Genomic DNA, 57671 nt, shown 5'->3' with positions numbered 1-57671 from the left:
ATGGATGCAATCAACAGATGGGCATCTCAGCACAAAAGAAAAAATCAGCCTACTCAATGAAATTCTATTACCGAGTATGTTGGGTGTAATAAAATCGCAACTTCATATCGGAAATTCAAAAAGCAACATTCGTCTTAAAGATATAAAAGTATCCCGATACTCAGATTATTGTAGAAGCAATCAATGAGTTAAATGAAAAAGCGCCTACTACGCTCATCAATCACTCTTGGCGGGCATATTTTTGGGGTGCAGCGATTGGTCTTCAGGATCAACGTAAATATGATCCTGAAATACTTTTAGTGGCTGCTTTGTATCATGACATTGGGCTAACAGAGACCCATAAAAACTCAAAAGATTGTAGATGTTTTACATATGAAAGTGCGCTGCAATTTGACAAAAAAGCCAAGCAGTTAGATTACGACCAAAATAAAAGCAATATTGTCAAAGATGCTATATGCATGCATATGAACGGTCATATACTTGACGATAATGAGCCCGAGATCATTTTGCTGCAACAAGGTGCATCATGTGATGTCGTTGGAGACAAGTTCTTTACCTTACCGGAAAATTACAGAATAGAAGTATTAGAACAATACTCACGTCTGAAATTTAATTCGGAATTCAAAAAGTTATTAGCAGAAGAAAGTAAAAACGTAAAAAGCTCTCGTAGTAATTTCTTATCATTGCTAGGTCTCCCAATGATGATTGCAATGAATCCCTTTGGAGAATGAAGCCATAGACGAAATTACATAGACTAAACTCCATAGACGAAATTAAAGATGCACCATCACCTCATAAATCTGTTGTAACTGCTGACAAAACTGTTGCATCTGTGCCTCCGTCATATCGGCAGTACTGATACGTAAACCGGCAACTTCTTGATCAACTTTGAAATCCTGTCCAGCGCGTACCATCCAACCGCGTTGTAATAATACCTTGGCAATTTTCTCAGCATGTGGCAAAGCCAGCCAAATATTTAAACCATCATACTGTGCCGCACAGGGAATTTTTGCTTGCTGTAAATACTGCAATAACTGCTGATGCTGTGCCTGATAATAGGTTTGGGCGACTTGAATATTTTTGGCAAATTGTGGGTGATTGATAAGACGATAAACTATTTCTTGAAGAATATGACTCACCCAAGTTGAGCCTGCGTTCAGCTTACGGTGCAATCGTTCTGAGGTCTCAGCATCACAACAAACAAAAGCAAAGCGTAAATCAGGTGACAGATATTTAGATACCGAGCGAATCACAGCCCAGTGTTTGGTCGATGCAGGAATAATATGTTGATAAGGCTGTGCTGATAATAAGGAAAAATGATCATCTACTAAGACTAAAACATTGGGATAATCTGAGAGTAAATGTTTAATCTGCTGTGCTTGCGCAATACTTAAACTGTACCCTGTAGGATTTTGTGCACGTGGTGTAATTAAAATCGCTTGTACATTGGCCAATAAAGCCTGCTGTAAAGATTTTAAATCGATACCCTCTGAAGAGACAGTAAAAGACTGCATCTTAAACTGCTGGTTTTCTATTGCACAAATACTGGTGATAAAGCCGGGTTGCTCCACGGCAATACTATCTGATGGCACCAAATAAGCCGTTAAAATCCGTTCAATAGCATCGACCGCACCATGACAAAAATCCACAGCAAAGGGCTGGGGGATATCGGAGAAAATCTTCTTACGCGCATATTTCAATAATTTATTATGGTAAATACTGTCGCCATATAATGCGCTTTGAAAACTGCTTAAATCGATGTGCGCCAAGCTAGGCAACAATTCACGTTTTGGATTTCCATGGGCTAAGTCGACATGATCTTTGTCCAAAGACTGAAAGCCTTCGTGTGAACGTGATGGGCTATAAGACTTCACTTGTGTTCCTAAACGTCCTTTAGACACCACTAAACCCATTGCGACTAAACTTTTATACGCTGCTGCAACCGTATTACGGTTCACCCCAATCTGTTCAGCTAATTCACGCACACTGGGTAAATAATCACCCGGCTGCAACTGACCTGTTTGAATGCGGCTGCGGATTTGATCTTGAATGTCTTGAGCACTATTAGCACGAATATTCATAAATGCGGTTCTATTCTATGCGCTGCGTTGGCACAGGAATAAGATTACCAATCCAGTCACGTAATAATCGCTGCGCCTGATCTTGTAATGCTTTCCCATAACGCAGGCTGTCCTGACGTAAAGTTAAAATATCAATCTGTGCATTATGCAGTTCATGATGATGTCCAATCAACCAAGATTCTATCTGCTTTAGATCAAGCTCAACATGAAACTGTAAAGCCAGTATATTTAATCCAACAGCAAAGGCTTGATTGGGATAATAGATCGAGCCAGCAAGTCTTTTTGCAGCAGTCGGAATATCAAAGGTATCACCATGCCAATGTAAAACAGCGACGTCATCTAAATAACGCAAAGGTGAGTTGAACCCCTGATTATTGATAGACAAACGACTCCAACCAATTTCTTTAACATGGCCTGCATACACTTTGGCACCCAATGCAGCGGCTATGAACTGTGCGCCCAAACAAATTCCTAGCGTCGGTAAATTTGCACGAAGTCTGCTCTGTAATGCAGCAATTAAGTCAGACACATAGGGATAATTAACCTGATCATATACCGAAATCGGACCACCCAATAAAATCACGGGGTGGGTGGATGCCAAGGCAGGTTGCAACGCATCTACACCCAGCTGTAAGTAATGAATTTCATAACCGAGCTCCATTAGAGTAGCGGCAAAACTACCTAGATCTTCAAAAGCAAGGGTTTGAATAGCATATACTTTTTTCATTGTAAATCCTCTAAGCGTAGTGGCAAGGCTTTGATCAGGGCAGCGACTTGTTGTGCTAAATACGCAATTTGTTGCGTTGAGATAATCAATGGCGGGAGTAGGCGAATAATTTTGCCCTGTGTTACATTGAGCAAAATACCGTACTCATCACAGGCCAACTGGGTCAGTTGTGGCACGGGCTGACTTAGTTCGATGCCGATCATCAATCCCACACCACGTACCGATTGCACACCTTTAACCCCCGTCAGTTTGGATTGCAGTAGTTCGAGCAGTTGCTGTCCTTTATGGGCAACCAAGCATAGATAGTTCTGTTCTAGTTGTTGTAAAACCGTATAGGCAACACGACAGGCAAGGGGATTACCACCAAAGGTAGAACCATGATGACCCACTTGCAATAACTGCGCCACTTTCGGCTCTGCCAAACACGCTCCAATAGGAATACCATTGCCTAAGCCTTTGGCTATGGTCAAAATATCTGGGCGAATATCGGCTTGCTGATAATAAAACCAAGATCCTGTACGCCCCATACCGCATTGGATCTCATCCAGAATCAATAACCATTGCTGTTGGTCGCAGAGTTGGCGCAGCTGTTTTAGATAAGATGGCGAGGCAATATGAATGCCACCTTCGCCTTGAATGGGTTCCAACATCACCGCAACCACATCTGGATCATCTTGATAGGCTTCGATTGCAGCCAAATCATGAAAAGCGACGAACTCAAAACCTGTTAATAACGGTCCAAAGGCTTGGCGGTATTGTGCATTGGCGGTAGCAGATAGAGCACCCAAGGTACGACCATGAAAGGCATTGTGCATCACTAAAATTTTAGGTTGTGTGCTGCCCTGATGATGACCATATAAACGAGCCAGTTTGATGGCGGTTTCATTGGCTTCACTGCCAGAATTACAGAAGAAAGCCTGTGTTAATCCCGTAATCTGTGCCAATTGTGCTGCAAGTTTATGATTCCAGTGTTGATCAAATAAATTGGAGAGATGCAAAAACGTTTGTGATTGCGCCACAATTGCAGCATGAATGTGTGGATGGGCATGACCTAAGAGGGTTACGCCAACGCCAGAAATTGCATCTAAATAACGTTTTCCCTGTTGATCCCACAGTTCACATCCTGCGCCACCGACCAATGTTAAGTCTAAAGGACGATAGACTGGCATTAAATGCTGCATGATGCTTCCTCTATCAGTTGTGTCAGTGCACATGGAACATAACGATATTGATGACCTAAGAGCTGTAGTGCGCCATCTTTTTGCATCAGTAGGCGTGACTCTTCAATCACTTGCAACAATTCAAAGTGTAGAGCTGGATGATGGCGTAGCAATTGCCACACGGTCTGCATATCCTGTAATGCTTGTGGTGTATCACTCTGAAAGTTTCCTAATAACTTGCCATGTTTATAAATGCTGAGTTGATAAGCTGTATGCATAGTTGCTGTCATATTCAATTTACTCCGACCAGTAATAACTGTCTGGCAATGCTCTGGCACCAAAAATAGCCTGACCTACACGGATATCAGTTGCGCCTTCTTCAAGGGCAATCTCATAATCACTAGACATTCCCATCGATAAACGCTGTACATTGGGGTAATGCTGCTGAATCTCCTCACGTAATTGTCTTAAGCTTTGAAAACAACGGCGCACTTCAACTTCATTTTGGCTATGTATGGCGAGGGTCATCAAACCGACAATATTGAGTTGTGAAAAAGCCTGACATTGTTCAATCAAAGGCAATGCCTGTTCAGGTCTGACACCAAATTTACTTTGCTCATTGGAGGTATTGACCTGAACAAAGACAGTGAGCTGCCTTTGTTCAAGCAATAAACGTTGATTGAGTTTTTCTGCCAATCTCAAGCTGTCCAGTGCATGAAATTCATCAATGAATTTCGTCATATATTTCACTTTATTACTTTGTAGATGACCGATTAACTGCCAGCGGATCGGCAAATGTTGTAACGCCTCATATTTGCCTTTGGCCTCCAAAACCTTGTTTTCACCAAAGCAGCTCAAGCCTGCTGCATAAGCTTGTGCAACCCGTTGCGCCGGCAAAGTCTTGGTCACAGGCAATAAACGCACCTGTGCTGGATCTCGTCCAACGCGTTGGCATATTGTGGCAATATGCTGCTGAATCGCTTCAATATTCTGCTGGAGCTCTCGCAGACTATTGGGGGTATGGTATTGATTCATTATAAATCCTATGACATTTAAACTTTGTCATAGGACAATAATATAGTGTCAAAAAAAGCGCAATGCTTTTGCTCAAAATCAAGCAACGTAGTAGCAACATTCATGGCAGTTTCAGTATCCATTACCATCATATTGATCTAATCTCTTGCTTTGCGCGCTCTTTATGATGACGAGGGTACTATTGAGTTTGATTGCGATCACTCAATTGTAAGATGGCATAAGCCACTAAACCAAAGACCAAGCCCCAAAATGCACCACCAATACCGAATAAATTGATATTTGCGGCTGTTGCGAGGAAGGTAATCAATGCAGCTTCGCGATTACGGGGGTGTTGCAAAGCATTCGCCAAGCTTCCTGCAATCGTGCCCAATAACGCTAAACCGGCCAAAGTACTCATAAATGCTTTCGGGAAAGCACTAAATAATGCGGCTAAACTGAGACCAAATAAGCCCACCAAAATATAAAACAAACCCGCAGTAATGCCTGCAACCCAACGTTTTTTAGGGTTTTGGTGTGCGTCAGCTCCCGTACAAATTGCCGCAGTAATTGCCGCCAAATTAAATGCATGTGAGCCAAAAGGTGCCATGAGCAAAGAACCGCAGCCCGTTACGGTAAATATTGCTTTGGCATTGCTGCGATAGCCATCATTTTGCAACAGTAAAAGACCAGGCATATATTGTCCTGTCAAAGTGATTAAAAATAAGGGCAGCGCAATACTCAATAGCGCATGTAGGCTAAATACCGGTGCAGTAAAAACCGGAGTGGCAAAGGCAAAATGAAAAGCAGATAAATCTATCGCAGACTGTAAACATAATAAAATTAAACCGCCCCCTAAAACAGCAACGATGGCGTAACGTGCTGAAAGTCGCTTGGCAATGAGATAAACCAAAAATAATGTAATCACCAATAATGGATCTGCACTGATATTGGCAAATACTGCAATGCCAAACTGCAATAAAATCCCTGCCAATAAACCCGAGGCAATGCTCATTGGAATCCATCGTATCAGTTTTGCAAAGTATCCTGTCATACCCAATAGCACAAAAGCCAAGGCAGATAACATATATGCCGCAATAGCCTCTGCATAGGGCACGCTTGCCAATGCTGTCATTAAAAAGGCAGCAGCAGGGGTTGACCATGCGGTAATAATCGGCTGTTTATAGCGCCAACTGAGTAAAATACCCGTGACCCCTACGCCAATCGAGATTGACCAGACCCATGAAGCCGTACGCTCAGGGCTTAAACCTGCTATTTGTGCCGCTTGGAAAATTAAAATAAAAGTACCACCATAATTGACGATTACGGAAATTAAACCCGCAACGACTGCTGGCATATAATCTTGATAATATGACCAAGGAGAATGATGCTGACGCGACATAAACCCAACTCCTACCTAAATGTATAAATGGTTTAAGCGCAAAGTTTATGCATTATTCTGGTCTGGTCATAAGATACACTTTTAGTATTTTTTTAAGTACCAGTTGCGGATTGGTCGACGCATCATACTGAGTACAAGACAATCACAGCGTCATAATAAAAAAAGGGCCAACATCTCACAGTTGACCCATTGCCATTTTTAAGGCTCTTTCGCAAAGCTGTATTTTAAAAAGTCTGATCGCAAATACTTAGTATTTTGCTCTGAGCGTCAACATATAATTACGCGGTTCACCATACCAGTTATAACCACTGGCATCGCCGATGGTTTGCCAGTAAACCTTATCAAAGATATTGTTGACTCTAAAATCTACCCGTAAATGTGGGTTAACCGTATATCCCAGTTGAGCGCCCCAAATTGCACGCCCCGGCGAGTTAAACTGATAATCTACGTATGGAGCCCCCCATTTTCCGGTTTCTTGATCATAATGGGTGGGCGTAGACCCTGTGGCATATTGCTTAGATTGTGCAGCGACATTAATACCGACCGTCCAATCTTGCATTTTATAATCTAACCATGCTTTTAAGGTATTGCGGGGTAAGGTAATTTTTCGCCAAGAAATGGTTTTAAAGTCATCATGGTTATTAAAATAACTATAGCCAATGGAACCGGTTAAATGAGGGAGTATTTCGCCGCTTAATTCTAACTCGACACCGCTCATTACGACATTATTATTGCCAATATAACAGCAGCTACTGCCATTCCCATCGTCTATATTTTCTTTATAAAGTAAGTTGCCTTGATTGTCTCTTTCGGTACGGTAGGTCGACAAAGCAAAATTACCTTTGCCTTCCCATAAATCACCTTTGATACCAATTTCATAGTTTCTACCTGTAATCGGTTCTAGAGGTTTATGCTCGGCATCAAGTAAATTTGCTTGTGATTTAAAAGTTTCTGCCACACTCGCATATACGAGCCATTGATCTGTTAAATCATAGCTTAAGCCCACAAATGGAATAACAACATTTTTATCGACATAATGTGCGGTACGCTGCCCCAAACCATTATTTTGTGTAAATTTATAATTATTTAAACGCGCCCCTGTGATCAACTTTAAGGGCTTGGCTAGCTGCCATTTTACTGTGCCATAATACCCCAATTGCTGGGTATAAACTGTACGGCTGGGTGCATAATCACGACTAATCGGTCGTGCAATCGCAGCATCTCGATCAAATTCAAAAATATTGAATTCATATACCGGAGAACGTTCACCACTAATATAGTGAAAGGGATCTTCTTTATCTAGATAATCTATTCCGACAACCACACTATGCTCTTGATTGAATAAATTAAATCGACCTTGTAAATTTAAATCACCGATCCAAGAATCAGGCTCGCTACCATTTTTAATATAGGACAATGAGGTGCTATTGGTGACTGGATCAACAGAACCGGCTAACCTTGAATATTCATTCAACTTCAACATATGTTCTTTTGAGATATTGAATTTTAACTGCCAGTTATCATTAAAATGATGATCTATCCCCGCAAAATATTGCGTGCTTTCCGCTTCAATATTTGACCAATTGGTAATAAAAGAGGTCTTACGACTAAAACCAATATCACGACCATCAATATAACGTGGTAAACCAATCCAGTCTTGTTTACCTTTTAATTTGTCATAACTAAAACCAACCGATGCAGTGGTATTGGGTAAAATATCGTATTCTAAGATGCCGTAAATTGAATAACGATTTTTCTCAGCCACAGCATAGAAAAAGTCCTGATCATTCCAACTCCCAACCAAGCGCCCGCGTAAAGCACCATCTTGTGCAATAGGTCCAGTTATATCAATCGATGTACGATAATTTTGCCAACTACCAGCAGAGAGTTCTAGGAGGGTTTGATTTTGCTTTAGCGGTTTCTTACGCACCAAATTGACAGTTGCACTAGGCTCACCATTGCCATTAAATAAGCCATCAGCACCTCTTAATACCTCAATTTGCTCAAACTGAGATAAATCCTGCAAGGTTAAGGCACTGGATAAACCATCTACCCGTATATTAGAAACCTCTAAGCCCCGTGAAATAAATGAGTTGGTAAATACTGAATCTTGCCACACATTTATACCATTCACTTTATCCATGGCGCTGGCTAAATCGGTGAGATTTTGCTGATCTAACTGCTCGCGATTGATTACAGTCACGGATTGGGGAATATCTTTGATGGATTGCTGTGTTTTAGCAAAGTTGACTTTATTGGGTTGTGCTACATCAGCTTGTAAGCGAATCACAGGTAATTCAGCAATAGCCTTGTGTTGCGGGCTGGACTTGTTTGCTTTGGCATATAATTCAATGGGTTTCAATTCACCTATGAGTACCGCAGGTTTACTTAAAGGCGTCGCGGCAGCTTGCACTAAGCCCAAAGTACCATCAGCCCGTTGTAATAGCTGTAAATGCGTACCTTCGAGTAATTTTTCAAAACCTTGCGTGATACTATAACGTCCATGTAAGCCAGCGCTTTGCAGACCTTTGGTTAACTGTGTGTCGAAAGACAAGACAATGCCTGATTGCGTAGCAAAGGTCGCCAGTACATAGCCCAACTCTTGGGGCGGAATGTTATACTGCGACACCTGAGCGGCACTGACGCTGTCAGCATAGCTATAAGGTGTCAATCCCGTGAGCAATACACCACTCAAGCTCATGCTACGCATCCATCGACTGAGTGTATTGTTTTGCCTTAAAAAGCGTGGCTGCATCTTTGTTATTCCTTCGGTGAATTTTTAAAATTAAATTCTTCATTATGATTACCAGTTGAAAATGCAAAAAGTGACATCGTCAAAGCAATAAAGTACATAAATAATTGATATTATTAATTTTATATTTTAAAAATAAAGCTGAGCGCTGGTAGAAAGCATAGGAATATCTGTCGATTTAGCGCTTTTGCATACGAATGACATAACCTTTGAGGTGCTGTTCGATGCTAATCGGATAGGTCTGTTGTAATAATTCTAAAGTTTTTTGTGGATCGGTGAGCGGATAAGAACCAGAAATTGTCAAATGCGCAAGCGCAGGATCTAGCTGATAATAAGCCCGATGATAACGTTGCATTTGTTCAACAAAAGCAGGCAAGGGTAGATCATAGGCACTAAATAAACCGCTTTGCCATTGTTGGGTATTGAGTTGGATTTGCTGTATCGGTTGATAAGCTGACTGATTAAAACAAATTTGCTGATTCTGCCGCACAATGATCGGTGCTAAATGCAAGGGGCTAATCTTCACTGCACTTTCCAAAACAGCCACACAAGTTTGCTGCTGTAATTGTTGTACATTAAAGACTGTCCCCAAGGCTTCCAAGGTGCCATATGGCGTTTGCACACGAAATGGTCGTTTTTGTGCACGATGCTCTTTGGCAGTGCGGATTTGAATCTCACCATAATGCAGACTTAACAAACGCTGTTGCGGATTAAACTGCGTGTCCATCGCGCTATCGGTATTTAAATAGACCTGACTGCCATCACTGAGATGAATCAGTTTTTGTTCCCCAACTTGGGTACGATATTCAGCCAATACCGCATAAGCTAAATCTGACTGCCAGCCCCAATATCCCAAGCCACTCACCACCACCGTCAATAACAGCAATTTGCCGAGGCGCAACAGTTGCTGATGTTGTAACTGACCTGCTTTTTGCAAAACATTGCTGCTCTGTTGTGGTGCCAACTGATCTAGACTGTTATTTAAATATTCGGTTAAATATTCGGCACATTGCCAAGCACGTTGATGTTGTTCGCTTTGCTGTAACCACTGTTGAAATTCTTGCTGTTCATCTGCACTGAAAGGGGCTTGTTGCTGGCGTAGTAACCACTCCACAGCTTGACTAAAAACTTGCGCAGGAATATCGGTTGCTTTCATGGTAGTTCTTGGTGAATTACACTGAGGCAATGCGTTAGCGCTTGCGATAAATCGCGGATCACGGTGCGTACCGAAATATGCAGTCGCTGGGCAATCTCTTGTTGTTTCATACCCTCAAGCTGTGAGTAAATAAAAATTTGCTGTTGCCGTTCTGGTAAACTTGCCAAGACTTTAAAAATTAAAGCTAAAGATTCAATACTTTGTAATTGTTGTTCAGGAGAGGGCAGACATTGCTCGGGTTGTGCCGCCAAGACCTCTAAATATGCCTGCTCAATGGCTTGACGTTGTAGCCAATTGACCAGCACACCGCGAGCAATGGTGGTCAATAAAGCCTGTGGTCGATCAAAGTATAGCTTGTCTTGTTTGCTTAAAATTCTCACAAAGGTATCTTGCGCCAAATCTGCTGCGGTATGGCTATTGTTTAGGCGCTTTTTTAACCATGCATGTAACCACGCATAATGGTTTTGATAGAGATGCTCAACCTCAGTACCAGACATGATCATAGTCTTAAGATAATAACGATTCTCAATTCTAACGATATTCTAATATTTAAACAAATGACCTACTGGAAAATTTGACTATGATCTAGTGTGTTTTTTGCCATAGGTCCATGCCTCGCCATCTTAGGCTTAGTGCATTATCCCCAGCCTGTACAGCTAGTCCATAGACTTCGTCATATTCAGCCATCTTGCACCATATTATTGTGCCCAATAGGCATTGGCATAGCTCGATAAACTTTTACGCTGTAAGGTCTGGCTTATATTGCGGCTTGCTAGCATCAAGTGCTCTACATCAATACCAGTTTCATAGCCCAGCTGGCTGAGTAAATAATAGACGTCTTCGGTGGCGACATTGCCCGAAGCCCCTTTGGCATAAGGACAGCCACCCAGTCCTGCTAAGGAGGCATCAAAGATACGTATACCTTGTTGTAAAGACTGATAAATATTTGCTATCGCCATGCCATAGGTATTGTGAAAATGCCCTGCAAGAACAGCTGCATCTAGCTCTGCCAGACAGCAATCCCAGACCTTGGCCACCCGATCTGGCGTTGCTGTACCGATGGTTTCACCCAAGGAGATTTCATAGCAGCCCATATCATACAAACGCTTTGCCACATCACGAACTTGTTCGGGTGCAATGGCTCCTGCATAGGGGCAATCCACCATACACGATACATAACCACGCACTCGCATATTTTTCATCTTGGCGGCTTGGATTACGTCAGCAAATTTTTCAAAGCTTTCAGCAATGGAGCAGTTGATGTTTTTACGGGTAAAGCTTTCTGATGCTGCAGTAAATACCGCCACTTCAGGGCAATTTACTGCAGCGGCAGCCTCAAAGCCCTTTAAGTTGGGGGTGAGCAAACTAAAGTGTAAATCAGTATCAGTAGGAAGTAACTGAAATAAATCCGTACTTTGCGCCATTTGCGGCAGCCATTTGGGGGATACACAAGATCCCACCTCAATATATTTCAACCCTGCTGCAACTAAATCCTGAATAAACGCCAAGCGCTGCGCTACGGTTAAGTTTTGCTTTTCATTTTGTAAGCCATCGCGAGGTCCAACCTCTACAATTTTAACGGATTCACTCATGCCACATCCTCCGCCGTTGCAAAGGCAATGAGCTCATCACCAGCCATGACCTGATCACCAACCTGAAAGTAAGCTTCTGCAATCACGCCATCCTGTGGTGCCCGAATGGTATATTCCATTTTCATGGCTTCAAGGGTAAGCAATACATCATCCTTTTTCACGGCTTGATCGGCACTGACCAAGACTTGGGTAACCACACCAGGCATAGGTGCTGTTAAATGACCTTCTGCGGCTTGGTTATCGCCTTGACCATAGTTGGCTTTTAGAGCATGGAAACCATAACTTTCGCCCGCATCAAAGAGCGTAATTGCTGTAGCGTTACGATGAAATGCCACGGTTTTTTGGACACCATCTAGTTGTACCTTGGCGCGGTTGGCATCGAGCAACTGCCCCGAAATCTGGAAACGCTGCTTGCCATACTCTGCGATAAAACCATGCGCAGTTGGACTCAAATAGATTTCAGCCTCACGTTGACCATCCTGAAAGACCATACGATGACGACTCACGTGATTCAGTCGCCAAAATGGTTGTGCCAACCATAAGGGGTGTTGTGTGCTGCGATGTTGCTGGAACTGGCAGAGTAACTCGATCAATGCCGCAGTCACCCAATGAGCCGCATGGCGCTGTTGCGGTTGAAATAAAAAGTGTTGTTCACGCTGGATGAGATTGGTGTCGAGCTTAGCCTGTTGAAAAGCATCACAACTGATAATACGGCGCAAGAAACTAATGTTATTGCCTAGCCCTTCAACATGAAATTGACTGAGTGCATGTTGCATTTGTACCAAGGCTGCTTCGCGGTTTTCACCCCAGACAATTAACTTGGCAATCATTGGATCATAATAGGTCGTAATTTCATCGCCTTGCACAATGCCACTGTCTACACGTACATAAGCATTTTGTGCTGGATAATGTAAATAGTCGATCCGTCCAATGGCTGGTAAAAAGTCTTGATCGGGTTGCTCAGCATAGATACGTGCTTCCAAGGCATGACCATGAACCTGTAGTTGATGTTGCAGTTTGGGCAGTGGCTCACCGTAGGCGACCCGTAATTGCCACTCAACCAAGTCCTGACCCGTAATCATCTCGGTTACAGGATGTTCCACTTGTAGACGGGTATTCATTTCCATGAAATAGGCTGTACCGTCCTGTTCCACAATAAACTCGACCGTGCCGGCACCAACATAGTTCACCGCACGTGCAGCATCTATTGCGGCCTGACGCATTACGGTTAATTTTTCTTCTGCAATCTGCGGTGCTGGTGCTTCTTCTAGCACTTTTTGGTGGCGACGTTGTACTGAACAATCACGTTCAAATAAATGCACATAATTGCCATGGCGATCGCCAAATATCTGTACCTCGATATGTCGAGGCTGTATGACATAGCGTTCAATCAAAACATCATCATTGCCAAAACTCGATTTAGCTTCCCGTTTGCATGATGCTAAAGCCTGTAAAAAGTCTGCGCTATGCTCAACCAAGCTCATGCCTTTACCGCCACCTCCGGCACTGGCTTTGATCAAGAGCGGATAGCCAATGGCATCGGCTTGTTGCTTAAGAAAATCAGCATCTTGATTGCTACCATGATAACCAGGTGTGAGCGGTACACCAGCTTTTTCCATCAAGGCTTTAGAGGTCGACTTTAAACCCATCGCCAAAATTGCTGCAACTGGCGGACCAATAAAACAAAGATGATGTTGCTCGCAGGCCAAGGCAAACTGATCATTCTCAGATAAAAAGCCATAACCTGGATGTATCGCTTCACTGCCTGTGTCTAAAGCGGCTTGAATAATGCGTTCGACTTGTAAATAACTTTGTGCAGCAGGGGATTCACCGATATAAATCGCTTCATCTGCAAGCAGGACGTGTTGTGCCTTGGCATCGGCATCTGAATATACCGCAACGGTGGCAATGCCCAACTTTTGTGCAGTGCGAATCACACGACAGGCAATTTCACCACGGTTGGCAATGAGAATTTTTTTAAACATAGCATCATCCTTAATCTTTTTTTCTGGCGAGAGTCTTGGTTCTGGCGAGCGAATTACTCGCCTATAACCCATCTCGGCTGTTGTTTATGGAGAAAAGCCTGCAAGCCGTCTTTGGCTTCTGCACCTTGTCTTAATGCGGCAATATGCTGTGCGGTGTATTGTAATAAATCACGATCGACGTCACGCTGACGAACCTGTTGGATCAATTGCTTCGAGGCATGCTGTGCCTGTGGTCCGCCCAGTAATAAGTCCTTGATCAACTGCTGAAGTGTCTGATCGAGATGTTCCGCATCACTCAAGGCGTGTACTAAACCGATCTCATATGCACGCTCAGCAGAAATACGTTCTGCGGTCAGGAAATAACGCGATGCCTGCCGTGCGCCTATTGCGGCAATGACATAGGGGCTAATGGTCGAAGGTGCTAAGCCCAAACGGACCTCAGAGGTGGCAAAACGTGCAGCAGCACTGGCTACACAGATATCACAAGCCGCTGCTAAGCCCAGACCACCGCCCAATGCCGCACCATGTACACGTGCAATGGTGGGTTGCCGCAACGTTGCCAATGTCGCTAACATTTCAGCTAGTTTAAATGCATCGGCTTGATTCTCTGCGCTTGCGGCTTGCCCAGCTTGTTTCATCCAATTTAAATCGGCACCGGCTGAAAAACTTTTGCCACGCCCAGCCAAGACCACCACACGAATGTCATCACGTTGATTGAGCATCTGCAATTGCTGATGTAATGCTGCAATCAGTTCGGCATTAAAGGCATTGTGCAGCTCAGGTCGGTTTAACCAAAGATAGGCAACAGCGCCCTGTTGTTCGAGTTGTAACATTTGTGTCTGCATAAACACCTCTACATTCGGAATACGCCAAATTGTGTTGCTTGAATCGGGGCATTCAAACTTGCTGCCAAGCTCAGTGCCAAAACTTGACGGCTTTGTGCAGGGTCAATCACCCCATCATCCCATAAGCGTGCTGAAGCATAGTAAGGATGTCCTTGTTGCTCATATTGCTCACGAATAGGCTGTTTAAATTGCTCTTCTTCTGCTACAGACCATTGCCCACCTTTTTGCTCAATCTGATCACGTTTTAGTGTCGATAACACACTGGCAGCTTGTTCTCCGCCCATCACTGAAATCCGTGCGTTGGGCCAAGTCCATAAAAACCGTGGTGAATAGGCCCGACCACACATGCCATAGTTGCCCGCACCAAAAGAACCACCAATAATCAAGGTAATCTTCGGCACATTGGCGGTCGCAACAGCCATCACCAATTTAGCGCCATGTTTGGCAATACCTTCATTTTCATACTGGCGTCCAACCATAAAGCCCGTAATATTCTGAATAAATAACAAAGGAATCTTGCGCTGAGTACACAGCTCAATAAAGTGCGCAGCTTTTTGGGCAGACTCTGAAAATAAAATACCGTTATTGGCAATAATGCCCACCGGCATACCATATAAATGGGCAAAACCAGTGATCAGGGTTGTACCGAAACGAGCCTTAAACTCATCAAAGCGTGAACCATCAACAATACGGGCAATTACTTCGCGTACATCAAACGGTTTACGTGCATCGCTGGGAATCACGCCATAGAGCTCTTTGGCATCAAATAGAGGTTCATCGATATCGCGTGCATGTAGATTGGATTGCAATGCGCTACTGTTTAAATTTAAATTGGCGACAATCTGACGTGCAATCGCCAGTGCATGCTCATCATTTTCAGCCAAGTGATCCGCGACGCCAGAAAGGCGAGTATGTACATCGGCGCCGCCCAAGTCTTCACTACTGACCACTTCACCCGTCGCTGCTTTGACCAAGGGTGGACCGCCTAAAAAGATCGTGCCTTGATTACGGACAATAATGGTTTCATCTGACATGGCAGGTACATAAGCCCCACCGGCAGTACAACTTCCCATCACTACTGCAATTTGAGCGATGCCCTGACTGGACATGCGTGCTTGGTTATAAAAGATACGACCAAAATGATCACGATCGGGGAAAACCTGATCTTGTAATGGTAAATAGGCACCGCCTGAATCGACCAGATAAAGACAGGTCAATCGGTTTTGTTCGGCAATTTCCTGTGCGCGTAAATGTTTTTTCACGGTAAGGGGATAATACGTGCCCCCTTTGACCGTGGCATCATTGGCCACGATCATACAGGGAATGCCATTGACCTGCCCAATACCCGCAATTACACCTGCTGCGGGAATATCATCCTCGTACACGCCATAGGCTGCCAGTTGTCCAATTTCTAAGAAGGCTGTCCCAACATCAATGAGCTGCTCAATCCGTTGCCGCGGCAATAATTTGCCACGGTCTAGATGTTTCTGCCGTGCTTTTTCTCCGCCACCCAAGGTGATTTTTCCTGCCAACTGCTGTAGGTCATCGACCAAAGCTTGCATCGCCAATTGGTTATTTTTAAAGTCTTCGCTACGACTATTTAAGGTACTGTGTAATTGATTCATGCTCATCATTCCTCTAATCCGTGCTTATTTACTTTCATGAATCTGCGTTTATTTATTTTCATGAAAAAGTTCACGTCCAATCAGCATGCGACGAATTTCTGAAGTACCAGCACCAATTTCATAGAGTTTGGCATCACGCCATAAACGACCTGCAGGGTACTCATTGATATAGCCATTGCCGCCAAGACTTTGAATGGTTTCACCAGCCATCCAAGTGGCTTTTTCGGCAGCATATAAAATGGCACTGGCAGCATCTTTACGCAGGCTACGATCATGATCGACTCGGTCACAGGCAGCACCCACTGCATAGACCAGTGCTTTACATGCCAGCCATGTCGAGTACATATCTGCCAATTTGCCTTGCATCAATTGGAACTCACCCAATGGCTGTCCAAATTGTTCACGGTGATGTAAATAGGGGATGGTCATATCTAAACAGGCATCCATAATGCCGAGTGGTCCGCCACTGAGTACAGCACGTTCATAGTCCAAACCGCTCATCAAGACTTTGACACCATTGCCAACACCACCCATGACGTTTTCCATTGGCACTTCAACATTGTCAAAGAACAGCGGGTAGGTATTGGAGCCACGCATGCCCAATTTGTCTAAATGGCTACCATGACTAAAGCCCGGCATACCTTTTTCAATAATAAAAGCCGTTATGCCTTTGGCACCTGCTTGTGGATTTGTTTTGGCATAAACCACCAATACATCAGCATCACCGCCATTGGTAATCCACATCTTGGAGCCATTGAGTATGAAGCAATCACCTTTTTGTTCCGCCCGTAACGTCATACTGACCACATCCGAGCCCGCATTGGGTTCAGACATCGCCAACGCACCAACAGCGTCACCTGAAACCAATTTGGGCAGATATTTTTGTTTTTGTTGTTCGCTGCCATTACGATTAATTTGGTTAATACATAGGTTAGAATGCGCGCCATAAGACAAACCAATGGCGGCAGAGGCACGAGAGATCTCTTGCATCACAATAATATGCGCCAAGTAACCCAAATTGGTTCCGCCATAGTTTTCTGAAATGGTCATGCCGTGTAAGCCCATATCGCCCATCTTTTTCCATAGATGGGCAGGGAAAAAATTGTCTTGATCAACCTGCTGGGCAATGGGGGCAATTTCTTTGGCACAAAATGCAGCAACTGAATCTCGTAGTGCAAGCAGTGTTTCATCTAGACCAAAATTGATACTGTGTAGGTTCATACGATTTCATCCTGTTCGTTATATTTGTTGTTCCCTATGCCAATGCAATGGCGACTTCATGGATACCTTACAGTGATTTTTTAAAAAAGTGAATATTAATTCATAAAATGATTTACAATTCATTTTGTTTGGTGGAGAATAAAATTATGAGCTATAAACGATCATCTTTGATGCAAGAGCGCATGGAGCAAAATCGCCTTGCGATTTTAGATTCTGCGAGAAGCTTAATCGCAGAGGGAGGATTTAAAGACGCACAAATACAGACCATTGCAGAACGTGCTGGGGTTTCAAGTGGTTTGGTTTACCGTTACTTTGACAGCAAAAGTCAGGTCTTGGTTGAAGTCCTGTCAGATGCCATCACAACCGAACTACAAGTCATAGACAGCATTGCAGACAGTGCGCTGCAGCCTGCAGAAAAGTTGCATAAAGCTGTTGCGACTTTTGTAAAACGGGCTTTAAATAGCCCTCAACTGGCCTATTCACTGATGTTCGAACCCTTAGATTCTCATGTTGAACTGGAGCGGTTTCGTGTGAAGCAGTTGATTAAAAAAAGCATTAAAAAAATACTTGCAGATGGAAAAGCAAGTGTTGCGTTTGATTTTGACGATCTAAACAGCAGCGCATTATGCGTGGTTGGTGCCATGACCTTTGTGGCCATTGAACCTTTAGACCCTGCGCAAAATACCAAATTTGACCCCGACTACAAAGACTACTTTTCCAAACAAATTGCTGATTTTTGTGTTGCTGCTGTGCAAAAAAGATCAGATCGTCAGGATTCATAACACAAAAAAAAGCAGTTGAGAAAGGTAGTTGGCGTTGCAAGCCTAAAGAGCTAAACAACCAAAATGAAAAAAGAATCAAGGAGAGAGATTCTATGCAACCACTACCGAGTTATGCCTCAGGAACAAGTTCGCAACCCCTGCTGGGAATGACGATTGGCGAGAAATTTGATCAGGCATGTCAGCAATATGCCAACAAAGAGGCGATCATTAGTGTCCATCAAAATCAACGCTTGAGTTATCGCGAGCTACAACAACAGGTCAATGCCTTAGCCTGCAACTTACTGGCTTTAGGCTTAAAAAAAGGTGATCGCCTAGGGATTTGGTCACCCAATTGTGTGGAGTGGACCATCACCCAGTTTGCGGCATTTAAGGCTGGGATTATTTTGGTCAATCTCAACCCCGCCTATAAAAGCAATGAACTTGAATATGTACTGAACAAAGTTGCTTGCCAAGCTTTGGTGATTGCCAGTCAATTTAAAAGTACGGATTATCAAGAAATTCTCAGCAATATTGCCCCCGAATTGGCAGATAGCCAGCACAACATCCTACATGCCAGTCGCTTACCGCACTTACGCCATGTCATTAAAATTGATGCCACAGTGCATCGTGGAATACATCGTTTCCAAGACCTGCTCAGCCCACCCAATCCAGAACAACTGATGCAACTCGATCTCCTCAGTAAACAAGTACAGTTTGATCAAACCATTAATATTCAATTTACCTCTGGTACTACGGGGAATCCCAAAGGCACCATGTTGACGCACCATAATATTTTAAATAATGGTTATTTTGTCGGGGAGGGGATTCGCCTCAGCGAACAAGATCGAGTTTGTATTTCTGTGCCCTTATTTCATTGTTTTGGTATGGTCATGGGTAACTTAGCCTGCATAACCCATGGCGCAACCATGGTCTATCCAGCTGCGGTATTTAATCCCTTAGCTGCGCTGCAAACCATTGCACAAGAACGATGTACCGCAGCTTATGGCGTACCGACTATGTTTATTGCCATGCTTGAACATCCAGACTTTGATCAATTTGATCTGTCCAGCTTACGCACAGGCATCATGGCGGGGAGTCCCTGTCCACGAGAAATCATGCAGCGGGTCATTGAGCGGATGCATATGTCTGAAATCACGATTTGCTATGGCATGACGGAAACCTCACCCGTCAGTGCCCAAAGCTATATCAATGATTCAATCGATAAACGCGTGAGTACGGTCGGTCATGTCCACCCACATATCGAGATTAAAATTGTCGATGAACACGGCGAGATTGTTCCACGGGGAACATTGGGGGAGCTGTGTGTGCGCGGCTATTCCGTCATGGCTGGCTATTGGGATGATCATGAAAAAACCCAAGAAGTGATCGATGCTGCGGGTTGGATGCATACTGGTGATATCGCAGAAATGGATCAAGACGGTTTTGTCAAAATCAAAGGTCGTATCAAAGATGTGGTGATCCGTGGTGGAGAAAATTTATTTCCCAAAGAAATCGAGGATTTTCTCTATAGCCATCCTGCGGTATGCGATGTACAGGTCATCGGTTTGCCTGACCCTCGCTATGGCGAGGAACTGTGTGCTTGTATTATTTTGCATGAACAGCACAGCAGCGATGAAGACAGCATTCGTGCCTTCTGTAAACTGCATATTTCACATAATAAAGTGCCGCGTTATATCAAGTTCTTTCACGAGTTTCCACTCACAGCCTCGGGCAAGGCGCAAAAATTTAAACTGCAAGAAATTATGCGATTGGAACTCAATTTGCATGTAGAAATATTTGATTAAACCCATAGCGCTGATCAGGGCTTGGCACTGCATCATGCAGCATCTAGGCCCATGATCTCGGCATCTGGAGCAACACTGTTTTAGAACGATTCACCCAAAACAATTCACCCAAAACAATGCAATAAGGGAGAGCACGATGGACATTCGCAATGATTGGTCACGTACAGAAATACACGCACTCTACCAACAACCTTTGATGGATTTATTATTCCAAGCACAACAATTACATCGCCAATATTTTGCCGCCAATCAGATTCAGGTCAGTACTTTATTATCTATCAAAACAGGAAAATGCCCTGAAGACTGCAAATATTGTGCGCAATCGGCGCATTATGATGCCAAACTCGCAACCGAAAAAAGAATTGCCATTGAGAAAGTGATTCAAGCAGCGCAAGAATCTAAAGCCTCAGGCGCAACACGTTTTTGTATGGGGGCAGCATGGCGTAATCCACATGAACGTGATATGCCCTATGTGCTCGACATGATTCAACAGGTCAAAGCCATGGGGCTTGAAACCTGTATGACACTGGGCATGCTCAATGCCTCGCAAGCTGAGAGATTAAAAACAGCCGGACTGGACTATTACAACCATAACCTCGATACCTCACGTGAATATTATTCTCATATTATTAGCACACGTACTTTTGATGACCGTCTCGATACGCTCAGTCATGTGCGCGATGCAGGCTTAAAAGTTTGTAGTGGCGGTATTGTCGGGCTCGGTGAAAATCGTCAAGATCGCATTGGGCTATTATATGAACTGGCAACTTTGCCGCTGCATCCAGAGTCGGTTCCTATTAATCTATTGGTGCCCATTGCAGGAACGCCTTTGGCAGATGTCGAAAAGCTTGATGTTATAGAATGGATTCGCACCATTGCTGTGGCACGTTTGCTTATGCCGAAAAGTTATATTCGGCTTTCGGCTGGGCGTGAGTCTTTAAGCGATAGTGAGCAAGCCATGGCCTTTATGGCAGGTGCCAACTCGATCTTCTCTGGTGAGAAACTTCTGACCACAGCCAATGCAGGTGAGAGCCGTGATCAGGCGCTATTTGCCAAATTGGGGCTTGGTGTCGAACCTGCCAAACCCAGTTTAGCCAACTTGGCGGTGGATGCCATGGCTGTGGCTTAACCCTTGAAGAATTGCAGTTTTTACGATGGACTATGCTCTTCAAGCTTGGCTTTTAGCAGCTTATAGCAGGTTGTAGCAAGCAAAACATCAGCCCATCCTCTGCCTGTACCAGCAGCGGATGGAGCATAAGATCATATAATGCCCTAAGCTTAAAATTTATATTTCAAACTGAAGATGCCATGCATGGGGTCTGCATAAGCATAGGCATTGGCTGAATATCCAGAATAATATTTTTTATCAAACACGTTATTGATATTAAGCTGTGCGGTTAAATTTTTAGAAAAGTTATATGAAGCCATTAGATCGACGGTTGCATAAGCATCTTGCGATACTTTTTTGCTTCCAGAACCAATATAACTATCACTTTTCCAATTGACGCCCGCAGCAAAACTAAAATCATTGATACGATATTTGCTAAAAATATTGAGATTAGTTCTGGGTGCTCTGGTATTGAACTTATTGTCATCGCCGTCTTTTGCTTCAAAGTTTACAATTGCTGCGGTTAAGTCCCAATGGTCTGTAATTTTCCCAGATATTTCTAACTCGACACCTTTTGAAACAACACCATTTTTGGACTCATAAATATTATTACCTGATGGGTTTTTTATCCCAGTATCTTCTGCAAAATTGTCTTGCTCTATTCTAAATAAAGTCAGTGAAGTATTTAATCTTTTGTCCAAATACTCACCCTTAATACCTAGCTCATAGTTTCGTCCGAGCACTGGGGCTAAAAGCTTATTTTCTTGGTCTCTGGCATTTTGTGGTTTAAAAATATCGGTATAACTCGCATAAAACGAATGATTTTGATTGAAATCATAAACCAAGCCTACAAATGGTGTGAACTCATTTTTAAAATTGTATTTTGTATATTGGTTAAATCTGGAACTTACTTCATTAAAATCATAGTTTGTTAATCTCCCACCAAGAATGAGTTTTAAGTCATTGCGAAGCTCAAATTTACCCGTTAGATAGAAAGCGCTTTGTTGACTGTCACTGATAAAACCAGGAACAGATGTTGTCGTGATCGGTCTATTTATTTCACTGCCATTTTGTGTGAGAAAATTTTCTATCGGAATATCCCCATCACCTTTCCATGTTTGTTTAGTCTTTTGTTTATTGTATTGAAATCCAGCAATGACTTCATGTTGTCTATTGCCCAGTTGCAAGGGGATCGCGGCGTAAATATCGATATTGTCTTCATGGATATCCTGTGGTGCATACATCCAGCTATAATCTAATCCCGTACCATCTTTATTTAGACCATTCCACACCGTTAAATAACCATTTAGCCTATCTTTGGTTTTAATATCATTATGGGTATAAATGACGTTGAGCAATATATCATTGGGCAAATACTGTTTAAGGTCTAAAAAGTAGGAATACCTTTCGGTATCCCAAGAACTCCAACTCGGTGAAAAGTTTTTAGAGCGACTAAAATTTGTTTTCGTTCCATCGCTATAAAAGGCTGGTAAGTTATTTGAATCGCCATCTAAATCGTCTTTTTCATAGCTGGCACCTGCTGAAATCTGGGTAGTATCACTAAGATCTGCATCGACAACGGCATATATCAAATCATTTTCATTATGTACCCGATCTTTAAAGGTATCGGTCTCTTTATGGCTGAGCACCAGTCTGCCTCTTATATTGGCTTCACTATCCAAGGGTGCTTGCATATCTGTTTTAATTTTATAAGTATTCCATGTTCCTGCGCTGAGATCGATATCACCACGAAATACTTTTGCATTCGCATGTTTTCTGATCATATTAATGGCACCCGCAGGGTTCCCAGCACCACTTGTTAGCCCATTGGCACCTTTTACAATTTCGACTCGATCAAATTTATCCATATTATAGTTATTCATCGTGAGGTCATTGATTGCCATGCGAATACCATCCATTTGATAATAATCAAGGCTAAAACCTCTTAACCAATACGATGCTCGACTATCTAAGACGCCTTTATCTACTCTTATACCGGTTACATTTTTCATCAAAGTATCAAAATCATCTATTTTTTTATCTTCGAGCAACTGATGACTGATGACAGTGACCGATTGCGGTGTTTCGCGAATAGATAAATTGAGTTTGGTGGCGGTACGCATTTTATGGGTTGTATAGGAATTACGACCTTCTGTGGTACTTGAATCTGCATTTAGGGTAATCACTGGCAGTTCTGCAGCAGGCTGTGTATTCGAATGGGTTGCATAAAGATCGATTTGTTCTAATTGAACCATCTCACCAGCTTGCGGCGATGTCGATGCTATGGCAACAATGCTATAACCTGTTGTTGTTTTATGCAGTTGTAAACCATGAGGGGCAAGCAGCGCCCTAAAACCTGTCTCTATATCATAATGCCCATTTAAACCGGCACTACGCTTGGCATCCACAAGCTGGGCATCATAGTGCAATAAAATACCGGTCTGTTCGGCAAATTGATGAACCACCTGTGCCAACGACCCTGCAGGGATTTGAATCTCTTGTCGCAGTTCGGTATTGGCATGTACAGATATACTACTCACCCCAATTCCCAATAATGATAACGCCATAAAACTATGTCTGATCGCAACACCAAGCGTCTTTGCTTTAAACCCTGTTTGCTTCATTGATTGATTCCCATAGGTAAAACTGTTCTCTCATTCCCTATGCCCCCTAAGCCATCGCAAACACCTCAATAAATTTAAAAAAAAATTCAAAAAAATTGCAAAATATAATTCAAGATAATGATTTATATATAAATTTATTTTTTATCCAGAGAAACTTTTTTCCAATAATAAAACTCCGCTTCAACTTTAATCGGTAATTGTTGTTCAAGTGAATGGAGAACTTTCTCTGGATCTTGTATCGGAAATACCCCAGAAACTTCTAATCCAGCCTGTTGAATACTGTCGTCATAACGCAATTTAGTAGGAGAATAACGGTCTAATTCGCTGATAAACTCAATCAACGGCATTCTATATACACTGAGTGTACCGTGTGTCCACGCCGTGTATTGGCTATTGAGTGGCGTGATATTTTCTAGGCGATGTTGATCAAACTGGACTTGCTGCTGAGGCAAAACATGCACACTATGCTGCGACAACTTGGTGGTCACTTTTACTTCGCCATCGGAGACAGCAAGGAGGGTGTGGTTATGATTTTGCCGTACATGAAAACGCGTGCCGATGTCCTGCATAATGCCATCACGGTTTTGAATCGAGAAAGGGCGATGTTGTAGATCTTGCCCAACATCAATATAAATCTCGCCTTTGATTAATTCGATTTGGCGTTGGGAATGGTCATAATGCACATTAATCGCACTATTGGTATTTAAAATAATTTTAGAACCATCTGCCAACTCAATCTGTTTTTGTTGTCCAACCTTGGTCTTATAATCTGCTTGCCACTGTTGCCATAATTGCTGCTGTTGTGCTTGGTATACTGCCCAAATAGCGCCGGTAAATATCAATAGCCCAAGCAATGATTTTAAACTGTAATGCGGACGAGCATGCTCTTTTTGCTCAATGGCAGCCATGGCTTGGGCGAATAAAGGATGTTTAATATTTGCCAGAGATAACCCAAATTGCTGCAAACATTGCCATGCTTGTTGATGGCGTAAATCTTGTTGCAACCAGCATTGAAATTCGGCGTAGTCTTGTTCGCTAAATTGATCGTCTTGCAAACGTACATACCATTCTGTTGCTTGTTGGGTAATCTCGAGCGGAAGGGCTGCACTATTTTCTGGCAGAATTGATTTATTGGGCATCCCTTAAACCATGTGCATAGGAAATAAAAGCATAAACTACAGCAAATCACTAAAGCAACATTGATGTAATGCCTGAATAATATAACGCTGCACCGTGGCAATAGAAATATTGAGCTGTTTGGCGGTTTCTGCTTGGCTTATACCTTGTAATTGCGTGAGTAAAAATGCTTGTTTGACCATTGGCTTTAAACCATTTAAACGCTGATCCAATGCAATCACTGCTTCTAATAACATCACCTGCGTTGCAGGATCTGGTGCATATTCTTCCGGTAAACTCGCCATAAACTCCAGATAACTGCTTTCTATTTTTTGATGGCGATAAAAATTACTCACCATGCCTTTGGCAATGGTTAACAGTAAAGCACGTGGTTCTCTGGGATCAATGGGGTTTTTCTTTTTCAGTAAGCGAACAAAAGTATCCTGAGCAATATCTTCAGCAAACTGCTGATTGGGCATTTTCTTAGTCAACCACTGATAAAGCCATTGGTGGTGATCTTGATAAAGATGTTCAACAAGATTTGCCATAGTCGGACTGACATTTGTTAAATAATAATGATTCTCAATGTTAACGATGTTCTTTTACCGATGCAATTCATTCAATGACTAAGTTTGATGGGCGCGCAAATTTACGGAATCATTCTGTTTATTCGATCCGGTCTACTCAGTTCGATGCTCCCATAAAAATATAGCTCTGCCTTAAAAAGGTAGTAGCTTGAAATATAATAAAAATATCTGGCAAAGCGATTTGCACAAATACCGTTGCTTAGCATGAAACTGCATTGTATATACAATCATAATTGATTATAATTCTCATTCAAATTTATATGCATTGTATCCCTATCAAAATGAAAAAAAAAACTTTGATTGAGGCATTGGTCATGTATTATGACGATCTGGTTAATTATATTAGCTATCGTTTTGGTGACCGCCAATTTGCTCAGGAAGTGGTACAGGAAGCCTGCATTCGGATTCTAAAAAAAACAATACAGTCTGATGAAATTCAAAGTCCAATGGCTTTTTTACGCACCATTTGTTTGCGTGTTGCAATAGATTTTTATCGTAAAGAAAAGCATAACCAAGAATGGGTGGATTCTTTGCAGGAATCACAAGATTATGCGAGATCACATGGCAACATGCTCACCTCACCAGAACTACAATTTGTCAAAAAGCAACGAGAACAAATTCTATTAAAAACAATTCAGCAATTACCAGAAAACTGTCGTGATATTTTTATTCTGACGCAACTCCATCATTACCCTCAACATGAGGTGGCAGAACAGCTAAATTTATCAAGAAGTATGGTGGCTCGCTATCTGGCAAAAGCCTTTAAAATAATGTTACCTGTTTTATTGGTGCACGATGAGTAATAAACGACAGCAGGATTCAGAACGGGTCAAAAAACGAAGACAGATACAAGGAGCATTAGAACCTTTTGAAGATGCACTGATTGCACAACTTCCTCAACCCGAAGAAATTATTCAGGCGGCTTTAGAACGGCAGAAAAAACAACGACGACATCAGCAAAAGATTTTATCCCTGCTTATTTTAGCGACATTGGGTGGAGTATATTGGTGGAATCCAATTTATGAAAAACAGCTATTCAGTACAGACGTGGGTGAACTGAAAGATTATGTGCTTTCAGATGGCAGTCGAGTTCAACTCAATACCGCCACACAATTACAAGTCAATTACCGCCTATTTTCTAAAACGGTTCAATTACAGCAAGGTGAAGCAAGCTTTCAGGTGCAACATGCAGTATGGCATCAGTGGTTCGCTTGGGCAGAGCGCCGTTTTGAAGTCCAAGCAGGTGATATTCGGATTGAAGATATTGGCACCATCTTTAATGTGCGTAAACTAACACAACATGATGCACAAATCTCAGTGGTACAAGGGCAAGTTCAAGTGTGGTCAGCGGATCAACAACAGTCCACAATTTTAATGACGGGGCAGAGTATTGCGACGCTACAAGGACAACTTACAGCTGTACAATCACAGGATGTGCAACAGTTAATCGCATGGCAAAAGGGATATTACTATTTTAATAATCAGACACTGGCAGATGTGCTCGTCGAATTAAAACGCTATGGTGATTTACCTGTCAGTATTCAATCGGATGAACTTGCGCAACTACAAATTTCTGGTCAGGCAGATTTAACACAGCGTATGCAATTAATACGCACTTTACCCAATTTTGCACCCGTCAGACTGATTGATCATGCGGATGGTTCGATTATGATTGCAAAAAAATAGATTTGACATTCTGTCTGGCTGTTTATTCGAACGATTGGAAAGAAAAGGGCTGATGAGAAAAATTTAAAATATTTTTAAAAGTAGTGTACAACTGTGACTCCCCAAACGACATACAAAATATAGGCGCAAAAATGTGTCGATAAATCGAATATCTCGGGGAAAAATCAATGATCGAACATACATTAAATTTACGTTTAACACGTATCACGTTGATATTAGCTGCCGCATTATATGGAAATCCAACATGGGCAGATACGAGCTACTCTTTGCAGATTCCTGCGCAACGTTTAGATTTGGCATTACAAAGCTTGGCACAGCAAAGTGGTACACAAATTTTATTTGTGACGAAAGCTGTAAATAATTATCAGTCTGATGCATTAAATCAAAAGATCACTGTTGAACAAGCACTACAGCAATTATTAAAAGGCAAAAACTTACAAATTCAAAAAATTGCAGATCATAAATTTTCTATTGTTGCAGCCCAAGCGCAAGCCCATGATATGGGTACGGATAACGACATTAATCAGAACATAGCACAGTTACCTGTGATTACCGTAAAAGCAGAAGATGAAAAATCATATACGATTAAATCCAGCACAGCAGCAACAAAACTGGCTTTAACACTAAAAGAAACACCGCAAAGTATAACTGTTTTTACGCGTCAGCAAATCGAAGATCAGAATCTTACCAGTGCTGCTGCCATTTTAGCGCAGACGCCAGGTATAACTAGTATTAAACAAGGTCAGGAAGGTTCTGGCAATTCGCAATATTTTTCTCGTGGTTTTGTGATTAATAACTACCAACGTGATGGTATTCCAACATCTGGAGCATCATTTGGTGGAAGTAGCAGTGGCGTCGGAAACGGGGTTGGTCTGGAAAACACCGGTATTTATGAACGTGTTGAAATCATTAGGGGGGCGACAGGTTTAACCAGTGGTTCAGGGAATCCGAGTAGTAGTATCAATTATGTACGTAAGCGTCCAACTGAAAACTTAAGTGGTTCAGTCCGCGTATCAGCTGGATCATGGGATAATTATCGTAGTGAAGTTGATATTGGTGGCGGCTTAAATAACGACAGCTCAATTCGTGGTCGTGCGGTAGCAGTTTATGAACAAGGCGGTAACCAACAAGAGCGTTATCATCGTCAAAATGCTTTGTTTTATGGTGCCTTAGATGTAGATTTATCCGAAAAAACCACACTCACCAGTGCCATTACTTTACAACAAATTAAATTGGATGATTCTGAATTAGGGGGCTTTCCTTTTGTAACGCAAGATACTCCGCCTCAACCACAGACGATTTACGGTCGCAAGGATAATCGAACCACAGATTGGTCATATTTTGATTCAGAGAAATTGAATATTTTTCTAGGATTAGAGCATCAATTTAATGATGACTGGCAAGGTATTGCCAATTATAGTTTTTCTAAAGTTTCTCAAGAACAGGAATTTGGAGGAGCAGGTTCGGCAATCGTAATGGATTCAACGTATACAACTTGGGATGGTTATACCCTCCAGCCAGGGGAAATGTTAGTTGTGATGGGGCGAAATGAGACTTCTCCAGAGGTACATGCTTTAGATGTGTATACATCTGGCAAATTCAATGCATTTGGACAACAACACAGCGTTAGTTTTGGCGTAAATGGATATAGCACTAAATCGGACAATCCTTACTATAGAGAGGTTAAAGTAATCGTACCCGTTACCGGTTGGAATGGTCATATGACCAAACCAGCGAGTTTTCAAAAAAGTGGAAAACGTTATATTGTCGATGAAGTACAACTTGGTACATTTGCTGCTGCGAAGTTGCAATTATTAGATTCTTTAAAATTGATTGTGGGTTCACGATTGAGTTATTGGGAACGTAAGACCGAAGGTAGTGAACAAAAAGAATCTGGTATATTGACGCCCTATTTTGGGTTGATTTTTGATATTAATAAAAATTTCTCAATTTACGGTAGCTATACCTCAATATTTAACCCGCAATCTAGTAAAGATGTGAATAATAATTTTCTTGATCCTGTAGAAGGTAATAATGTCGAGGTGGGGATTAAAGCTGATTTTTATGATGAACGTTTAAATCTGGCGGCAGCATATTTTGATATGCAACAAGATAACTATGCTATTCAAGATGGCGATAAACTTATTGCTGGGACAACGCAACAAGCCTATAAAGCGGTTGATGGTGTGACAGTTAAAGGCTATGAGTTCTCTGTTTCGGGTGAAGTATTACCCAACTGGAATATCAATGCCGGTTATACGCATACCGATGCCAAAGATCGAGACGGTAAGGCGCTAAACACACAAATACCAGAAGATACCTTTAAATTATTTACCACTTATCAATGGAACAAACTAACCATGGGGGTGGGGTACAATGGCAAAGTGAGTTCTATTCTCCATGGGCAAATGATCCTATTACTATGGCTTATACACGTCAAGAGGCGTACTGGTTGGTTAATTTAATGACACGTTATCAAATGAACGATGATATTGGAATTAGTTTAAACATCAACAATCTATTAAATAAAAAATATAAAGCTTCTGTTTTTAATACATGGGGAGATGACCGTAATATCACGGCGAGTTTAACTTATAAGTTTTAATGGTTTTTTCTTAACCCTGCTTTTACTCAGCAGGGTTTGTTCATTTAGCCAAAACTGGATTGGATCATGTGCACAATTATAATCCCATCAACTATTACTTATTTTTTGACTATCTTTTTCACCAATATGTGAATGTTTTAGAGAATTGGATTTAATTCGCCTTGATTAACTCAACTCGACGATTGAGAAATTTACCATCTGCAGTGGTATTATCTGCTAGAGGTTGAGTATCACCGAAGCCTTTGGCTAATAATCTATTGGGATTGATGTTATGACCTGTTGTTAATGCCTGCACAATCGCTTGTGCGCGTTTTTCAGATAACACCTGATTATGTTGTTGATCTCCCGAATGATCAGTATGACCATGAATCTTAAGTTTCAGCTCTGGATTATCTTCTAATAATTGAATCACTTGTTCAATTTGTGCTTGCGAATCTGGCATAATATCGGCTTTGTCAGTTTCAAAATTAACCTGAATATTGACTTTCTGATCCTGATCTAATGCGGTTTTTAATTGATTAGAGCTCAAGATCTTGGCTGTAATCTGTAGCGCTTCAGTCTGTGCCACCAATAACCCTGCATGATTGCCAGATTGCGTCAGCTGATACCAAATATTTTTATCTTTTTGTCTAATGACAAAGGTTTCCGTCGGGTTATTATAAATATCACCTAGACCTGCAACATAATTAACTTTAAATTGTTCAGGAATTTTTTCCAGAGCTTGTGCAGAAATTTTACTATGGCTAATGCGTTGACCCCCCAATTGCTGAATAACGCTTTCTAAATTACGCTGTAATGCCAAGAAACTCCCTGCTGTATTATTGTCTTGTTGGCGGATTTGGGCGCTCAATAATCGCCCTTCAACAAAGGTTATATCTTGACCTGTCCAAAAAGGTGTCTTTTCAAAGTTAAGCGTTACTTGGTCATGAAAAGCATAGCCATCGGGTAGACTAATATAAGGAAATTCCCCCAAAGCAATATCTGAAACAGGTAATTTTGCAAGATCAAACTGTTCAGTATGAGCATCTGTCGTTTCTGTGGCAGAAGCCGCATGAACCGCACTGGCTTCAGTTGTAGTATGTTGTTCTGTTTGATTCGACTTGGTACAAGCCATTAACCCCATCATGCTGATGGCCATCATAAAATTTAATTTTTTGTTCAACATCCTTCCCTTACCCCAGATTGACCAAAGTCATATAATGTCCAATGTATGATGCTGAGTTTAAATTAACTTGTAGTCAATAACATTATCTCTTTGCCAGTATTTTTATACTCAATACAAAACAATATATCGAGATATCGAGCAAAAAAATATCGAGCAACAAACCAAAGCCTGTCAGCGCATATATGCTGTTGTTTTAGTCTGTTTATGATCTTAAGTGAGAAAACATAATATCGTCCCCAGCAGTAAAATGGCTGTCGCACCGAGTTCAACTATAATCAACGCATACATTGCCAAGCGCAAACACCAAGCTGGCAAGATCCAAGTACCTAAACGATGCGGCTGTTTATATTGATTGCTGGTATCTTGTAAAAAGCCATGTACGATATAAAGCAAAACCGCACTACTAAAAAAGAATATATTGCATAAAACACATAGCAATGCCATAGCATCACTTAGCACGCTAAATTGACTGAGTGCTGCCAGTATTAAGCACGCTGCGGCATATAATAAGCTACTGCGATGGGCAATATCGACATAATAATGCGCGCGCGCGCGTTCGCTTTTGCTGATTTGAATATACTTCCAAACACCGGTCAGCATACCCACCCATAAAAATATACCACTGCAAACAATTGCCCATTGGGTCGCGATATTTAGCATCAACCTTCCCTTGTCTTATCATTATTGATGATATGCAACAGCATTTAGATTAAAACAACAACTGCTATATCGATGTCAATAAGCCTCCATAGCAGTTGTCGCACCGGTTAAGCCGTTGTGGCAGATTTTATTAATGCTTGCAACTGCTCTAGCTGAGCAGGGCTGGCTTTTTGTAAAGGTTTACGCGGATTTCCTACAGCAAAGCCCATGCTATTTAGACCCGCTTTAATGGTTTTGGGTAAGCCACCTTGTACAATAAAACGTAATACTGGAAGCTGTTTATAAAACAATGCCTGAGCTTGTTCTAAATCACCCGTCATCACGGCTTGATAAAGTTGGCTGGGTAATTTACCCAACAGATTCGGTGCAACTGTACACCAGCCACTCGCTCCAGCACAAAAAGCTTCCAATGCCAGCGGGTTACAACCATTGTAAAATGGTAATTCACCATGATTCAGCTCATAAAATTTATGCATACGCTGAATATCACCGGTACTGTCTTTGACCATACAAATATTATCAATTTCTTGGAACATTCTACTGATCAGTTCAGGGGACATGTCCACGCCACTGGTCGCTGGGTTATTATAAACCATGATCGGTAAACTAGTTTCAGCCGCAATCTGCTGATAATACTCATATATTTCCTGATCACTCAACTTCCAATAAGAAATAGGCATCACCATAATCACATCGGCACCCAATTCTTCAGCTTTTTTGGCTTTTTGAATGGCCATGTTTGTGGTCAATTCAGAAATACCCAAGATCACCGGTACGCGATGGTTGACCACTGCAATGCTGGTTTTTGCCACCTCTTGCCATTCTGACCAAGACAGATAAGCGCTTTCACCAGCACTGCCCAATGGGGCAATCGCATCACATTGCTGTTCCAATAACGCATTGAGCGTAATATGCAATGCCTCCAAATCAAGCACCTGCTCTGCACCTTTAAATGGTGTCACTGGATAAGCAATAATTCCTTCTAATTTCATCACTTAACCCTCGATACAATCTGCATGTTTTTGTAAAGCCTGACGCGCATAATAAGCAAAGTTGACCTTATTGCGTTTGTCCGTAGAAACCCAATCGTGTGCTTCTTTCGCCAAATCATGAGGAATCTGTTGAATTTGTCCAGCTGCCATCGCTAACAGCTGTAAACGCGCAGTACGTTCAATTAAAATCGCCAAATTACATGCTTCTTCAATGGTTTTTCCCGTGACCAGCTGCCCATGATGCGACAATAAAACTGCACGATTTTTGCCTAATGCTGCAGAAATAAAAATGCCTTCTTCATTGCCCACAGGTACGCCTGGCCAATCTTCCACAAAAGAACAATCTTCATATAAGGCACACGTGTCCATATGTGAAACAATTAAAGGCACTCTTAACATCGACAATGCGGCCACATGTGTCGGATGCGTATGAATAATACAATTCACCTCAGGATGCTCTTTATAAATCCAAGTATGAAAACGGTTGGCTGGATTGGCCATACCTTCACCATTTAAAGGCTTAAGGTCTTGATCTACTTCTAATAAATTAGCTGCAGTAATTTCATCAAACCCTAAACCAAAGCGCTGGGTAATAAACGTATTGCCTTTTGCGCTACGGCTAGTGATTTGCCCAGCCAGCCCAGCATCATGACCATGGTCAAATAAAATACGACAGGTCAAGGCGAGTTTTTGCTGATCACTATAGTCTTCATCCTGAAACAGTTGCTGCATGCTGCGCTGAGCATTTTCCATCAGTTGTTTTTTATCAAGCTGTGCGGTTTGCATAAAACCTCCTCTACCGTTGTTGCTTTGTCATTGGTTCAGCGGCAGAATAGGAAATCTGTGGCTGGTTTAAAATATCCAGTTTATAAAACTTATATGGTCCAGATAAAATGCAACAACCATGGAAAATACGATTACATCTTGCAGAGCGTACCGAGAAAACGCTTTTTTTAAAGCTTGCCAATCAAATCATTCAAGACATTTTATCGGGGCGTTTACCACAAGGTACGCGCTTACAAGGCTCGCGCACTCTGGCACTTGAACTGGGTATTAATCGCAAAACGGTACAGTCTGTGTATGAGGACTTAGAAGCGCAGGGCTGGTTGCTCTCAAAAGCCAGACAAGGGACCTTTGTCTCAGAGCAATTGCCTGATTTAAAAGCACAATACCAAGCAGCACCAAGCCAAGCAGCTGCGCTGCCCAGATCTAGCGGCGCGCCATCTTTAACTCATAGCACAGGTGCTGCTATCGCCAATCATATTCAGAATGATGGTATTCCAGATACACGGCTGATTCCCTATGAGCTTTTTTCTCGTGCCTATCGTCATGCCCTGATTCAGGTAACACGCCAGCAAATCATGGGCTATGGTGATGCACAAGGCAGTATAGAATTACGTGAAGCACTGGCAAAAATGCTGTCGATGGAACGGTTTATCCAAGCCTCTACAGAGCAGATTTGTGTGGTTCGCGGCAGTCAGATGGGCATCTTCCTTGCTGCACGTATACTGAAGAAAAAACAACAACATCAAGTGATTGTGGTGGAGCAATGGTCCTATCCACCAGCCGTAGAAACCTTTTTATCCAATGATTATCAGGTCATTCGCGTACGGCTTGATTCACATGGTTTAGATACAGACCACCTCGCGAGCATTCTACAACACCACAAGATTAGCGCGTTGTATACCACGCCACATCACCAGTATCCAAGCACCGTTTCGATGTCTATGGACAGACGACTTAAACTGTTGGAGCTTGCACAAAAACATGATTTTTATATCATCGAAGATGATTATGACCATGAATTTCATTATGACAGTCGTCCTATTCCACCGCTCATCAGCCTACCTGCTGCAGAAAAAGTTATTCATATCGGTTCACTGTCCAAGGTGTTTGCCCCAAGCTTAAGAGTTGGTTACGTCGTGGCAGATCTCAATATCATTCAAGCCATGCAACAGCAGATTTTACTGATTGACAAACAGGGCAATGCCATTACTGAACTTGCTATTGCCGAATTAATGCAACAGGGCGAAATCAAACGGCATACTCGAAAAATGCGTAAAATTTATCAGAGCCGCCGTAATTTTGCGCTGCAAATGTTTCAACAAATTTTTCAACAACAGGTTGATATTGCAACGCCTGCAGGAGGAATGGCATTGTGGGTTAAATTTAATTTTGCCTATCAGCCTCATTTTGCAGCAACTTTAAAACAACTGCATATCGACTCTGAATATGATTTTGGGTCGACCGTGGCAGATCAATCGCACTATTTTTATATCCGTTTTGGCTTTGCAGCATTGACCGAACAAGAAATGACAGCAACAATTCAGGCTTTGTACCAAGCATTTTGTGCAGAATAATAGTTGTACGACAGATCCCATCACCATATGATCAGTCAGCAACGCAGATATGCTTGCTGAGTCATATGCGCGTTGACTTGTTTTAGTCTACGGCTACTTAATCAACGTACGCATATTAGGAATATCTTCAAGTACACCATTTTCTTTGACGTAAATTTTCCAATCATCGAGTAATTCTTTTAACTTATCAGGATATTGCTCAGCCAAATCGTGTATTTCACCCTGATCTGTTTTTAAATGATAAAGTTGCCATCGATTGGGACCATTCGGTGCTGGAATAAAGAGAGCTTTCCATTCTCCTTTGCGTAAAGCTTTTTGACCAAATAATTCCCACCCCGTAATATGATTTTGGTCATGAATATAATCTTGTTGTTGCTGTAAATATGGTAAAAATGATTTCCCTCTTAATGGAACTAAATCTCTTCCTTTATATTGATCGACTGGATGCTGAATATTTAATGTCTCTAAAATCGTTGGTAAAATATCCATAACTGTCAAAAACTCATGACTAATTTGTTTTTGACGTTTAAATGCTGGAAAACGGATAAAAGACACTGTTCGAATCCCACCTTCACTGGTATGTGCCTTATATAAACGAGATGGTGCGGTTGCTGCTTGTGCCCATTGGTCACCATACCAAACATATGAATTGGCACGCCCAAGATTTTCTAAACTATTGTCATAATACTTTGCAATCACTCGCGTCAAATCTGGACCAAATACTGGCAAAGCTTCTAATTGCGCACCTTCAGCACCATTATCTGATAAAAATATAATAAGTGTATTTTCTAAGGCATTTTGTTCTTCTAAATAATGAATCACTCGACCAATATTCTGGTCCATACGATCAACCATGGCCGCATATATTTCCATCGCTCGGGCAGAGTGCGCACGCTGTTGATCAGAAAGCTGTTGCCAAGTTAAATGGGTGCTGAAAATAGGATGCGCTGTGCTGGTTGCTTCCACTAAATTCAATTTTTTTAAACGCTCTAAGCGTTGCTGACGTAAATGCTCGGGACCTAGATCATATTGCCCATGATAACGTTTAATATCTTCAGCAGGAGCTTGTAATGGCCAATGTGGTGCAGAAAATGCTAAGTATGCAAAAAATGGGCGTCCTTGACGCGCTGAATCGTCCTTTAAATAATCCAACAAACGGTCAGTAAAATAATCTGATGAATAAAAATCAGCAGGTAACTGCTCTACAAACTGATCATCTTCAGCATAAATACCACGTGTAAATTTTAAAAACCGTGGAATCTTGGAAAATGGAATATTGGCTTTGGCAAATTTAGCCTTTGTTGCTTGAAAAATTTCAGGCTCTTGATCTTCAGGAATATCTGCTTCAAAAAGATAATGATTTGCTGCGCCAGGCAATAATGCAAATGATCGCTCAAAACCACGCTTCTGTGGAAAATTTTCCGGTTTTAGACCTAAATGCCATTTACCAGACATCACCGTATAATAACCAGCCTCAGCGAGTAACTCTGGTAAAGCCGCAACGCGATCATTTAAAAATCCTTCATAACCGGCTTTACCTTGTAACTCTGGTGTCATTGCTTCAGCCATCGTGCCTAAACCTGCAAGATGATGATCTGTTCCAGATAGCAACATGGCACGTGTTGGCGAACAGGTTGAAGCCGTATGAAAGTTCGTAAAACGTAAACCGTCATAAGCAAGTTTATCTACGTGTGGTGTTCGTATTTCTCCTCCAAATGCACCAATATCAGAAAAGCCTAAATCATCTGCAACAATTAAAAGTATATTGGGGTGCTGTGAGTCGAGTGAATGAGCCATAGATGTAAACTCCTAAAAAACGTTATTTTCAGGAGATCGTGCTGTAAACTCTGTATATGCTATGACACATTAAGGAAGTAAAAACCATATGCTTATGGTTTATGGATATAAAAACTCAAAAATCATACTGCTTTATAATCTTTGCATCTGAATAAAGACCATGAACAGCATATATCTTTAATCTGGGGCAGCAGATATTTAATCTTTAATCTTAGTCAATGACTGCAATCTATTAAAGTCTAAAATATGAATTTGATTGTATTTGGCAATAGCAATTTTTTCACGCTCCAACCATAAAAACTCTTTGTTAATACGTTGTCGTGTAGTCTGTAAAATATCCGCAAAATTTTCCTGAGACAGTCTAATTTTCAGTTTAATACCATCTTCGAGTTGTAATGCAAAAAGATTAGATAACTCAACCAATTGTCTTGCCAGTTGTATACGCAATGACTGAGTATTTTGATAAAGATGATCATCAAAAAAAGTTAAACTACGGTGGCAAATACTCTCAAAAATGTAATAAAGTAATTCTACATTCTCTTTCAGAATTGATAAAAATACTGGTCCTGAAATTTTAGCAACTGTGGTAAATTCATGCGCAATCTGGTGACGTTGAAATTGGCAACGAGTAACTAAGGGTACGATATTACTCAGTAAGCCTACTGGAATAAAACGATTAATATATTGCTTACCTTCAAGTGTATAAGTACATACGCGTATCGTTCCTTCGAGTACCAGTTGAATATAATCACAATCTTCATATTGAGCAGAAATAATCTGGTTTGGATAAAACTGCTGTATTGTAATATTTTCGAGTATTTGTTTTTTTTGTTGATCTGTGCAGAATTGCATGAATTTATGATGCATTAAAATTTGTTTAGCAATTTGCTTATAATTTGGAGATGCATGATTTAGTGCGATGCCAGAAAAAAGTTCTTCTGCTTGAAATGACAGCTGAAGAGATGAATTAGGTGATGCACTTATAGAATATTCATCATTCATTTTACGACCATAAATTTTCCCTAGATTACTCATCTACAATAAAATAGAAATGGATTATATCGTTTTAAAAACCAGAAAAATATAACAAAAAAATATAAGCATATATTTATTTAAATTTTTTTGTGTAACTTTTTAGACAGAATATATGCTATTAAATCTACACTATATGCAAGTAAATACTGATTTATCGAAAAAATCATTCACATTAACGGATGAATTTATTATTTCTGAATTAAAGCCAATCATTGAGGGTTCTATGTTAAATATATTTAATAGAAAATACAGCATTATACTCTCCATGATGTTTATAGGATTGGTTTTAATTTTTTTATTGCAATATAAAAACACATCTAAAAGTAATCAGACCTCAGATAAAGATGTAGAAGTAATAAAGATTGCTACACCAGATATGAGTTTTGGCGCAAATGCGAGTAGTGGTTCAATTTTAATTGATTATATTTATCTCAACAAACTACTAGAAAAAGAGTTTGAGAAAGATAATATTAAAATTGAATGGCGTTTTTTTAAAGGCGCAGGACCGGCAATAAATGAAGCATTAGTAAATAATCAATTAGATTTTTCCTTTTTAGGTGATTTTGCCGCAATTATTGGCAAAGCAAATAAAATTGATACTCGTTTATTACTCGCATCTGGTCGAAAAATACATGGATATTTAGCTGTACTACCTGACCATGGTTATACCGATTTAGCCGCTTTAAAAGGTAAACGTATCGCGGTCTGGCAAGGTACCGCAGCACAGCTCTCATTTAATCAGGTGCTGGATTATTATGGATATACAGAAAAAGATTTTAGACTGATTAACCTCGATTTTTCAGCAATGAATAGTGCTTTAGTGGCAAAAAGAATTGATGCTGCATGGGGTGCATTGCCGATGGTAGCCTTACAGCAAAAGGGGTTGGTCGATATTCCTATTAGTTCAGCAGATACAAAAAGTTCACTTGGCACAACACAAAGTGCATTTATTGGAAGATCAGAATTTATTGAACAACATCCAGAACTTGTACAAAGGATCATTAATATCATTGTACAAGCATCCCATCATGTGTCTTTAGCACAGCATCGAGATGCGGTTATTCATCTGGTGGCAAATAATGCAAATTATCCTGAAGACCTATATCGTTTAGGTTTTAAAGATATAACGCTAAATGAAGTGTACTCACCTTTACTTGATGATTATTATTTAAATCATTTTAAGGTTGGCATACAATCAGCATTTAAAATACAACTCATTAAATCTGATTTTAATGTAGATCAGTGGGCAGAACCTCGTTTTGTTAACAAGAGCATTCAGCAATTAAATTATAAAGATGTATGGAAGGCACAGTAATGTTGCTGAAGATTTTATAATTTGCTCATCATAGTGATGGTTAAGCTAAAATATATTTTTGATTTGTAAATAGAGTCTATAGGCGGAGGTTTCTATTATAACTATTCATGAATATTTTTATGCAAAATATAAAAATCATAATTTATTATAAATAATTCAATATAAACAAGTAAATCTGAACCTTTAAAGACAGATTGAATAGTAGGATATTTTTATAATCTTTCCAAGATATATAAGGGCATCATCTCAATCACCTTTATATATTCTACCTTATATATTTTGGAGACGATGATGAATGATAAAGTGAGGCCAGAAATACATTTTGTAAGATCAAGCATGCTCTCTCGTTCAATTATGATGATCACCATGGGTGTATCAATTTCTTTTTCAACATATCTGCTGGCAGCAGATGAATCCAAACAACTTGTTGCAGAAATACCGGCGATTCAGCATAGTCATATCGATCATAGCAAAATTGTAGATGTGAACGTTGAAGATGTGAACGTTGAAGATGTGGCAGTTGATGACATCAAACAATTAGAAACGATTGTCGTAACAACGCGTCGTCGAGAGGAAAAAGCCAAAGATGTTCCAACACCGATGAGTATTCTAAATGCCAAAACATTAGAATCACTGCGTTTAAGCCGAGTAGAAGACTTACAACAAGCATTACCCAGTCTGAATGTCGCATTTCAAAACCCTAGACAGTCCAGTATTGCAATTCGTGGCTTAGGAAATAATCCTGCAAGTGATGGCTTAGAGGCAAGTGTTGGCATCTACTTAGATAATGTTTATCTAGGACGACCCGGTATGGCGGTTTTCGATATTTTAGATATTGCACAGTTAGAATTATTACGTGGTCCACAAGGTACTTTATTTGGTAAAAATACAACTGCAGGTTTACTCAATATTACATCTAAAGCCCCTTCATTTTACCCAGACCATACCGTCGAAATTTCTGCTGGCGATAGAAACTATGTCCAAGCAAAGGGGAGTTTATCTAATGCACTAACAGAAACAGTTGCTGGACGTTTCTCTTTTTATAAAACCATGCAAGATGGCTTTATTGAAAATATATATCAGCCCCATAGTGCTAAACTCAATGATATTGATCGGCAAGGACTACGCGGGCAATTATTATGGCAACCCAATGATCGATTTAACCTGCGTTGGATAGCGGATTATCATGAAGAAGATGATCAACAAGGGACTACCTTACTTTATAATATAGGACCTAGCTTTCATCACCCTTTATACGGTGAAAATTATAATCGCTATCTAGACAATACCGCCCAAGCTGGCGCTGAGTCTACAAATCTACTTTATAAAGATTTAAAAATTGCATCTGACTCCCCCAAACGTATGCAAGTTGATCAAGGAGGAAGCTCTGTAGAAGCAAATTGGATTTTAGAAAGTGGCAAGAAACTCACAGCTATTTCTGCGTATCGTTTCTGGAATTTCACCCCCACAAATCATGATAATACCAGTGCAGATGCAATTAGAAATAATGGTGTCTCTGTCAAGGATAAACAGTATTCTCAAGAGCTACGATTATCTTCTGCAAAAAATAATATGTGGGAATGGGTCACAGGACTTTATTATTTTCAGCAAAACCTAAAAAATCATAGTTATACAATCTATGGTAATCAAGCTGATGCCTTTAGCTTATATCATAATGCTGCGCTCAGACCCGCTATTGAAAATGGTACAGCAAATATTTTAAATAACCGTGAAAGTCATGGCTATGGTTATGTTGACAGCAAGAGTTATGCGATATTTGGTCAAGGTACATGGCATGCAACAGCTCAAATCGATCTCACTGCAGGAGCTCGATTAACTTATGAAGATAAAGAAGGGCGTGTAAATCGTCTTGCACCCACTGGGGGCACGCCTACAGATTTTCAGACGGTTCTCAATAATCAAATCGGTGCCTATGATTCTGGGGTGCTCAAGCTGAGTAATACCAGTTATTCTGGATTATTAACTGCAAGTTATAAACTCAACCCCAACAATTTATTTTACGCTACTTATTCACATGGCGAAAAATCGGGTGGATTTAATTTAGCCGTCGCCACGGCACCCACTGCTGGAGCCGATTCCTTAAAAGTTAATCCAGAAAAAGCCGATAATTATGAGGTCGGTCTAAAACAAACCCTATGGAATAACCGTTTACAACTGAATAGCAATGTATTTTGGATCGATGTTAAAGATTATCAAACTACAGGGATGCAACAAGTAGAATCTAGCGTAGTCAGTATTCTTGGCAATGCTGGGAAAGTTCGTAGCCGCGGGGTAGAAATTGATGCAACATTAAGACCGATAAAAGGGTTAGCGGTGAATGTAAATGCTTCATGGAATGATGCTAAATATACGCAATATCAAGGTGCGCCCGCCGCAGCTACTTTAGCGATTCCTAGCGGCATTAATTATCAAGATTTAACTGGGCAACGTGTTTATGGTGTACCAGCATGGGTTGCAAACTTAAATTTCCACTATGATTTTGAACTTAAAAATAGCTGGCAACCCTATATAGCTGGGGGTTATGCATGGCGAGATTGGGCATATGGCAATCTCGATAATTCCGAAGAGAGTAAAATCAAAGCCTACGGCATACTAAATGCCAAAATTGGTGCTATTTATAATATTGGAGATCATCAACTCGACTTTTCTATTTGGGCTCAAAATTTAACCGACCAAAGCTATGTAAGCAATGTCAATAGTGGGCAAAATGGGGTTTTATTTGCTACGTTAGGGCAACCAAGAACCATTGGCGCAACATTAAAAGTGACTTTCTAATGGTCTAAAATAACCCAGCCTCCTGATTGAGTCGCTGGGTTAACATCTGCTAAATCATGATTAGATTAAAAGCATCTTGGTATTTTAGTTCTTAGAAAATATATTATAAGATTGCACAACAATGATGTGGGGACGACCTCAGCCTACGGGTTAATTTTTTTGTCCAGGACGACCTGGCTCTTAAGATGAAGGAGAGCCTGATGGCTTGGATCTTATTAATTATTGCCGGTTTATTGGAAGTATGCTGGGCCTATAGCATGAAACTATCCAATGGTTTTAGCCATTGGGGGTATAGCATTTTAACCCTCGTGACCATGATTGCTAGTTTTGCCCTCTTATCTATTTCAATGAAATCATTAGCCTTAGGCACGGCTTATACCATCTGGACTGGTATTGGTGCGGTGGGGGCATTTGTGGTGGGTATTTTAATTTTAGGCGAAGCCGTTAGCCCTATGCGTATTTTAGCGGCTGTACTCATTGTTGGCGGTTTGATTTTGATGAAATTATCATCTTAATCGGCTGTGATAGCCTTTACTATCTCTATAGCATCTCTATGAACAAGTCGCGCTGGCATAATCCATTGACCAGCGCTACGGCCATGTATAAAGCAATATACAAACAATTCTCATTATCATACTATAAGGCAGGTAATGGCTGGTATTTTGATGAAAACCAATGAATCTTGCTTGTAATACTGAGAAGACCACTATGCTCGAGCGGCTATATCGAGAGCATTATGCTTGGTTATACGTATGGCTATGCAATCGTTTACAACAAAACAGTCATGTTGAAGATGTATTACAAGACACCTTTGTTAAATTATTAAAAAGTAATTTGGTTGAACAGATTCAGCATCCTAAGTCTTATTTAGCTCAGACAGCATCACGTATTATTATCGATCAAGCGCGTCGTAAATATATCGAACAAGCCTATTTAGATTATCTAGCGACGCATCAACAAGACAGTGATTGCAATACACCAGAAAATATTTTATGTGCCATCGAATTATTAGAGCGTTTAGCCAGTATGTTAGAGGGGTTAGATGCGCAAGTGCGGCAGATTTTTTTGCTGCGTTATTTAGATGAACTGACCCAATTACAGATCGCAGCGCGTTTAAACCTGTCACGTGGCACAGTACAGCGCGCGTTGATACACGCGATCCAGCACTGTGATGCTATTATCAGAGAGCAGTAATATCAGTGAGCAGTAATATCAGAGCGCATAAGTTGAAGTTGAAAATACCATGTTGAAACGATAATGCCGAATGTCTCAAACACAACCGACCAAGAGATTGCTGCACAGGCAGCAGAATGGTTGGTCATCATGGATGATGCACCTGATGCAGACTGTCAGCAACGTTTTGCCCAGTGGCTCGCACAAGATGCGCGCCATCTGCAAGCCATACAACGCATGCAAAATTTGTTGGGGGATGTTGCACAGTTACAGCACTATTATCCCGATGCACAACATGCCAAAACCATGTTTGAACAGGTGCTCAGTCGTAGCCCACAGCACAAGACGCATTATTTGTATAAAGGGCTGTTGGCTATCGTGGCACTTACGGGTTTATCGGCTTTCTTGGCTTTACAGTATGCACCATTAGGCTATTGGACCGCGGATCAACGTAATGCACCGCAGTCGTGGCAACAGCAAACTTTGGCAGATCAAAGTCAGATTCGTTTGAGTGGCAAGACGGCTTATAATGTTAAGTTTAATGCGCAGCAACGTATAGTTGAGTTATTACAAGGGAATATTTTGGTGGATGTCGCCAAAGATGCCCAGCGACCCTTTATGGTACAAACTCAACATGGCACGGTACAGGCCTTGGGTACGCGTTTTATTGTGACGCAAGATGGGCAAAGTACGGTTGTAACCATGTTGGAATCTAAAACAGCGGTGTGGGGGCGTCAACAACCACAACATAAAGCCACATTAATTGCTGGGCAACGTATTGAAATCAATGATAAAGGCATACAATCACAGCAGCCGATTCAGATTAATACCGCGTTATTACAACAGGCATGGCAGCAACATATCTTGGTTGCAGAACAAGAAGAACTGGTTGATCTACTTGATTATTTGGCGATGTATTCAGTCGCTAAAATCAGTTTTGATCGTCAAGCCCTAGCGGGCATCAAAGTAACCGCAACTTTGACATTGGAAGATGTCGATGCCGCATTGGCACAATTGGCACAAGAACTCAATTTAGAGCTTAACCGACAGATTCCGTATGTGATTAGACTCAATAAAAAATCTAAGTCATAACATGGCTTTAAAAGTTTTTTTGCATCAAATCGCAATTTTTTTGTGCACAAAAACTTTTCATTCGTCTCTTAACGTATAGATCATTTAATTTGGGAAGATGATGATGAATACAAGTGGGCGAAAAAAATCCAGCGCACTCAAGCCGTTGGTGCTGGCAATCCAATGCGGCATATTGACAACAATGACATTGGCGCTGCCTATGGTGGGCTATGCACAAAGCACACAACAGCATTATCAGATTGCTGCTGGAAATTTGAGTCAGGCCTTGATTGCCTTTTCTTTACAGTCGGGTCTTCAGCTTACTGTCGATCATCAGAAATTACAGGGTTTAAAAACGGCAGGGCTACAGGGTGATTACAGCATTGCTGAAGCTTTTGAGAAGTTATTACAAGGTACAGCATTAAAAGCACAGCGTCGTGCAGATGGTTCTTATACGTTGCTCCAAAACAATAGCACGCATGCCGTTGTGCAACTCGAGACCATTCAATTACAAGCGCAGAAAAATCAAGTTGCCTCGGCTGAGCTTGGCGCTGATGACGCCACCTTGCCAGTGATTACATTGAGCGCTGAAAAACAAGGTCATGCTGGAGATGGTTATTTGGTCAATAAAATAACAGATGTAGGCATATGGGGAGCGCGGGCTTTAAAAGATACGCCGTATTCTGTCAGTGTGATCTCAAGCGATTTAATTGAAAATTCGATTGCGAAAGATATGAATCAAATTTTCAAAAAAAATCCAACCACCCAAGAAACTGCCGCTAGATCATCCGTCGCGAGTGATTTATATGTACCTGTTATTCGAGGATTCAACCCAAGAACTTTGGTAAATGGTGTTTCTCATTCTATGGGCTATGCCACGAGCCCTATGATGCAAGATATTGACCGTGTTGAGATTATTAATGGCGCTACGGGGTTCCTATATGGCGGTGGGCAAGTTGGTGGAGCTATTAACTATATAACTAAAAAGCCTACCTTAGAAAAGTTAATGAATTTATCCGTTGGAAGTTATGGAGGATCTTCTTACTTTGGGCATTTAGATTTAGGCGGTCAATTTGATCAAGAGAATATTTTTGGTTATCGAATCAATGTGCTCTATCAGAATGGAGAAAACCCGTCGAAAGTTGATATCGAACAAAAAGGTATCAGTTTGGTGCTCGACTGGAAGCTAAGTGATCGCTTTTATACAGATATTAAATATGCGCATAAAGATGCTTTTGAACAGGGTGGGAATACCGTATTTAACTCAATAGTTGATCGTTCAGTAATTAAAAAGAATAAAAGCTATTCGCCAAGCTGGGTAGAAAATCAAGTAAAATCAGATATTATCGAAAACCATAGCAAGTGGAAAATTAATGACAATCTATCTTTAAGAACAAATTTATCTTATGAAAAAATGAAACATCGTGGAGATAATACCAGTATTGTTTTAAAAGATAATGGAATGGTGAGCATTGATGCGATTAATTATTGGAAGGGTTCATCAATCACTAAAAATGCTTGGCAAGAAACAAAATCTGCAGGTGGTAGTATTTATCTAGATTCTGAATTTGCAACAGCATCCATACAACATAATTTAACGGTAGGTTATTCATTAGAGCGATCTAAATATTATCGTCGCGCAGACAACTGGTTAGAATTGGATTTTAATCAAGATATTCCTTTGAATGAGCTGAAAGATGTGCCAGAACCAAACTGGAATAATATTGGGAGTTATGGGCAAGAACCTTTAAAAGCCAGAAATAAGCTTGAATTTAGAAATATACTAATGGGTGACGATATTGTATTTAACTCGCAATGGAGTGCATTATTAGGTGCAAACTATGCGACGATTAATAGTACATTTTATCCATCATCTTATACATATAAGAAATCTGAGTTAACTCCCACGATGTCTATTATTTATAAGCCATATGAAAATGTTACTAGCTATATCACCTATATTGAAAATCTAGAACAAGGTGATCAAGTACCCAATGATCCGAATTATAATGATCCGGGTAAATTATTAGATCCATATAAAAGTAAACAGTATGAACTTGGTGCGAAACTTAGTTTATTGAATGACAAATTATTATTGACCTCTGCATTATTTAGAATTGAAAAAGCCAATTGGTTTGAAGGTCAAGCAAGTAATGGAAAAATTAACTATAGCCAAGATGGTCAACAAATTCATCAAGGTTTAGAACTTGGTATTACAGGGAAACTAAGCGATCGTTGGGTGATAGTGGCTGGCGGTACTATCATGGATTTAGATGTTAAAAAAGCAAGTGATGCTCAAATTGAAGGAAACAAACCGACTGAAGCTGCAGAGAGAATGGCAAAAATATATACTGAATATCAGTTGCCATGGCTTGATGGTTTAGCCATCACTGCCGGCGCATATTATACTGGGAAAAAATATGCTGATAGTGCCAATACTGATATTTTACCAGCCTATACTTTAGTTGATATGGGGCTGCGCTATCGTAGCAATATTGGCGGTTATCCAACGACTTTTAATCTTAATGTCAGTAATTTAACCAATAAAACATATTGGGGGAAAAAAGAATATTTAGGTGATCCAAGAACAGTGGCATTTTCTATTAAGACGCAGTTTTAAATTAAACGCGCATTATCAATTCACGATAGTGCGCGTTTCTATTTGAGAGAGGGGTGAAGCAATTCATGAAGCATAAAATCATACATTTAAAAGACTTAAAATAATTTTCCACAATATTGCACTTTGGCAGAAATCGTTTTTTACAGAAATTTTAAAATGTTATCAAAGTGTAAAAAACACTCAATTTTCACAGAAAGTCATCTATGCTTTTTTATCATAAAAAAAGTGAGGTTAATCATGAGTAAATCAAGAAATTTGAAAGTCTATACCCGCAATAATCTCGATGATGCTGTCAAAGAAGCAACCGTGCAAATCTTAAATCAAACTTTATCTAATCTGATTGATCTTTCTTTATTAACCAAACAAGCGCATTGGAATATGCGTGGCAGTAATTTTATTGCCGTACATGAAATGCTGGATACCTTTAGAACCTCGATTATTACCCATTTAGATAATGTGGCAGAACGTGCTGTACAAATCGGTGGCACTGCTTTGGGTACGACGCAAGAAGTGGCGAAAAGCACGCATTTAAAAGCCTATCCAGCTGAAATTCATGATGTGCAAGATCATTTAAAAGAACTTGCCGATCGTTATGCGGTGGTAGCGAACCATATTCGCGAAACAATAGATCAAATTGAAGATCCAATCTCTGAAGATATTTTCCATGCTGCACTCGAAGATCTAGACCAGTATCTGTGGTTCTTGGAAGCCAATATTGAACAGCCTGCCCAAGCTTAAATATACGCTTAAGCACACGAGAATGAGCAAAAGCAAACAGCGCATCGGCGCTGTTTGCTTTTTTACATATTTTACATAACAACAAGGACACATGGATGCCGCCGCTGCCGCATTTGTTGGTTTGGCATCTTTAAAAGCGAACGTGTTGCATCAAATCTAATGCTGTAAAACAGTGATTTTCCTAGCAAAAATAAAAGAATAAAAATGCGATTTTTTAACTTACTGTGTAGAACAGCTGAACAATAGTTGTGTTATTATTGTAAAGATTTATTTAACAATAGATCTAAATAAAACTGACTTTTATTATTGAGCATCCTTTCTGTTGACGGTAAATAAGACACCTTATTTGTATATATTTTCTTGGGTTAAATAATGAAAACGCTTTATTTTACATGATTTTTGAGTGAAGTGTTTTGACTGATCTGCATATCATGGGAATGATGTCTTTCTTATATTATTAACCTGTACTTAACAAGCGTCTATTAGAAATAAAGAAGGATGATGATTTCAGATCAATTCAATAATTTTGGCTCTTGCGAATGGTGAATATATGAAATTAATAAATTATGTTTTAGCGGCGACCGCCAGTTTACTGACATCTGCCACGCTATCTGCTGCTGGAACAGCTGTAACCTTTTATGGTGAGGTTTCAGATCAAACCTGCCAAGCCTCTATTGAAGGCAATACCAACGGCATTGTGCTTTTACCAACTGTTCCTGCCAATACTTTAGCGACTGCTGGACAAACTTCTGGTTTAACCCCTTTTAAAATTAGCATCAAAGGTTGTACCGCACCTAAAGCTGATTTACCCATTAAAACCAAATTCTTAGGTCTAGATGTAACCGCTGGTGGCAATTTAGGCAATGCCGCGGCAGGCAATAATGCGGCCAAGAATGTAGCCATTCAAATTACGGCAGACTCAGCCGGAACATCCGCAGTACGTTTAAATGGACCGACCAGTGTGAGTGGTTTGGTGCTTAAGAATGGAGCAACCAGTGCGAGTTATGATTTTGGCGCACGCTATATCGCTGAAGGAGGTAGCGTAACAGCGGGGCTAGTGACGTCTGTTGTTGAATATACCCTTAGTTATCAATAGTTTGTAAATAAATCATAGCTTGGGCTGTTGCTAAGGTGGCAGCTCATCTTTTGTTGTATGCGTGAGGAGATGCATAATGAAACTCGGCTGGCGTAGCTTGATTGGCGCAGCAATCATGGTGGCTGCAAATAGTACGCCATTATGGGCAGGTGTGGTACTCACAGGGACACGGATCATTTTTGCAGATGGTCAAAAAGAAAAAACCATTTATTTGCAGAACAAAGATAGTTATCCCAACTTGGTGCAAATCTGGTTAGACGAGGGCGATGAAAATTTAAATATTGAAAATAGCAGCGCACCTTTTGTGGTCGGGCCACAGATTTTTCGGATACAACCCGATGCTGTCCAAACCGTGCGTTTGCGTTTTTTGGGGCAGGATCAAGTACCGCAGGATAGAGAATCATTATTTTATATGAATTTTTCAGAGACGCCGGCGTTAAAGAAAAGTGCCAGCGATGCCAATCGTTTGGTGGTGGTCTTTAAAAACCGTATTAAAGTTTTTTATCGTCCAAAGCAGATTGTTGGTCAGGCGAGTGAGTTGAGTACGCACTTGCAATTTAAGCTGCATCGTCAGGATACACAGACGGTCTTACAAATTCACAATAACAGTGCTTATTTCGCCAATGTTAAAAGCCTTAGCCTCGTGGCTTCACAACATCTTATGGGCAAAGGTGTAGCTAAAGCGTTAGTAGTTAAAGAAAATGAAATTATTGCACCGAAAAGCACTGTGCAATGGCCTGTTGCAGGCAATTTGGTGGACAAACAGCATATACGCTTAAGTTTGGTGAATGATTATGGTGTTTTGATTGAGCATGAGTTGCCGTTGCAAGACTAATGCAGTGGGTGGGACATGTGTTTGATCGTGATCGCAGAAATGGTTCAGCCACTGGCGAGACTATTCAGTGGCGCATTGCTTTATGCTGTGGGCAGTATGCTCTATGCCGCAGCGCCCATGCCTGAGGAAGATGAGTATATTTTTGATCCCAATATTTTTGCTGGGCGTTCGGCCGGCCATCAGGCGCTACTACAACGCATGAGTCAGACGGAAAGTGTCATGGCTGGACCATATAAAGTTGATGTCTATCTCAATGGGCAACTGTTAGAGCGTTTAGAAGTGCAATTTGTGCAAAAGACCACTCAGCGTATCGAGCCTTGTTTTGATGAACCGACCTTGCGTAAATTTGCTTTGGCACAAAAGAATATCGATATCATTCAGTCACAGTCACAGTCACAGTCACAGTCACAGGGCTGTATTTTTTTAGCAGATTATGTGGCGGGAACACGAATAGAATTTGATTCCGGCAAATTACGCCTAGATGTATTTATTCCACAAAGTGAGTTGCGTGCTGTACCACGAGGCTATGTTGATCCAGCCATGTGGGATGCTGGCGAAGGTATTTTTTTTATTAATTATGCTGGGCACTATTATGAAAGTCGCTTGATACATCAGCAGCAATCACAGGCAGCACAACAATATCGGGCAGCTTATCTCGCGCTACAAACTGGTTTTAATGTAGGTAAATGGCAATATCGGCAGCAAAGCCATATACAGTATAGCCAAACCATGGGGACGCAATGGGCAAATATTCGACGTGTTGTGTCTCGTCCCTTGGCGGGCATTAAAAGTGTGCTCAATATGGGAGAGATTTATAGTGCTGGGCGATTTTTTTCGGGTATGGCTTTTTATGGCATAAATCTAGCCTCAGAAGAAAGAATGCTACCAGAGTCGATGCGCGGCTATGCGCCAGTCGTGCAGGGTATTGCCAAGAGCAATGCCAAGATTTCTATTGTACAAAATCAAAAGGAAATTTATCAGACTACCGTTGCGGCGGGTCCCTTTGTGATTCAAGACTTATATCCTACGAGTTTTAATGGCGATCTCTTGCTGGTGATTGAGGAAGCAGATGGCGAGTTGCGTTATATCAAAGTCCCTTTTGCTGCGATGCCAGAGTCCTTACGCCCTGGTGCATCGCGTTATCACTGGGATGTGGGGCAAACCAGACAAGGACAGCAGCCACGCTTTTTTAGCAATCTGACTTACCAGCGTGGTGTGAGTAATCGCAGCACCGTACATGTGGGGGCGCGTGTAGCGCGGGATTATTATGCAACTGCGGCGGGTGCAGTCTATAGTACAGCGTGGGGCGCTTTTGCGGTTAATTTTACCCATTCACAAGCCAAGCTGATTGAGCAACCACAGCCACAGCATGGGCACATGCTACAACTGAGTTATAGTCAAAAAATAGCTACCAGTGATACCACACTCAATATGGCGGTTTATCGTTATGGCGGTCAGGGGTATTTAGATCTGAATGATGTGATAGACCGCCCCAGGAAAAAGACAGATGCAGACACCGTTGTAGTCTTGCCAGTGCAACAACGACATCTGCGTTATGAGCTGAGTCTCAACCAAAACTTAGCTGAATTCGGGCTGTTATTTTTGTCTGCTTCAGCGCAAAAAGCACGTGATCGGCAACATCATGATGTACAGTTTCAGCTGGGCTATGCCAAAACCTTTGCCAATGGCTTGAGTTTTAATGTGTCGTTATTGCATCAAAATATAGTAGATCCCTATCAAACTATACGGCAAGCCTCTAGGACTGGATTAAGTTTGGGCAGTACCGGCAAAGAAAGCACATTGAATGTGTCTTTGAGTTATAGCTTGGGCAGAGCGAAAAGCTATGCTGCAAAAAACCTTGGGCTAAATTATAGTCAGCGACAACATCAACCCGCCAGTTATCAGACCAGCTTGTCAGGAACACTGGGTCCCGAGCGTACTTTGAGTTATAGCATTGGTGTACAACAACAGCCTTATCAGGCACAACCGACTTGGGTGGCCAATATTGCTCAGCGTTTTGCCTATGTTGCAACAGGGTTGCATATCGCCAAGAGTCCGCAATCTTGGCAAGTTTCTAGCAATGTACAAGGTGCTTTGGCTGTGCATCGTGGCGGAATCACCTTAGGTCCATATTTGGGCGATAGCTTTGTCTTGGTGGCAGCACCTGGCGCACGTGGAGCACGTGTGATGAGTGGACAAACCCGTATCAACCGTTCGGGCTATGCTCTGATTCCAGCAATTACTCCTTATCGTTATAACGAGATCATACTTGATCCGGCTGGTATGTCTGAACGTGTAGAGTTATTGAGCCAGCAGCACCGTGTTGCGCCCTATGCCGGTGCGACCGTTAAAGTGAATTTTGCCACACGAATAGGTTATCCCTTGTTTATCCAAACACATTTGCCTTCTGGTGAATTTGTTCCACTGGGCGCAGAAGTGATTGACGCTGCAGGTCATGTGCTGGGCATGGTGGGTCAGAGTGGGCAGATGTATGTGCGAGTATCACAACGAGAGGGCGCGCTACGCGTACGTTGGGGCGATGATGCAACACAGCAATGTACTTTTGCCTATGCGTTAACCGCGAAACAATTGGAATGGGCACAAGACATGATCCGCCTAGAAAAAAACTGTCAGTCGGAGGGGCTGCCATGAGCCGTATAGTGATCATTGATACCGCTACAGTCACAACAATGCATAGCGCTAACGCAGCAACTCAAGTAGCCAGTAGTCGCGTTAGCATAACCAGTGCAGTGAGCACACCTATATCCCTCATCCATCGCCTGATAGCTGTTCTCGCTCAAGTTTATCGGGGGTGTTGCCAGCACATTATGAAAACTTTGATCGGGTGCAGTATGTTGCTCTGTGGTGCTGTCTATAGCACACAAAGTTTTGCGCTATGTCATAGTACGGGTGCGTTAGACAATAGTCAGAGCAACAATATCCCGATTCGTTTTGGCAGTATTTATTTGAGTTCGACCTATTTACAGCCAGTGGGGAGTTTGATCGATCGTGTGGTGGTCCCGGCGACGGACTATACTGCTGCGAACGTGACGCCCAATACGGTGTTATGGATTTGTGATAAGAGTGACTTGAAAGACCTGCTATTTTTGGTGGCCACCAATGCAGATGATGGCGCTGGTGGTCAAGATGAGGTCGGCTTGACTGATGGTTTGGCACAAGTTTATGCAACTTACTTTCAAAATGTTGGACTCAAGCTCAGCATGCAAGGGATCAGTCTCAGTCGACGTTACCAAGGCATTGCGGTGAGTCAGTTTTTAGAGCTTGATTCTGGCAAAATTCATATCCGTCTGATGGATATTCCTCCTTTGATTGCGGAGATCTATCGTGTCAGCACCCTAAAACAAAGCCTGAGTCTATGTCCCAATAATCAGCAAATCTTGCAAGGACCTTATCTTTGTCAGCAAGCCAATGCTTATATTCAGTTACGTGGTCCGGGTTTGCTGAGTGATGAATTGGGAGAGGATGCTGCATTACAGCATCGTTTCTTAGCGGTCAATAATGGTTTGAGTTATGGCATGCAAATGCATAATGTGCTGCATCAGGAGGCCAGTTGTGTGGTGCGCCATGCCACACCGGTTATTGTTTTTGCACCGATAAGCCGTGATGCTTTAGAGGCGAATCATAGTGTTGCGGCTAATTTTCAAGTCAGCATTGAATGTGCCGATTTTGTTGATTCAGGTGTGGCACCTTTACAAACCGCAGTGGGGATTCAAGTCTCTTATGCTGCGTATCAAACCGCACAGCGCTTGGGTCTGGTCAATGCTCAGAATGGTGTCTTGGCATTGTTATCAGATCAATATGATGATGCACATATGGCACAGGGCGTTGGTATTTTTCTAAGACAGCAACATCGCCAGCAAGATATGTTTTTTGTGGGGCATCCTGCGGCAGTGGGGGGTGGTGAAGATGCTGGCTGGTATCCGGTCTTGGACGGTGCTCAGCAGCAAGACAGCGTCCAGCAAGGCTATCGCTATTATGTGCAAAATTATACGGCGCGCTTGCAAAAACTGCCGCTGGCAACGCCAGTACGTCCTGGCAAGGTCTCTGCAACAGCCTATATTTTGGTGAAAGTACAATGATCACTTGTCTAAGGGCAACGCCAGTAAAAGACCAGATAATTAGGAGAAGCCCAAAATGGAGAGCATTGCATGCGTATAAACATCTGTCTTGTTGCGGGGCTCGCTATGATGATGCTGTGCAGTCATGTGCAGGCAGGAATCTTGGCAAGTAAAACACGGTTGCTTTTTCAAGCCCCGCAAACATATCAGCATTTGATGCTGGTCAATACCAATCACTATCCCATCCTCTTGCAGACTTGGGTGGATCAGGGTGCGGCTGATCCAGAAACGCCCCATATGCCTTTTTTGGTTGTGCCTCCTTTGGCAAAGATGTCGGCCAATGCCATACAGAGCATACGTATTATTTATAATGATCAGCTGTTGGCACAAGATCGTGAATCAGTCTTTTGGCTAAATTTATATGAAATGCCCTATGTCAAAACCGCAATGACAGAACAAAGCACATGGCTGAGTTTGGCGATGAATACGCAGTTAAAAATTTTTTATCGACCCAAAACCTTGGCTAAAATGACGCTGAGCGATCTTGCGCAACATTTAAAATTTTATCTGATACAACATCAAGGTCAGTGGTTGATTCGCTGTGATAATCGTACGGCCTATCATGCGTCATTTCTGGATCTACAATTGCTGCTGCCGTCACAACGCTTTGCTGCGCAACAGGTCATGGATATGATGAGTTATCCATTTAGTCAGAAAGACTATCTGTTCTCTGCCAAGGTAACCAGCAAGTTGTCGTCGGTTCTAAGCACAGCGCAGGTACAGTTTTCCTTAGTCGATGATCAAGGTCAAATTCATTCTTTTACACGCCCCATACATGTTTTATTGGATGAGGGTGTACCGGATAATGCAGTACAAAAATAAATCCCATTTAGAATAGCGATAGCATGAGATGGCTTTGGATGATGATGAATATTTAAAAAAATACTTTATAAACTGATCAGAAGCGCATACCATCCATGTTATAGCATATATACAGTAGTACGGTTTTTTGATTAAAACCAAGACCATAATAGTACGCTATTAAGGTTAAAACTACGGTATAGGTTTTAAGCTGAAAACTCTAATTGCAATATTTATTTACCTTTTTTAGGTCTTCGTTAAAATATAACGCATTGATGTTATAACGGTCAGATATTATTTTAACGGCATGTTTATGACATGACGTTTATCTATGCGATCCGTCAGGCATCGATGAGATCGGTAAATAAACCAAGCCAATGAGAATGAAGCATTCTGCTTATTGAGTGATCTAGAGTAGTCCAACTAGTCAGATTATTTTTGTACGGTTAATCATATCTTCCCATGCGGTGTATATTGCCAAAATCTTCGTGATTCACATGGCGAAACATATATTTTGCTGCGTGTTGGATTAATAATTGTTCAATTGGAAGCGTGTTTTGAATGTGCAAAGTGAATAGATTGCAGGCTTAGTGCTGCAATTTTTAAAGGGTTTTTATTTATAGAAACCAGAAATATTTTGCTTGTCAGTATATTTTCTAAACATCGAGATACTGTTTAGATATTGTTTAGTGAGATTGTAATTGAATACAATCGCGCCCGACGATATACAACAAACAGTATGTTGCGTCGGTTTTGTTCTAAGCAGCTATCTTAACAATAGCTTGGAGCCTATGCCAACCTTACGATTGGATTAGGAAGTTTTGGCATGTATGGAAATATTTAATTTTTGCACGCTTTCATTCTCTCACATATTTTTTTAAATATATGCGATGCATAAGGATTCTCTTATGAAAAATTTTAAAATTAGCCTGGCATGGCAAATTTTAATCGCTTTGATTCTCGGGATTATTGTTGGTGCAATCCTACATAATCAGCCTGAGGCTAAAAGCTTTATGGTGCTTAATGTATTGCAACCATTAGGGCAGATATTTATTAGCCTGATTAAGATGATTGTTGTTCCAATCGTTTTTGCAACACTTATATTAGGTATTGCCGGTGTTGGTGATGCAAAGAGTTTAGGAACCTTGGGTTTTAAGACAATTGTCTATTTTGAAATTATTACGACGATTGCCATTCTTGTTGGTTTAATTGCAGCGAATGTTTTCCAACCTGGTGTTGGTGTTGATATGTCGGCTTTGGTGGCGACAGATATTTCTCAATATCAAAAAACCACAGAAGCCGTGCAGTCTGAAGCACACGGTATTATTCAGACTATTTTATCGCTGATTCCGACCAATATTATTAGCTCCATGGCGCATGGTGAAATGCTGCCAATTATTTTCTTCGCCGTATTATTTGGTGTGGGGCTATCTTCTTTACCAACGGAACATAAACAACCCTTACTCAATGTATTTGTTGCAGTATCGGAAACCATGTTCCGCGTAACAAACATTATTATGAAATATGCACCGATCGGTGTATTTGGCTTAATTTCTGTGACGGTTGCGAACTTTGGTTTTGCATCATTAATTCCACTGGCTAAATTAGTGGTCTTGGTTTATGCCGCGATTTTCTTCTTTGCTTTCGTGGTATTGGGTATTACAGCCAAACTATTTGGTATTAACATTTTTACCTTGATCAAAATCCTCAAAGACGAATTAATTTTGGCTTTCTCTACCGCCAGCTCCGAAACCGTATTACCGCGTATTATGGAAAAAATGGAAGCTTATGGTGCACCGAAAGCGATTACCAGTTTTGTGGTTCCAACAGGTTATTCTTTTAACTTAGATGGTTCTACGCTCTATCAAAGTATTGCGGCAATCTTTATTGCACAGTTATATGGGATTGAGCTTTCCATTACCCAACAGATCGTTTTGGTTGTCACCTTAATGATTACCTCTAAAGGGATTGCAGGGGTGCCTGGGGTGTCTTTTGTGGTGTTGTTGGCGACCTTGCATACGGTGGGTATCCCATTAGAAGGTTTGGCATTTATTGCTGGTGTAGACCGTATCTTGGATATGGCACGTACCGCACTGAACGTTGTCGGCAATGCCTTGGCAGTGCTGGTGATCAGTAAGTGGGAAAAACAATTTGATGAGAAAAAAGCATTGGCCTATGAAGCTGAATATTTAAATAAAGCATAGCCATGCCTAAGTGATGCAAAGAGACCTAGCCGATGCTAGGTCTTTTTTTGTGTTTCGAGTTTTGTGTTTCGAGTTTTATGCGTCGAGGTTGATGTCATTGAGCGCCTAAGTCGGGGATAGCCCGTATAAAAACCTTAGCCAGTGCCACACAGGCTTTGTAATGCCACATAGCCAATTCGCAGTGCAATCAGCATCAATAATCCACCCATGATGCGCTCGATGTAGCAGCTATAAGCCAAAAATTTCTGGCGGATTTGTTGCTGGGTAAAGATATAACTGACGACAATGAACCACAATGCGTTGATACTACACATCCAAGCACCATAAGCAATTTGTATATTTAATGGTGTTTGTGGGCTGACGATACTGCTAAAAATTGCTAGAAAGAAAATCGTTGCTTTTGGATTCAATGCATTACAGAAGAAACCAGTCAGAAAAGAACGCTGCCAAGATGGCACGCGCGACGGTGTTGCGGTTGCCAATGTTGCTGTATTGGGTGCGGTGCTACTGGCTAAACAATGCCGTGCCAAATAGCAGAGATAGGCCGCGGCAAGTAGTTGTAGGCTCGCCATGAGCCAAGCATGGGTTTGAAATAAGATCGCTACACCGATTAGGGTGTAGAGAACGTGTACTGAAATACCCGCACCAATTCCCAGTGCCGTGATGACGCCGTGCTTGCGACCATATTTTAAACTTTGCTGTAGGGTAATCAGGAAGTCAGGACCGGGTAAAATCACTGCCAAGAAATGGATTACAGCTAAGCTAAAGAATTCCTGTCCGTACAATTGCCACATACTGTTGAGTATCTCATGCTGAAAGCGAGCATAGATTGTATTTCTAGATGTACCAAGTGATAATCACTCTAAAATAGAAATCACTTTTGCCTGATGAGCACAAATCAACACGCGATGCTGCTGCATGAAATGGCAACTTTTGTCAAAGTTGTCGAGACAGGAAGTTTTTCCGAGACGGCACGGCAGATGGGTACGACACCATCTGCGGTGAGTCGTGCTATCTCCCGTTTA

The 57671-nt window shown here is 41.3% G+C and carries 46 protein-coding genes and 1 pseudogene (2 of these 47 only partly in view); 23 read left to right on the top strand and 24 right to left on the bottom strand.

Annotation, left to right across the window (positions count from 1 at the left end):
* Nucleotides 1-731, top strand: a pseudogene (locus BFG52_RS16310) (HD domain-containing protein); it begins 29 nt to the left of the window's first position.
* A gap of 42 nt (nt 732-773) precedes the next feature.
* On the opposite strand, the gene BFG52_RS16305 reads toward BFG52_RS16310, so the two are convergent.
* From BFG52_RS16305 to BFG52_RS16240, 14 genes are all read right to left on the bottom strand, one after another.
* Nucleotides 774-2081 (bottom strand): aminotransferase class I/II-fold pyridoxal phosphate-dependent enzyme, encoded by a 1308-nt coding sequence (locus tag BFG52_RS16305; RefSeq protein WP_067558780.1) that lies wholly within the window; start codon nt 2079-2081, stop codon nt 774-776.
* Between the two features lie 10 nt (nt 2082-2091).
* Nucleotides 2092-2808 carry a glutamine amidotransferase gene (locus BFG52_RS16300; RefSeq protein WP_067558777.1) on the bottom strand — a complete coding sequence of 239 codons (717 nt, stop codon included), beginning with the start codon at nt 2806-2808 and terminating at the stop codon, nt 2092-2094.
* Nucleotides 2805-3989 carry an aspartate aminotransferase family protein gene (locus BFG52_RS16295; RefSeq protein ID WP_067558774.1) on the bottom strand — a complete coding sequence of 395 codons (1185 nt, stop codon included), beginning with the start codon at nt 3987-3989 and terminating at the stop codon, nt 2805-2807. Before BFG52_RS16295 ends, BFG52_RS16300 begins: the two co-directional genes overlap by 4 nt.
* The gene (locus BFG52_RS16290) at nt 3977-4258 is read right to left on the bottom strand and encodes a BAR domain-containing protein (RefSeq protein WP_228703785.1); all 282 of its coding nucleotides are present in this window, start codon (nt 4256-4258) and stop codon (nt 3977-3979) included. Before BFG52_RS16290 ends, BFG52_RS16295 begins: the two co-directional genes overlap by 13 nt.
* Nucleotides 4259-4265: 7 nt before the next feature.
* On the bottom strand, nt 4266-5003 hold the full coding sequence (locus tag BFG52_RS16285; protein WP_067558767.1) for a YggS family pyridoxal phosphate-dependent enzyme: 738 nt from the start codon (nt 5001-5003) through the stop codon (nt 4266-4268).
* Between the two features lie 178 nt (nt 5004-5181).
* The gene (locus BFG52_RS16280) at nt 5182-6381 is read right to left on the bottom strand and encodes a benzoate/H(+) symporter BenE family transporter (RefSeq protein WP_067558763.1); all 1200 of its coding nucleotides are present in this window, start codon (nt 6379-6381) and stop codon (nt 5182-5184) included.
* Nucleotides 6382-6628: 247 nt separating this feature from the next.
* Complete coding sequence (locus BFG52_RS16275) at nt 6629-9136, bottom strand: TonB-dependent siderophore receptor (protein WP_067558760.1); 2508 nt, start codon at nt 9134-9136, stop codon at nt 6629-6631.
* Between the two features lie 175 nt (nt 9137-9311).
* A complete protein-coding gene (locus BFG52_RS16270) occupies nt 9312-10289 on the bottom strand; it encodes a FecR family protein (RefSeq protein WP_067558758.1) in 978 nt (325 codons plus the stop codon).
* A complete protein-coding gene (locus BFG52_RS16265) occupies nt 10286-10786 on the bottom strand; it encodes a sigma-70 family RNA polymerase sigma factor (RefSeq protein WP_081408733.1) in 501 nt (166 codons plus the stop codon). Before BFG52_RS16265 ends, BFG52_RS16270 begins: the two co-directional genes overlap by 4 nt.
* A 201-nt stretch (nt 10787-10987) precedes the next feature.
* A complete protein-coding gene (locus BFG52_RS16260) occupies nt 10988-11881 on the bottom strand; it encodes a hydroxymethylglutaryl-CoA lyase (RefSeq protein ID WP_067558750.1) in 894 nt (297 codons plus the stop codon).
* On the bottom strand, nt 11878-13866 hold the full coding sequence (locus BFG52_RS16255) for an acetyl/propionyl/methylcrotonyl-CoA carboxylase subunit alpha (RefSeq protein WP_067558747.1): 1989 nt from the start codon (nt 13864-13866) through the stop codon (nt 11878-11880). The genes BFG52_RS16260 and BFG52_RS16255 overlap by 4 nt, the downstream gene beginning before the upstream one ends.
* A gap of 53 nt (nt 13867-13919) precedes the next feature.
* Nucleotides 13920-14711, bottom strand: coding sequence for an enoyl-CoA hydratase-related protein (locus tag BFG52_RS16250; RefSeq protein ID WP_067558744.1), 792 nt, complete (start codon nt 14709-14711; stop codon nt 13920-13922).
* Nucleotides 14712-14719: 8 nt separating this feature from the next.
* Nucleotides 14720-16336, bottom strand: a complete 1617-nt coding sequence (locus tag BFG52_RS16245) for a carboxyl transferase domain-containing protein (RefSeq protein ID WP_067558740.1) — start codon at nt 16334-16336, stop codon at nt 14720-14722.
* Between the two features lie 48 nt (nt 16337-16384).
* Complete coding sequence (locus tag BFG52_RS16240; protein ID WP_067558736.1) at nt 16385-17557, bottom strand: isovaleryl-CoA dehydrogenase; 1173 nt, start codon at nt 17555-17557, stop codon at nt 16385-16387.
* A 146-nt stretch (nt 17558-17703) separates the two neighbouring features.
* On the opposite strand from BFG52_RS16240, the gene BFG52_RS16235 reads away from it, so the two are divergent.
* The 3 genes from BFG52_RS16235 to bioB all read left to right on the top strand — a co-directional run bounded on the left by BFG52_RS16235 (nt 17704) and on the right by bioB (nt 21252).
* A complete protein-coding gene (locus BFG52_RS16235; RefSeq protein WP_067558733.1) occupies nt 17704-18339 on the top strand; it encodes a TetR/AcrR family transcriptional regulator in 636 nt (211 codons plus the stop codon).
* 92 nt (nt 18340-18431) lie between these two features.
* Entirely contained in the window at nt 18432-20123 is a 1692-nt protein-coding gene (locus BFG52_RS16230) for an AMP-binding protein (RefSeq protein WP_067558729.1), read from the top strand.
* Nucleotides 20124-20259: 136 nt separating this feature from the next.
* Nucleotides 20260-21252 carry a biotin synthase BioB gene (gene bioB / locus BFG52_RS16225; RefSeq protein WP_067558726.1) on the top strand — a complete coding sequence of 331 codons (993 nt, stop codon included), beginning with the start codon at nt 20260-20262 and terminating at the stop codon, nt 21250-21252.
* Nucleotides 21253-21401: 149 nt separating this feature from the next.
* Here bioB and BFG52_RS16220 read toward each other — a convergent pair whose 3' ends face one another.
* From BFG52_RS16220 to BFG52_RS16210, 3 genes are all read right to left on the bottom strand, one after another.
* Complete coding sequence (locus tag BFG52_RS16220; RefSeq protein ID WP_067558723.1) at nt 21402-23855, bottom strand: TonB-dependent siderophore receptor; 2454 nt, start codon at nt 23853-23855, stop codon at nt 21402-21404.
* Between the two features lie 134 nt (nt 23856-23989).
* A complete protein-coding gene (locus tag BFG52_RS16215) occupies nt 23990-24994 on the bottom strand; it encodes a FecR domain-containing protein (protein ID WP_067558720.1) in 1005 nt (334 codons plus the stop codon).
* 36 nt (nt 24995-25030) lie between these two features.
* A complete protein-coding gene (locus tag BFG52_RS16210; RefSeq protein ID WP_067558716.1) occupies nt 25031-25519 on the bottom strand; it encodes a sigma-70 family RNA polymerase sigma factor in 489 nt (162 codons plus the stop codon).
* A gap of 320 nt (nt 25520-25839) precedes the next feature.
* On the opposite strand from BFG52_RS16210, the gene BFG52_RS16205 reads away from it, so the two are divergent.
* From BFG52_RS16205 to BFG52_RS17395, 4 genes are all read left to right on the top strand, one after another.
* Nucleotides 25840-26361: an RNA polymerase sigma factor gene (locus BFG52_RS16205; protein ID WP_067558713.1), complete on the top strand. Its 522-nt coding sequence runs from the start codon at nt 25840-25842 to the stop codon at nt 26359-26361.
* Nucleotides 26354-27244: a FecR family protein gene (locus BFG52_RS16200; RefSeq protein WP_067558708.1), complete on the top strand. Its 891-nt coding sequence runs from the start codon at nt 26354-26356 to the stop codon at nt 27242-27244. Before BFG52_RS16205 ends, BFG52_RS16200 begins: the two co-directional genes overlap by 8 nt.
* 167 nt (nt 27245-27411) lie before the next feature.
* A complete protein-coding gene (locus BFG52_RS16195; RefSeq protein WP_267284030.1) occupies nt 27412-29709 on the top strand; it encodes a TonB-dependent siderophore receptor in 2298 nt (765 codons plus the stop codon).
* A complete protein-coding gene (locus BFG52_RS17395) occupies nt 29709-29849 on the top strand; it encodes a hypothetical protein (protein ID WP_323807457.1) in 141 nt (46 codons plus the stop codon). The genes BFG52_RS16195 and BFG52_RS17395 overlap by 1 nt, the downstream gene beginning before the upstream one ends.
* Nucleotides 29850-30000: 151 nt before the next feature.
* On the opposite strand, the gene BFG52_RS16190 is transcribed toward BFG52_RS17395, so the two are convergent.
* The 4 genes from BFG52_RS16190 to BFG52_RS16175 form a co-directional block, all read right to left on the bottom strand.
* Nucleotides 30001-31014 carry an OmpA family protein gene (locus BFG52_RS16190; RefSeq protein WP_067558704.1) on the bottom strand — a complete coding sequence of 338 codons (1014 nt, stop codon included), beginning with the start codon at nt 31012-31014 and terminating at the stop codon, nt 30001-30003.
* Between the two features lie 210 nt (nt 31015-31224).
* Nucleotides 31225-31674: a hypothetical protein gene (locus BFG52_RS16185; protein WP_067558701.1), complete on the bottom strand. Its 450-nt coding sequence runs from the start codon at nt 31672-31674 to the stop codon at nt 31225-31227.
* 107 nt (nt 31675-31781) lie between these two features.
* Nucleotides 31782-32666: a dihydrodipicolinate synthase family protein gene (locus tag BFG52_RS16180; RefSeq protein ID WP_067558698.1), complete on the bottom strand. Its 885-nt coding sequence runs from the start codon at nt 32664-32666 to the stop codon at nt 31782-31784.
* A 3-nt stretch (nt 32667-32669) separates the two neighbouring features.
* Complete coding sequence (locus BFG52_RS16175; protein WP_067558695.1) at nt 32670-33452, bottom strand: aldolase; 783 nt, start codon at nt 33450-33452, stop codon at nt 32670-32672.
* Between the two features lie 107 nt (nt 33453-33559).
* Here BFG52_RS16175 and pdxR point away from each other — a divergent pair, with 107 nt between their 5' ends.
* Entirely contained in the window at nt 33560-35026 is a 1467-nt protein-coding gene (pdxR, locus tag BFG52_RS16170) for a MocR-like pyridoxine biosynthesis transcription factor PdxR (protein ID WP_067558693.1), read from the top strand.
* 93 nt (nt 35027-35119) lie between these two features.
* On the opposite strand, the gene BFG52_RS16165 is transcribed toward pdxR, so the two are convergent.
* Both BFG52_RS16165 and BFG52_RS16160 read right to left on the bottom strand, forming a co-directional pair.
* The gene (locus BFG52_RS16165) at nt 35120-36823 is read right to left on the bottom strand and encodes an arylsulfatase (protein ID WP_067558688.1); all 1704 of its coding nucleotides are present in this window, start codon (nt 36821-36823) and stop codon (nt 35120-35122) included.
* A gap of 198 nt (nt 36824-37021) precedes the next feature.
* Complete coding sequence (locus BFG52_RS16160) at nt 37022-37825, bottom strand: Crp/Fnr family transcriptional regulator (RefSeq protein ID WP_067558684.1); 804 nt, start codon at nt 37823-37825, stop codon at nt 37022-37024.
* A 166-nt stretch (nt 37826-37991) separates the two neighbouring features.
* Here BFG52_RS16160 and BFG52_RS16155 point away from each other — a divergent pair, with 166 nt between their 5' ends.
* From BFG52_RS16155 to gltP, 13 genes are all read left to right on the top strand, one after another.
* A complete protein-coding gene (locus tag BFG52_RS16155; RefSeq protein WP_228703783.1) occupies nt 37992-39173 on the top strand; it encodes an ABC transporter substrate-binding protein in 1182 nt (393 codons plus the stop codon).
* Between the two features lie 336 nt (nt 39174-39509).
* The gene (locus tag BFG52_RS16150) at nt 39510-41969 is read left to right on the top strand and encodes a TonB-dependent receptor (protein ID WP_081408778.1); all 2460 of its coding nucleotides are present in this window, start codon (nt 39510-39512) and stop codon (nt 41967-41969) included.
* Nucleotides 41970-42169: 200 nt separating this feature from the next.
* A complete protein-coding gene (locus BFG52_RS16145; protein WP_067558677.1) occupies nt 42170-42484 on the top strand; it encodes a DMT family transporter in 315 nt (104 codons plus the stop codon).
* A 193-nt stretch (nt 42485-42677) separates the two neighbouring features.
* Entirely contained in the window at nt 42678-43163 is a 486-nt protein-coding gene (locus BFG52_RS16140) for a sigma-70 family RNA polymerase sigma factor (RefSeq protein WP_157758127.1), read from the top strand.
* A 63-nt stretch (nt 43164-43226) separates the two neighbouring features.
* A complete protein-coding gene (locus BFG52_RS16135) occupies nt 43227-44234 on the top strand; it encodes a FecR family protein (RefSeq protein ID WP_067558669.1) in 1008 nt (335 codons plus the stop codon).
* Between the two features lie 100 nt (nt 44235-44334).
* Nucleotides 44335-46833 carry a TonB-dependent siderophore receptor gene (locus BFG52_RS16130; RefSeq protein WP_169817574.1) on the top strand — a complete coding sequence of 833 codons (2499 nt, stop codon included), beginning with the start codon at nt 44335-44337 and terminating at the stop codon, nt 46831-46833.
* Between the two features lie 237 nt (nt 46834-47070).
* Complete coding sequence (gene dps, locus BFG52_RS16125) at nt 47071-47571, top strand: DNA starvation/stationary phase protection protein Dps (RefSeq protein ID WP_067558662.1); 501 nt, start codon at nt 47071-47073, stop codon at nt 47569-47571.
* 550 nt (nt 47572-48121) lie between these two features.
* Nucleotides 48122-48667, top strand: a complete 546-nt coding sequence (locus BFG52_RS16120) for a fimbrial protein (protein WP_067558658.1) — start codon at nt 48122-48124, stop codon at nt 48665-48667.
* A gap of 76 nt (nt 48668-48743) precedes the next feature.
* Entirely contained in the window at nt 48744-49502 is a 759-nt protein-coding gene (locus BFG52_RS16115) for a fimbrial biogenesis chaperone (protein WP_067558655.1), read from the top strand.
* 15 nt (nt 49503-49517) lie between these two features.
* The gene (locus BFG52_RS16110; RefSeq protein ID WP_081408729.1) at nt 49518-52154 is read left to right on the top strand and encodes a fimbria/pilus outer membrane usher protein; all 2637 of its coding nucleotides are present in this window, start codon (nt 49518-49520) and stop codon (nt 52152-52154) included.
* Nucleotides 52151-53602, top strand: a complete 1452-nt coding sequence (locus BFG52_RS16105) for a fimbrial protein (RefSeq protein ID WP_157758126.1) — start codon at nt 52151-52153, stop codon at nt 53600-53602. The genes BFG52_RS16110 and BFG52_RS16105 overlap by 4 nt, the downstream gene beginning before the upstream one ends.
* A gap of 69 nt (nt 53603-53671) precedes the next feature.
* A complete protein-coding gene (locus BFG52_RS16100; protein WP_067558648.1) occupies nt 53672-54463 on the top strand; it encodes a fimbrial biogenesis chaperone in 792 nt (263 codons plus the stop codon).
* Nucleotides 54464-55350: 887 nt separating this feature from the next.
* Nucleotides 55351-56646: a glutamate/aspartate:proton symporter GltP gene (gene gltP, locus BFG52_RS16095; RefSeq protein ID WP_067558644.1), complete on the top strand. Its 1296-nt coding sequence runs from the start codon at nt 55351-55353 to the stop codon at nt 56644-56646.
* Between the two features lie 134 nt (nt 56647-56780).
* Here gltP and BFG52_RS16090 read toward each other — a convergent pair whose 3' ends face one another.
* Entirely contained in the window at nt 56781-57440 is a 660-nt protein-coding gene (locus BFG52_RS16090) for a LysE family translocator (protein WP_067558641.1), read from the bottom strand.
* A gap of 93 nt (nt 57441-57533) precedes the next feature.
* On the opposite strand from BFG52_RS16090, the gene BFG52_RS16085 reads away from it, so the two are divergent.
* On the top strand, nt 57534-57671 hold the beginning of the coding sequence (locus BFG52_RS16085; protein WP_081408727.1) for a LysR family transcriptional regulator. Its footprint extends 861 nt past the window's final position; the window shows 138 of its 999 coding nt (coding positions 1-138); the start codon lies at nt 57534-57536; the stop codon falls past the right edge of the window.

The sequence above is a fragment of the Acinetobacter larvae genome, assembly GCF_001704115.1.
Lineage (GTDB): Bacteria > Pseudomonadota > Gammaproteobacteria > Pseudomonadales > Moraxellaceae > Acinetobacter > Acinetobacter larvae.
The sequence above is the reverse complement of the archived record's forward strand: the minus strand, read 5'-3'. Positions and strand labels throughout refer to the sequence as shown.

Coding starts and splice junctions, on each gene's coding strand:
- BFG52_RS16255 (WP_067558747.1), bottom strand. CDS start 13,866: ATGTTTAAAAAAATTCTCATTGCCAACCGTGGTGAAATTGCCTGTCGT.
- BFG52_RS16130 (WP_169817574.1), top strand. CDS start 44,335: ATGATGAATACAAGTGGGCGAAAAAAATCCAGCGCACTCAAGCCGTTG.
- BFG52_RS16270 (WP_067558758.1), bottom strand. CDS start 10,289: ATGAAAGCAACCGATATTCCTGCGCAAGTTTTTAGTCAAGCTGTGGAG.
- BFG52_RS16220 (WP_067558723.1), bottom strand. CDS start 23,855: ATGAAGCAAACAGGGTTTAAAGCAAAGACGCTTGGTGTTGCGATCAGA.
- BFG52_RS16185 (WP_067558701.1), bottom strand. CDS start 31,674: ATGCTAAATATCGCGACCCAATGGGCAATTGTTTGCAGTGGTATATTT.
- BFG52_RS16120 (WP_067558658.1), top strand. CDS start 48,122: ATGAAATTAATAAATTATGTTTTAGCGGCGACCGCCAGTTTACTGACA.
- BFG52_RS16090 (WP_067558641.1), bottom strand. CDS start 57,440: ATGTGGCAATTGTACGGACAGGAATTCTTTAGCTTAGCTGTAATCCAT.
- BFG52_RS16100 (WP_067558648.1), top strand. CDS start 53,672: ATGCGTATAAACATCTGTCTTGTTGCGGGGCTCGCTATGATGATGCTG.
- BFG52_RS16275 (WP_067558760.1), bottom strand. CDS start 9,136: ATGCAGCCACGCTTTTTAAGGCAAAACAATACACTCAGTCGATGGATG.
- BFG52_RS16190 (WP_067558704.1), bottom strand. CDS start 31,014: ATGTTGAACAAAAAATTAAATTTTATGATGGCCATCAGCATGATGGGG.
- BFG52_RS16155 (WP_228703783.1), top strand. CDS start 37,992: ATGCAAGTAAATACTGATTTATCGAAAAAATCATTCACATTAACGGAT.
- BFG52_RS16205 (WP_067558713.1), top strand. CDS start 25,840: ATGAAAAAAAAAACTTTGATTGAGGCATTGGTCATGTATTATGACGAT.
- BFG52_RS16230 (WP_067558729.1), top strand. CDS start 18,432: ATGCAACCACTACCGAGTTATGCCTCAGGAACAAGTTCGCAACCCCTG.
- BFG52_RS17395 (WP_323807457.1), top strand. CDS start 29,709: ATGACACGTTATCAAATGAACGATGATATTGGAATTAGTTTAAACATC.
- gltP (WP_067558644.1), top strand. CDS start 55,351: ATGAAAAATTTTAAAATTAGCCTGGCATGGCAAATTTTAATCGCTTTG.
- BFG52_RS16250 (WP_067558744.1), bottom strand. CDS start 14,711: ATGCAGACACAAATGTTACAACTCGAACAACAGGGCGCTGTTGCCTAT.
- BFG52_RS16150 (WP_081408778.1), top strand. CDS start 39,510: ATGCTCTCTCGTTCAATTATGATGATCACCATGGGTGTATCAATTTCT.
- BFG52_RS16200 (WP_067558708.1), top strand. CDS start 26,354: ATGAGTAATAAACGACAGCAGGATTCAGAACGGGTCAAAAAACGAAGA.
- BFG52_RS16265 (WP_081408733.1), bottom strand. CDS start 10,786: ATGTCTGGTACTGAGGTTGAGCATCTCTATCAAAACCATTATGCGTGG.
- BFG52_RS16110 (WP_081408729.1), top strand. CDS start 49,518: ATGTGTTTGATCGTGATCGCAGAAATGGTTCAGCCACTGGCGAGACTA.
- BFG52_RS16105 (WP_157758126.1), top strand. CDS start 52,151: ATGAGCCGTATAGTGATCATTGATACCGCTACAGTCACAACAATGCAT.
- BFG52_RS16300 (WP_067558777.1), bottom strand. CDS start 2,808: ATGAAAAAAGTATATGCTATTCAAACCCTTGCTTTTGAAGATCTAGGT.
- pdxR (WP_067558693.1), top strand. CDS start 33,560: ATGCAACAACCATGGAAAATACGATTACATCTTGCAGAGCGTACCGAG.
- bioB (WP_067558726.1), top strand. CDS start 20,260: ATGGACATTCGCAATGATTGGTCACGTACAGAAATACACGCACTCTAC.
- BFG52_RS16260 (WP_067558750.1), bottom strand. CDS start 11,881: ATGAGTGAATCCGTTAAAATTGTAGAGGTTGGACCTCGCGATGGCTTA.
- BFG52_RS16290 (WP_228703785.1), bottom strand. CDS start 4,258: ATGACAGCAACTATGCATACAGCTTATCAACTCAGCATTTATAAACAT.
- BFG52_RS16295 (WP_067558774.1), bottom strand. CDS start 3,989: ATGCAGCATTTAATGCCAGTCTATCGTCCTTTAGACTTAACATTGGTC.
- BFG52_RS16140 (WP_157758127.1), top strand. CDS start 42,678: ATGCTCGAGCGGCTATATCGAGAGCATTATGCTTGGTTATACGTATGG.
- dps (WP_067558662.1), top strand. CDS start 47,071: ATGAGTAAATCAAGAAATTTGAAAGTCTATACCCGCAATAATCTCGAT.
- BFG52_RS16245 (WP_067558740.1), bottom strand. CDS start 16,336: ATGAATCAATTACACAGTACCTTAAATAGTCGTAGCGAAGACTTTAAA.
- BFG52_RS16180 (WP_067558698.1), bottom strand. CDS start 32,666: ATGAAATTAGAAGGAATTATTGCTTATCCAGTGACACCATTTAAAGGT.
- BFG52_RS16165 (WP_067558688.1), bottom strand. CDS start 36,823: ATGGCTCATTCACTCGACTCACAGCACCCCAATATACTTTTAATTGTT.
- BFG52_RS16135 (WP_067558669.1), top strand. CDS start 43,227: ATGCCGAATGTCTCAAACACAACCGACCAAGAGATTGCTGCACAGGCA.
- BFG52_RS16215 (WP_067558720.1), bottom strand. CDS start 24,994: ATGCCCAATAAATCAATTCTGCCAGAAAATAGTGCAGCCCTTCCGCTC.
- BFG52_RS16210 (WP_067558716.1), bottom strand. CDS start 25,519: ATGGCAAATCTTGTTGAACATCTTTATCAAGATCACCACCAATGGCTT.
- BFG52_RS16160 (WP_067558684.1), bottom strand. CDS start 37,825: ATGAATGATGAATATTCTATAAGTGCATCACCTAATTCATCTCTTCAG.
- BFG52_RS16280 (WP_067558763.1), bottom strand. CDS start 6,381: ATGTCGCGTCAGCATCATTCTCCTTGGTCATATTATCAAGATTATATG.
- BFG52_RS16195 (WP_267284030.1), top strand. CDS start 27,412: ATGATCGAACATACATTAAATTTACGTTTAACACGTATCACGTTGATA.
- BFG52_RS16240 (WP_067558736.1), bottom strand. CDS start 17,557: ATGAACCTACACAGTATCAATTTTGGTCTAGATGAAACACTGCTTGCA.
- BFG52_RS16305 (WP_067558780.1), bottom strand. CDS start 2,081: ATGAATATTCGTGCTAATAGTGCTCAAGACATTCAAGATCAAATCCGC.
- BFG52_RS16235 (WP_067558733.1), top strand. CDS start 17,704: ATGAGCTATAAACGATCATCTTTGATGCAAGAGCGCATGGAGCAAAAT.
- BFG52_RS16145 (WP_067558677.1), top strand. CDS start 42,170: ATGGCTTGGATCTTATTAATTATTGCCGGTTTATTGGAAGTATGCTGG.
- BFG52_RS16285 (WP_067558767.1), bottom strand. CDS start 5,003: ATGAATCAATACCATACCCCCAATAGTCTGCGAGAGCTCCAGCAGAAT.
- BFG52_RS16115 (WP_067558655.1), top strand. CDS start 48,744: ATGAAACTCGGCTGGCGTAGCTTGATTGGCGCAGCAATCATGGTGGCT.
- BFG52_RS16175 (WP_067558695.1), bottom strand. CDS start 33,452: ATGCAAACCGCACAGCTTGATAAAAAACAACTGATGGAAAATGCTCAG.